At 61.4% G+C, this 42937-nt stretch carries 36 protein-coding genes and 2 pseudogenes; 28 read left to right on the top strand and 10 right to left on the bottom strand.

Going from position 1 to position 42937, the window contains the following annotated elements:
• Positions 1–194 precede the first annotated feature (194 nt).
• Complete coding sequence (locus ACIPL2_RS21980; protein ID WP_401359593.1) at positions 195–1997, top strand: acyl-CoA dehydrogenase; 1803 nt, start codon at positions 195–197, stop codon at positions 1995–1997.
• A gap of 118 nt (positions 1998–2115) precedes the next feature.
• On the opposite strand, the pseudogene ACIPL2_RS21975 reads toward ACIPL2_RS21980, so the two are convergent.
• The 3 genes and pseudogenes from ACIPL2_RS21975 to ACIPL2_RS21965 form a co-directional block, all read right to left on the bottom strand.
• Positions 2116–4052: pseudogene (locus tag ACIPL2_RS21975) on the bottom strand (methyl-accepting chemotaxis protein).
• A gap of 100 nt (positions 4053–4152) precedes the next feature.
• On the bottom strand, positions 4153–4455 hold the full coding sequence (locus ACIPL2_RS21970; protein ID WP_059408103.1) for a cell division protein ZapA: 303 nt from the start codon (positions 4453–4455) through the stop codon (positions 4153–4155).
• The gene (locus tag ACIPL2_RS21965) at positions 4452–4682 is read right to left on the bottom strand and encodes a hypothetical protein (protein WP_056852308.1); all 231 of its coding nucleotides are present in this window, start codon (positions 4680–4682) and stop codon (positions 4452–4454) included. The genes ACIPL2_RS21970 and ACIPL2_RS21965 overlap by 4 nt, the downstream gene beginning before the upstream one ends.
• Positions 4683–4985: 303 nt before the next feature.
• On the opposite strand from ACIPL2_RS21965, the pseudogene ACIPL2_RS21960 reads away from it, so the two are divergent.
• The 5 genes and pseudogenes from ACIPL2_RS21960 to selO all read left to right on the top strand — a co-directional run.
• Positions 4986–5861: pseudogene (locus ACIPL2_RS21960) on the top strand (MCP four helix bundle domain-containing protein); the annotation flags it as partial.
• Positions 5844–6716, top strand: coding sequence for a methyl-accepting chemotaxis protein (locus tag ACIPL2_RS21955; protein WP_401359639.1), 873 nt, complete (start codon positions 5844–5846; stop codon positions 6714–6716). The pseudogene ACIPL2_RS21960 and the gene ACIPL2_RS21955, both read left to right, overlap by 18 nt.
• Before the next feature lie 216 nt (positions 6717–6932).
• Positions 6933–8675 carry a potassium/proton antiporter gene (locus ACIPL2_RS21950; protein ID WP_401359590.1) on the top strand — a complete coding sequence of 581 codons (1743 nt, stop codon included), beginning with the start codon at positions 6933–6935 and terminating at the stop codon, positions 8673–8675.
• Between the two features lie 34 nt (positions 8676–8709).
• Positions 8710–12060 (top strand): mechanosensitive channel MscK, encoded by a 3351-nt coding sequence (gene mscK, locus ACIPL2_RS21945; protein WP_401359588.1) that lies wholly within the window; start codon positions 8710–8712, stop codon positions 12058–12060.
• Between the two features lie 48 nt (positions 12061–12108).
• The gene (gene selO / locus ACIPL2_RS21940) at positions 12109–13572 is read left to right on the top strand and encodes a protein adenylyltransferase SelO (protein WP_401359585.1); all 1464 of its coding nucleotides are present in this window, start codon (positions 12109–12111) and stop codon (positions 13570–13572) included.
• 19 nt (positions 13573–13591) lie between these two features.
• Here the strand turns inward: selO and ACIPL2_RS21935 are convergent, their stop codons facing one another.
• Positions 13592–13813, bottom strand: coding sequence for a hypothetical protein (locus ACIPL2_RS21935; protein WP_401359582.1), 222 nt, complete (start codon positions 13811–13813; stop codon positions 13592–13594).
• A 201-nt stretch (positions 13814–14014) separates the two neighbouring features.
• Here ACIPL2_RS21935 and trxC point away from each other — a divergent pair, with 201 nt between their 5' ends.
• Complete coding sequence (gene trxC, locus ACIPL2_RS21930) at positions 14015–14449, top strand: thioredoxin TrxC (protein WP_401359579.1); 435 nt, start codon at positions 14015–14017, stop codon at positions 14447–14449.
• Between the two features lie 130 nt (positions 14450–14579).
• Here the strand turns inward: trxC and ACIPL2_RS21925 are convergent, their stop codons facing one another.
• Positions 14580–15350 (bottom strand): ParA family protein, encoded by a 771-nt coding sequence (locus ACIPL2_RS21925; protein ID WP_401359577.1) that lies wholly within the window; start codon positions 15348–15350, stop codon positions 14580–14582.
• 357 nt (positions 15351–15707) lie between these two features.
• Between ACIPL2_RS21925 and ACIPL2_RS21920 the strand changes: the two genes are divergently transcribed.
• The 20 genes from ACIPL2_RS21920 (at position 15708) to ACIPL2_RS21825 (ending at position 34038) form a co-directional block, all read left to right on the top strand.
• Positions 15708–16433: a beta-ketoacyl synthase chain length factor gene (locus ACIPL2_RS21920; RefSeq protein ID WP_401359575.1), complete on the top strand. Its 726-nt coding sequence runs from the start codon at positions 15708–15710 to the stop codon at positions 16431–16433.
• The gene (locus ACIPL2_RS21915) at positions 16409–17218 is read left to right on the top strand and encodes a lysophospholipid acyltransferase family protein (protein ID WP_401359573.1); all 810 of its coding nucleotides are present in this window, start codon (positions 16409–16411) and stop codon (positions 17216–17218) included. Before ACIPL2_RS21920 ends, ACIPL2_RS21915 begins: the two co-directional genes overlap by 25 nt.
• On the top strand, positions 17199–17459 hold the full coding sequence (locus ACIPL2_RS21910) for a phosphopantetheine-binding protein (protein ID WP_134100976.1): 261 nt from the start codon (positions 17199–17201) through the stop codon (positions 17457–17459). Before ACIPL2_RS21915 ends, ACIPL2_RS21910 begins: the two co-directional genes overlap by 20 nt.
• 9 nt (positions 17460–17468) lie before the next feature.
• Positions 17469–17723, top strand: coding sequence for an acyl carrier protein (locus ACIPL2_RS21905; RefSeq protein WP_059408122.1), 255 nt, complete (start codon positions 17469–17471; stop codon positions 17721–17723).
• Positions 17720–18265, top strand: a complete 546-nt coding sequence (locus tag ACIPL2_RS21900; RefSeq protein ID WP_401359569.1) for a hypothetical protein — start codon at positions 17720–17722, stop codon at positions 18263–18265. The genes ACIPL2_RS21905 and ACIPL2_RS21900 overlap by 4 nt, the downstream gene beginning before the upstream one ends.
• Complete coding sequence (locus tag ACIPL2_RS21895; protein WP_401359567.1) at positions 18262–19944, top strand: AMP-binding protein; 1683 nt, start codon at positions 18262–18264, stop codon at positions 19942–19944. The genes ACIPL2_RS21900 and ACIPL2_RS21895 overlap by 4 nt, the downstream gene beginning before the upstream one ends.
• A 131-nt stretch (positions 19945–20075) precedes the next feature.
• Entirely contained in the window at positions 20076–20810 is a 735-nt protein-coding gene (locus ACIPL2_RS21890; RefSeq protein ID WP_401359564.1) for a glycosyltransferase family 2 protein, read from the top strand.
• Entirely contained in the window at positions 20807–21754 is a 948-nt protein-coding gene (locus ACIPL2_RS21885) for a glycosyl transferase (RefSeq protein WP_401359562.1), read from the top strand. The genes ACIPL2_RS21890 and ACIPL2_RS21885 overlap by 4 nt, the downstream gene beginning before the upstream one ends.
• Complete coding sequence (hutH, locus tag ACIPL2_RS21880; RefSeq protein WP_401359560.1) at positions 21735–23279, top strand: histidine ammonia-lyase; 1545 nt, start codon at positions 21735–21737, stop codon at positions 23277–23279. Before ACIPL2_RS21885 ends, hutH begins: the two co-directional genes overlap by 20 nt.
• A complete protein-coding gene (locus ACIPL2_RS21875; RefSeq protein ID WP_401359558.1) occupies positions 23272–23697 on the top strand; it encodes an acyl-CoA thioesterase in 426 nt (141 codons plus the stop codon). Before hutH ends, ACIPL2_RS21875 begins: the two co-directional genes overlap by 8 nt.
• Positions 23694–24398 (top strand): outer membrane lipoprotein carrier protein LolA, encoded by a 705-nt coding sequence (locus ACIPL2_RS21870; RefSeq protein ID WP_401359555.1) that lies wholly within the window; start codon positions 23694–23696, stop codon positions 24396–24398. Before ACIPL2_RS21875 ends, ACIPL2_RS21870 begins: the two co-directional genes overlap by 4 nt.
• Complete coding sequence (locus tag ACIPL2_RS21865) at positions 24382–26721, top strand: MMPL family transporter (protein ID WP_401359553.1); 2340 nt, start codon at positions 24382–24384, stop codon at positions 26719–26721. Before ACIPL2_RS21870 ends, ACIPL2_RS21865 begins: the two co-directional genes overlap by 17 nt.
• A complete protein-coding gene (locus tag ACIPL2_RS21860) occupies positions 26721–27878 on the top strand; it encodes a sodium:proton antiporter (protein ID WP_401359551.1) in 1158 nt (385 codons plus the stop codon). Before ACIPL2_RS21865 ends, ACIPL2_RS21860 begins: the two co-directional genes overlap by 1 nt.
• Entirely contained in the window at positions 27865–29112 is a 1248-nt protein-coding gene (locus ACIPL2_RS21855) for an NAD(P)/FAD-dependent oxidoreductase (RefSeq protein WP_401359548.1), read from the top strand. The genes ACIPL2_RS21860 and ACIPL2_RS21855 overlap by 14 nt, the downstream gene beginning before the upstream one ends.
• Positions 29109–29834, top strand: coding sequence for a class I SAM-dependent methyltransferase (locus ACIPL2_RS21850; RefSeq protein ID WP_401359546.1), 726 nt, complete (start codon positions 29109–29111; stop codon positions 29832–29834). The genes ACIPL2_RS21855 and ACIPL2_RS21850 overlap by 4 nt, the downstream gene beginning before the upstream one ends.
• A gap of 116 nt (positions 29835–29950) precedes the next feature.
• Positions 29951–30436, top strand: a complete 486-nt coding sequence (locus ACIPL2_RS21845; protein ID WP_401359543.1) for a hypothetical protein — start codon at positions 29951–29953, stop codon at positions 30434–30436.
• Positions 30433–31629, top strand: coding sequence for a beta-ketoacyl-[acyl-carrier-protein] synthase family protein (locus ACIPL2_RS21840; RefSeq protein WP_401359541.1), 1197 nt, complete (start codon positions 30433–30435; stop codon positions 31627–31629). Before ACIPL2_RS21845 ends, ACIPL2_RS21840 begins: the two co-directional genes overlap by 4 nt.
• Positions 31626–32087: a hotdog family protein gene (locus ACIPL2_RS21835; RefSeq protein ID WP_401359539.1), complete on the top strand. Its 462-nt coding sequence runs from the start codon at positions 31626–31628 to the stop codon at positions 32085–32087. The genes ACIPL2_RS21840 and ACIPL2_RS21835 overlap by 4 nt, the downstream gene beginning before the upstream one ends.
• The gene (gene fabG, locus ACIPL2_RS21830) at positions 32084–32812 is read left to right on the top strand and encodes a 3-oxoacyl-ACP reductase FabG (protein ID WP_401359537.1); all 729 of its coding nucleotides are present in this window, start codon (positions 32084–32086) and stop codon (positions 32810–32812) included. The genes ACIPL2_RS21835 and fabG overlap by 4 nt, the downstream gene beginning before the upstream one ends.
• Positions 32812–34038, top strand: a complete 1227-nt coding sequence (locus ACIPL2_RS21825; protein WP_401359534.1) for a beta-ketoacyl-ACP synthase — start codon at positions 32812–32814, stop codon at positions 34036–34038. Before fabG ends, ACIPL2_RS21825 begins: the two co-directional genes overlap by 1 nt.
• A gap of 120 nt (positions 34039–34158) precedes the next feature.
• Here the strand turns inward: ACIPL2_RS21825 and ACIPL2_RS21820 are convergent, their stop codons facing one another.
• Complete coding sequence (locus ACIPL2_RS21820) at positions 34159–34602, bottom strand: DUF2846 domain-containing protein (RefSeq protein WP_401359532.1); 444 nt, start codon at positions 34600–34602, stop codon at positions 34159–34161.
• A 214-nt stretch (positions 34603–34816) separates the two neighbouring features.
• Positions 34817–35719, bottom strand: coding sequence for a LysR substrate-binding domain-containing protein (locus ACIPL2_RS21815; protein WP_401359529.1), 903 nt, complete (start codon positions 35717–35719; stop codon positions 34817–34819).
• Between the two features lie 167 nt (positions 35720–35886).
• On the opposite strand from ACIPL2_RS21815, the gene ACIPL2_RS21810 reads away from it, so the two are divergent.
• On the top strand, positions 35887–37113 hold the full coding sequence (locus ACIPL2_RS21810; RefSeq protein WP_401359637.1) for an MFS transporter: 1227 nt from the start codon (positions 35887–35889) through the stop codon (positions 37111–37113).
• 173 nt (positions 37114–37286) lie between these two features.
• Here ACIPL2_RS21810 and hemE read toward each other — a convergent pair whose 3' ends face one another.
• The 3 genes from hemE to gltB all read right to left on the bottom strand — a co-directional run.
• Complete coding sequence (hemE, locus tag ACIPL2_RS21805; protein WP_401359526.1) at positions 37287–38354, bottom strand: uroporphyrinogen decarboxylase; 1068 nt, start codon at positions 38352–38354, stop codon at positions 37287–37289.
• Between the two features lie 252 nt (positions 38355–38606).
• Positions 38607–40025: an FAD-dependent oxidoreductase gene (locus tag ACIPL2_RS21800; RefSeq protein ID WP_401359524.1), complete on the bottom strand. Its 1419-nt coding sequence runs from the start codon at positions 40023–40025 to the stop codon at positions 38607–38609.
• A gap of 33 nt (positions 40026–40058) precedes the next feature.
• A partial coding sequence (gltB, locus tag ACIPL2_RS21795) for a glutamate synthase large subunit (RefSeq protein WP_401359521.1) occupies positions 40059–42937 on the bottom strand: 2879 nt, incomplete at its 5' end.

The raw sequence follows: 42937 nt of genomic DNA, 5'->3' as shown, positions 1-42937 counted from the left end.
GTGGGGGGGGGTTTGGGGGTTTGGGGTTTTTTTCTTTAAAATAATTTTTTAACCCCCCCCCCCCCCCCCCCCCAACCCCCGCTCCCACATTTGATTAGCGGTGCCCGCACTCCACCATCACGCTCATCAATCATCCTGTTCAGTCTTTATTCGCACGCCTAGACTCGGTCCATTCCAAAAAAAGGTAGGCCGCCATGTCCGAGACGTTGCTCAGTTCCCGCAATCTGGCTTTCGAGCTGTATGAAGTCCTCGATGCCGAAGGCCTGACCCAGCGTGAGCGTTTCGCCGAGCACAACCGCGAAACCTTCGATGCCGCCATCGGCACCGCCCGCAGCATTGCCGAGAAGTTTTTCGCCCCGCACAACCGCAAGGGTGACGAGAACGAACCGCGCTATGAGGACGGTCAGGCGATTCTGATTCCAGAAGTGAAACCGGCGGTGGATGCGTTCCTCGAAGCCGGTTTCCTCAACGCTGCGCGCAGTTTCGATGCCGGCGGCATGCAACTTCCTACGCTGTTGTCCCAGGCGTGCTTCGCGCACTTTCAGTCGGCCAACGCGGCCTCGACCTCGTACCCGTTCCTGACCATGGGCGCGGCGAACCTGATCGAAAGCTTCGGCACCGAGGAACAGAAGCAGCGCTTCCTGCAACCGATGATCGACGGCCGCTTTTTCGGCACCATGGCCCTGACCGAACCGCATGCCGGTTCGTCGCTGTCGGATATTCGTACCCGCGCCGAGCCAGCGTCCGACGGCACCTATCGACTCAAGGGCAACAAGATCTTCATTTCCGGCGGCGATCACCCGTTGTCGGAAAACATCGTGCACATGGTGCTGGCCAAGCTGCCGGACGCGCCTGCCGGGGTTAAAGGCATTTCGCTGTTCATCGTGCCGAAGTTTCTGGTCAACGATGACGGCAGCCTTGGCAAACGCAACGACGTGCTGCTGGCCGGGTTGTTCCACAAGATGGGCTGGCGCGGCACCACCTCCACCGCGCTGAACTTCGGCGATAACGGCGAGTGTGTCGGCTATCTGGTGGGCAAGCCGCACCATGGCTTGAGCTACATGTTCCAGATGATGAACGAGGCGCGGATCGGCGTCGGCATGGGCGCGGTGATGCTCGGTTATGCCGGTTACCTGTATTCCCTGGAGTACGCTCGCGAACGTCCGCAAGGCCGCGTGCCGGCCAGCAAGGACCCGAACACCGCACCGGTGGCGATCATCCAGCATGCCGACGTCAAGCGCATGTTGCTGACGCAGAAAGCCTACGTCGAAGGCTCGTTCGACCTCGGTCTGTACGCGGCACGGCTGTTCGATGACACCACCACGCTTGAGACTGCAGCCGAACGCAAACAGGCCCATGAGCTGCTGGACTTGCTCACGCCGATCGTCAAATCCTGGCCGTCGGAGTTCTGCCTTAAGGCCAACGAACTGGCGATCCAGATTCTCGGCGGCCACGGTTACACCCGCGAGTATCCGGTGGAGCAGTACTACCGCGACAACCGCCTGAACCCGATCCATGAAGGCACCCACGGCATTCAGTCGCTGGACCTGCTGGGGCGCAAACTGGCGCAGAACGGCGGGGCCGGGCTCAAGCAACTGATTCGCCTGATCGCCGACACGGCCGAGCGGGCGCAGGCGTATGAATCGCTGACCGCGCTGCGTGAGCCATTGGAAAAACTGGTGGCGCGCCTGCAAAGCGTGACCATTGGTCTGCTGACCGATCTGGGGCAAGGCAAGGTCAACAGCAGCCTGGCGAATTCAGCGCTGTACCTGAAAGTGTTTGGGCATACGGTGATTGGCTGGCGCTGGCTGGAGCAGGCGATTCGCGCCGAGGAAGGGTTGGCCAAGGGCAATGCGGCGGATGTGGCCTTCTATAAAGGCAAGCTGCAGGCGGCGCGGTACTTTTTGACCTGGGAAGTGCCGGGTTGCCACCATGAACTGGCGATTCTAGAGGCGCGGGATGATGTGTGCCTTGGGATGCAGGATGAGTGGTTTTGATCAGAATCTTGTGGGGTAGCTGAAATCCAATCGCGAGCAGGCTCGCTCCCACAGGAGATTGCATTCCCATGTGGGAGCGAGCCTGCTCGCGAAGGCGTCAGCACTAGCAGCACATCTTTCAGGTCAGCTTGAACCCACCCATCTGCCGCGCCAAATCATCCGCCAACCGCTGCAACGTCTGACAGTCCTCACGGCAAGCCCTGACCTCCCCCGCCGTCGCCCGGGCCAGATCGGAAATCCCCTGCACGTTACGGTTGATCTCTTCCGTCACCGCCGACTGCTCTTCCGTCGCGGTCGCCACCTGGTGGTTCATGTCGCTGATCCGTTCAACCTGCCCGGTAATCGCCGTCAACGACGCCCCGGTGCGCTGGCTCGACTCAACCCCCGTACCCGTTGCCGCTTGCCCGGTGTGCATCGACGACACCGCATTCTCCGCGCCCTGCTTGAGGCTGCCGATCATCTGCTGAATCTCATCGGTGGACGACTGCGTGCGCCGCGCCAATGTCCGCACTTCATCCGCCACCACCGCAAACCCACGGCCCATGTCCCCGGCCCGCGCCGCTTCGATGGCGGCGTTCAGTGCCAGCAAATTGGTCTGCTCGGATATCCCGCGAATCACCGCCAGCACCTGATCGATGGACGCGACCTGGTTGGCCAACTCGCCCACCGCGCTGGCGGCGAGGCCGATTTCGTCGGACATGCTTTCTATATGCCGGATCGAGCCACCGACCACTTCCCGTGCCTGCATCGCTTCATCGCGGGCATTTTGCGAGGCGACTGCGGCGTTGCCGGCGTTTTGCGCGATTTCCTGCACGGTCAGGCCCATTTCGTGGACGGCGGTGGCGACCATGTCGGTCATTTCCTGCTGCCGACCGGAGCGCTCGGCGGTGTTGTCCACCACCTTCGCCACCTGACCGACCGCTGTGCGCAAGCGCTCGCTGGTGGTCAGCACTTCGCCGATCATCTCGCGCTGACTGTCGAGAAACCGGTTGAAGCCACGGGCCAGGTCACCGAGCTCATCGGCGCGGCTGGAATCCAGCCGGTGGGTCAAATCTCCCCCGCCGCTACCAATGGCTACCAGTGCCGCTGTTACCTGGCGGATGGGTCGCACCAAGCCACGGGCCAACAGCACCACCAGCAACAGGCACACCAGCGCCACCGCCAGACCAATGCCGCTGCTCATCCACATCGCGCGACGGGCTTCGGCGTAGATCTGCGACTGCGGCACTTCCGCCACTAAGGTCCAGCCCAGGTCCCGCAGTGGCAGGCTCAGCGCCAGATAATCCTCGCCATCGCGCACAAAGCTGCTGTTAGTGGCAATTTTTTGACCCATGACGGCTTGCGCCGCAGGTGTGCCAATCTGCTCGGCCAAGGTGCGTTTGCCACTGAACTGCGCCTCGGGATGCACCTGGATCAACCCGTCGGAACGCACGAGATAGACCTTGCCGCGCTCACCGAAGTTGAAGTTATGGATCAGCTCCGACAGCTCTTTCATGCTCAGCCCGAGCCCGGCAACGCCCACGACTTTGCCGGCGTGCTCAACCTTGAGGTCGATGAACAGCGCCAATTCTCCGGTCGCGGTGTCATTGTCGATATTGAGGGTGCGCGGCTGGTGGCTGTCGAGAAACTCGTAGAACCAGGCGTCTTTGGGGTTGGAGCGGCTAAGCGTTCGGTCCAGACCCTTTTCCGTGAAGTAGTGATTGGACGCGGTGCCGACGATCAGCGCGGTAAAGGCTTTGTGCTCGGCGCGGATGCCTTCCAGGTACTGCACGAAGGTCTCGGTCTGGGCAGGATTTTCGCCCCCGGCCAACCAGTCGCGCACCATGCTATTGCTGGCGATGTCCTTGGCGGCGGTGAGGGGTTGTACGAGGATTCGCTCGATGTCGTTGCGCATCGCTTCGATGCTCGACGGCAATGCTGTTCGACCAGATAGCGCTGGGCGAGACGGTTGACCACGAGGGTATAAATGCCAACCACGATCAGGATGCTGACCAGCAGGGCGGTGCCCATGCTCAGGATCAACTGCCATTGAATACTGCGTCGCCAGAACTGCATGGAGCACCCCCAAAGAATAAGAGGCTGAAACACTGCAACAGCCGTGCCGATTGTATACAACGCAAACGACAATCTATTCTTTGGTTGTGCGCAAAGCCGATCAGGCCTGATTGATCGTCTTGGAGATCACTTCAACCGTGGCGCTGACTTGCTCTTGGTAACGGTCGAGTTCCTGCTGATGCTGCTTTTTCATTTCGATCTGCTGAGAGCACAAGTTCATCGCAGCCAAAACCAGCAGTCGGTCACCGATCAGCGTCGGGTACTTCTTTTTGGTGTCGGCCAATGCGGCTTTCAACATTAACGCGGCGTCCAACAGGGTTTGTTCTTCCCCGGCCGGCGCCTTGATCGAATAGTCCTCCCCCAGGATCGAGACGACTTTTACCCCTGCGGCGCCGTAACTCATGCGCTGACTGGGCCAGCGCTGACGCGCTCAACCAGGGCCTGGATGCGTGCGGCAGTGGCGCCTTGCTTCTCTTCCTGTTCCATCAGGCTCAATTGCAGGCTTTCGTTTTCATCTTTGGCCTGGGCCAGTTCCGCACTCAGGGCTTGGTTGGTGCCGAGCAAGGTCTGGTTCTGTTGCACCAGGTCGCTGACCAGCTGTTCCAATTGGCTTAGGGATGCTTCCAACATTTTGATATTCCAGGCATTTTCAAAGGGCGCGTACGATAAAGAAAAGTCACCATGGATGCCAGGGTTATACCGGCGCAAGGCCTTGATTTTCCTGACAGGTGACCTCCCTCGCGAACTTTAAAGACTGTGATCGGCCGATCTGGTTCCTGCACTTCGTCGCCACAGGTCAAAAGCAGCACACGATCCCTTGTAGGAGCGAAGCTTGCTCGCGAAAGACGTTAACGATAACGCGTGCTGTCAGGACGTACCCATTGCCTGGATATTTTTCGCGAGCAAGCTTCGCTCCTACAGGTAGAAGCGTTTATGCGACAAAAACGCGCAGGGGCTCAAGACTTTAGTCGCAGGACCGATAAGTCACGCATACGTCAGTCTCCGCGCCACACCGGTGCGCTCTTTTCGGTAACCACCATGTCCCTTCGTAATATGAACATCGCGCCGCGGGCGTTCCTTGGCTTCGCCCTGATTGGCGGGCTGATGCTGGTCCTGGGTGTGTTTGCCTTGAACCAGATGAGCAAGATTCGCGGCGCCGCCGAGGACATCACCCTGAGCAGCGTGCCAAGCATCAAGAGCCTCGACGAGTTCACCCAACTCACCCTGCGCCTGCGCGTGCTGTCCTACCGTTTGCTGGTGAACCGCGAGCCGGACGTTCAGCAAAAAACCATGGACCTGCTGGAAACCCGCAATCAGCAGATCCGTACGGCGCAATCGACCTACGAAAAACTGATCAGCAGCCCGCAGGAACGCGCGGCCTACGATCAGTACGTGCAGCTGCTGGGGCAATACCGCCAGATTGAAGACCGGATGAAGACGCTGTCGCGCAACAATCAAGTCGATGAACTGCGCACCCTGCTCAACACCGACCTGCTGACCAACTCCGAAGCCGTGAACGCTGTGCTGAACCGTTTGCTGGAGATCAACACGCAGCAAACCCTCGACACCAACCAGCAGGCGGCCGATCAGTACGCCTCGGCGTTTAACCTGGTGGTGACGCTGCTGGTGATCGCCACCGGCCTGACCTTGTTGTTCGCCTGGTTGCTGACCAATAGCATCACCAAACCGATCGCCAATGCACTGAGCGCCGCTGAAGAAATCGCCGAAGGCAACCTGACGCGCCCGATTACCGTGGACGGGCAGGACGAAGCCGGTCGTCTGCTGGCGGCCATGTCGAAGATGCAGGACAAGCTGCGCGACACCCTGCAACGGATTTCCGGCTCGGCCACGCAACTGGCCTCCGCCGCTGAAGAACTCAACAGCGTCACCGACGAAAGCGCCCGTGGCCTGACCCAGCAGAACAACGAAATCGAACAGGCCGCCACGGCGGTCAACGAAATGACCAGCGCCGTGGAAGAAGTCGCGCGCAATGCCGTCAGCACCTCCGAAGCGTCGAAGAACGCCACCACTTCCGCCGGTGACGGTCGCGACCTTGTGCAGGAAACCGTCAGCGCCATCGAACGCATGAGCGCCGACGTGCAGAGCACCGCGACCCTGATCGGCGACCTGGCCAACGAGTCGCGGGATATCGGCAAAGTGCTGGACGTGATTCGCGGCCTGGCCGACCAGACCAACCTGCTGGCGTTGAACGCCGCCATTGAAGCCGCACGTGCCGGTGAAGCCGGTCGTGGGTTTGCGGTGGTCGCGGATGAAGTGCGTGCCTTGGCCCACCGGACGCAGCAGTCGACCAGCGAGATCGAACGGATGATCGGCAGCATCCAGAGCGGCACCGAGCACGCGGTGGATTCGATGCGCAACAGCACCGAGCGCGCCGAATCGACCCTGAACATTGCTCGCGGCGCCGGGATGTCGCTGGACACTATTAACAGTGCCATCGTCGAAATCAATGAACGCAACCTGGTGATCGCCAGCGCGGCCGAAGAGCAGGCGCAGGTCGCCCGTGAAGTGGACCGCAACCTGGTGAACATTCGCGATTTGTCGGTGCAATCGGCGACCGGGGCCAGCCAGACCAGCGCCGCGAGCAATGAGCTGTCGCGGTTGGCGCTGGACCTGAACAACATGGTTGGACGGTTCAGCCTCTAGCGGCCACGCCGTCCCTGTAGGAGCGAGCTTGCTCGCGATGATGTCAATGACGACGCGCGGAATCTGGCAACCCGCGTTATCGTTGACGTTCATCGCGACCAAGCTCGCTCCTACAAAAAGCTTTTTGACAGCATCACATTTCAACAGGTTAGAATCGCTGGCACGCAGACTGCATGGTCAGTTTGTGCCCGCCTTTAGCTTTCTGGAGTACTGCCTTTGAATGCGACGACCATCAACAGCCTGTTCTTGATCGGCGCGTTGCTGGTAGGTGCGAGCATTCTGGTGAGCTCACTTTCGTCGCGCCTCGGCATCCCGATTCTGGTGATCATCCTGGCGGTCGGCATGGCCGCCGGCGTCGACGGCGGCGGCATTATCTTCGATAACTACCCGACGGCTTACCTGGTCGGCAACCTCGCGTTGGCGGTGATTCTGCTCGACGGTGGCTTGCGCACACGGGTGTCCAGTTTCCGCGTGGCGTTATGGCCGGCGCTGTCGCTGGCCACGGTCGGGGTGTTGATTACCACCGGGCTGACCGGCATGGCCGCCGCCTGGCTGTTCAACCTGAACATGATCCAGGGCCTGCTGATTGGCGCTATCGTCGGCTCCACCGACGCCGCGGCGGTGTTCTCGCTGCTGGGTGGCAAAGGCCTGAACGAACGGGTGACCGCCAGCCTCGAGATCGAATCCGGCAGCAACGATCCGATGGCGGTGTTCCTCACCGTGACCCTGATCGACATGCTCGCCAGCGGCCAGACCGGCCTGCACTGGAGCCTGCTCACCCACTTGGTGCGCGAGTTCGGCATCGGCGCCATCATCGGTCTCGGTGGCGGCTGGGTCATGCTGCAATTGGTCAACCGCATCAATCTGGCCACCGGCCTCTATCCGATTCTGGTGATTGCCGGCGGTCTGCTGGTGTTCGCCCTGACCAACGCCCTGCACGGCAGTGGCTTCCTCGCGGTGTACCTGTGCGGCCTGGTCATCGGCAACCGCCCGGTGCGCAGTCGCCACGGCATTTTGCACATGCTCGACGGCATGGCCTGGCTGGCGCAGATCGGGATGTTCCTGGTGCTGGGGCTGCTGGTCACGCCGCACGACTTGCTGCCGATTGCCCTGCCCGCTTTGGGCCTGGCCCTGTGGATGATTCTGTTTGCCCGGCCGCTGTCGGTAGTGGTCGGCCTGCTGCCGTTCAAGGCGTTCCATGGCCGGGAAAAGGCGTTTATTTCCTGGGTCGGACTGCGCGGCGCGGTCCCGATCATTCTGGCGGTGTTCCCGCTGATGGCCGGCCTGCCGAATGCCCAGCTCTATTTCAACCTCGCCTTCTTTATCGTGCTGGTGTCGCTGCTGGTCCAGGGCACGAGCCTGCCGTGGGTCGCCAAATTGCTCAAGGTGACCGTTCCCCCGGAGCCGGCGCCGATCTCCCGTGCAGCCCTGGAGGTGCACGTCACCAGCGAGTGGGAACTGTTCGTTTATCGCCTCGGCGCTGAAAAATGGTGCATCGGTTCGCCCCTTCGCGAGCTGAAAATGCCCGAAGGCACGCGCATCGCGGCACTGTTTCGTGGCCAGCAACTGCTCCATCCGTCGGGTAGTACGGTGCTCGAGGTCGACGATTTGCTCTGCGTAATCGGCCATGAACACAACCTTTCGGCCCTCGGAAAACTCTTCAGCCAGGCACCGCAACGCGGCCTCGATCTGCGCTTCTTCGGCGACTTCGTACTCGAAGGAGACGCCCAGCTGGCCGCGGTTGCGGCGCTGTACGGGTTGAAAGTCGAAGGCATCGATCCGGACATGACTTTGGCCCACTTCATCGCCCACAAAGTCGGCGGTGCTCCAGTGGTGGGTGACCAGGTGGAGTGGAACAACACCATCTGGACGGTCGCGGTCATGGAAGGGAACAAGATCGGCAAAGTGGGCGTCAGATTCCCCGAAGGAAGTCGCCCCGGCCCGGGCTTGTTCCTCTAAACTCCATTCTTCGTCTCGTTTTCGATCGGTCTCTATGTCAACCCTGCGCACCTTTTTCGTCACGGCCCTGCTGGGCTTGAGCCTCTCCATCGGTACATTGCAAGCGGCCGAACCGCCGTCCAGCGAAGCCGTGCAGACGAGCCTGGACAAGATCGCCGAACGCAAACTGCCGGAAGCCGATCAAAAAGCCCTGCAGAGCATCCTGCAAAGCACGCTGACACACCTCAATAACCAGCGTGATTACGAGCAGAAGCTGGTGGCGCTCAAGCAGCAGCTGGCCACCGCGCCCAAGCAGAACATCGAGAATCAGCGCGAACTGACCCGCCTCAAGGCCACCAATGTAGTGCCGGTCGCGCAACGCTATTCCAAAGAGTCGATTCAGCAGCTGGAGCAGATGCTGACCGAGCGCTCGACCCAGCAAAGCGATCTGCAAAAGGCCCTGGCCGAGGCCAACAGCCTGGTCATCACCGCCCAGACCCGTCCTGAGCGCGCCCAGGCGGAAATTTCCGCCAGCCAGACGCGCATCCAGCAGATCAATAACATCCTCAAGGCCGGCAAGGACGCCGGCAAGACCCTGACCCCGGAGCAACGCGACCAGCTCAATGCCGAGCTCGCGGCCCTGAATGCGCTGATCCCGCTGCGTCGCCAGGAACTGGCCGGCAACAGCCAGTTGCAGGACCTGGGCAACAGCCAGCATGACTTGCTCTCGGAGAAATCCGATCGTCTGGACAAGGAAATCCAGGAGCTGCAAAACCTGATCAACCAGAAACGCCTGGCCCAATCCCAGGAGACGGTGACGCAGCAGTCCATCGAAGCACAGAAGTCCGGCGGCAGTGCGCTGTTGGCCACTGAAAGCGCGGCCAACCTGAAGCTCTCGGACTACCTGCTCAAAAGCACTGACCGCCTCAACGAAGTCACCCAGCAAAACCTGCAGACCAAGCAGCAACTGGACAACGTGACCCAGAGCGATTCGGCCCTGGACGAGCAAATCAACGTGCTCAAGGGCAGCCTGCTGCTTTCCAAGATCCTCTACAAACAGAAACAGGCCCTGCCGCGTCTCAAGCTCGACCGCGACCTCGCCGACCAGATCGCCGACATTCGCCTGTATCAGTTCGAAGTCAGCCAGCAGCGGGAGCTGCTCAGCAACCCGGCGACTTACGTCGACAACCTGCTGTCGACCCAAGCGCCGGAACAGGTCACCCCACAGCTGCGCAAAAGCCTGCTGGAACTGGCCAACACTCGCGCCGACCTGCTGGAGCGTTTGAACCGCGAACTGAGTGCGGTGCTCAACGAATCGATCACCCTGCAACTCAATCAGAAACAACTGCTCAGCACCGCGCAAAGCCTGCGGGCGACCCTCGACGAGCAAATGTTCTGGATTCCCAGCAATAAGCCGCTGGACCTGGAATGGATACACGCCGTGCCGGAGCGCCTGCAACGTCAGGTCACCACCTTGCCGTGGGCTTCAAGCCTCAGCGAACTGTCTGACGGCCTGACCCAGCGACCGTTGCTGTTCCTGCCGCTGGCACTGCTGATCGGTGCCCTGTTGTGGCGGCGCAAGAGTCTTTATGCGCGACTGAACAAGGTTCACCAGGACATCGGCCATTTCAAGCGTGACAGCCAGTGGCATACGCCGCAGGCGATCCTGATCAATATCCTGCTGGCCATGCCGGTTTCGCTGGGCCTGGCCCTGTGTGGCCTGGCCTTGCAGATCGACGCTCGCGGGCAAAACGCCAACATGGGCGCGGCGCTGCTGCAAATGGCCCAGGCCTGGCTGGTGTTCTACACCGCCTACCGGATCCTCGCGCCGGGCGGCGTGGCCGAATTGCACTTCCGCTGGGAAAAACCCCAGGTCGAATTCCTCCAGGGCTGGGTCCGCCGGCTCGGGCTGGTGGTGATGGCGCTGGTCGCCGTCGTGGCAGTCGCCGAACTGCAACCCGCGGCGCTGGCCGACGACGTGCTCGGCATGCCGGTGGTGCTGACCTGTTATGCCTTGATGGCCTGGCTGCTCAGCCGCCTGCTGATCAGCAGCCCGACCCATCAGAACGCTTCGCTGTTTCGCAAGGCCGTAGGGATCTTGTTCACGGTCCTGCCGGTCGCGTTGTTCGTGGCGGTGTGCTTCGGCTACTACTACACCGCGCTGAAACTCAGCGACCGGTTGATCAACACCCTGTACCTGCTGATGTTCTGGCTGGTGATCGAAGCCACCTTCGTCCGCGGCCTCAGCGTTGCCGCGCGACGCCTGGCCTACCAGCGCGCCCTGGCCAAACGCCAGGCGGCGAAAGAGGCCGGCGATGGCGAAGCGGTGATCGAAGAGCCGACCCTGGACATCGAGAAGGTCAACGAACAATCCCTGCGCCTCATCCGCCTGGCCCTGCTCGGCGGGTTCATGGCCGCGCTGTACTGGGTCTGGTCGGACCTGATTTCGGTGTTCTCGTACCTGGACAACATCACCCTCTACGAATACACCAGCGGCACCGGCGCCAACATGAGCATGGTGCCGATCAGCATCGGCGACATGCTTGGCGCGCTGATCATCATCGGCATCACCTTCGCCCTCGCGCGCAACTTGCCCGGCCTGCTGGAAGTATTGGTGTTGTCGAAACTGAACCTGGCGCAAGGCAGCGCCTATGCCACCACCACGTTGCTGTCCTACGTGATCGCCGGTGTCGGTTTCGTCTCGACCCTGTCGACGCTCGGCGTGAGCTGGGACAAGTTGCAATGGCTGGTCGCGGCGCTATCGGTCGGCCTCGGGTTCGGGATGCAGGAGATCTTTGCGAACTTCATCTCCGGGATCATGATCCTGTTCGAACGCCCGGTGCGAATCGGCGACACCATCACCATCGGCAACCTGTCGGGCACGGTGAGCAAGATCCGCATCCGCGCCACCACCATCACCGACTTTGACCGCAAGGACATCATTGTCCCGAACAAGACGTTCATCACCGGGCAACTGATCAACTGGTCCCTGACCGACACCATCACCCGAGTGACCCTCAAACTCGGCGTCGATTACGGTTCGGACCTGGACCTGGTGAAAGAGCTGCTGCTGAAAGCCGCCCGGGAAAACCCGCGCGTCCTGAAGGATCCGGAACCGCATGTGTACTTCCTGAACTTCGGCGAAAGCACCCTCGACCACGAGTTGCGCATGCATGTGCGTGACCTCGGTGACCGCAACCCAGTGCTCGACGAGGTCAACCGCTTCATCAATCGCGAGTTCAAGAAGCACCACATCAACATCTCGTTCCGGCAGATGGAGGTTTATCTCAAGAACATCCAGGGCCAGGAATACAAAATGGTGCCCATCGATCCGGAAGCCAAAACCATCGTGCCCAAGGTCGATGGTCAAGCGGCTCAAGAGCCGCCCGCCGCCAAGCTCGACTAACCGGCTTATCCCTAGCAGAATGCTCGGACATTCTGCTGGAGATGGCCGTTGAAAGCCCTCGACGAACTGACCTTCGATAATCGCTTCGCCCGCCTCGGCGATACGTTTTCCGCCCATGTGCTGCCCGAGCCCATCGACAACCCGCGCCTGGTGGTGGCCAGCCCCGCCGCCATGGCGCTGCTCGACCTCGACCCGGCCGTGGCCGACACCCAGGAGTTTGCCGAGCTTTTCAGCGGCCATAAGCTCTGGGCCGACGCCGTTCCGAGGGCGATGGTCTATTCCGGTCATCAGTTCGGTTCCTACAACCCACAGCTAGGCGATGGCCGCGGCCTGTTGCTGGGCGAGGTCTACAACGAAGCCGGCGAGCATTGGGACCTGCACCTGAAGGGCGCCGGCCAGACGCCCTTTTCACGCATGGGCGATGGCCGGGCGGTGTTGCGCTCCTCGATCCGCGAATTTCTCGCCTCCGAAGCGTTGTATGCCCTGAACATCCCGACCACTCGGGCCCTGTGCGTGATCGGCTCCGACACTCCGGTGTGGCGCGAGAAACAGGAGCGCGCGGCGATGGTCCTGCGCATGGCGCCGAGCCATATACGCTTCGGCCATTTCGAATATTTCTACTACACCAAACGCCCCGAGAAGCAGAAAGAACTCGGTGAGCACGTGCTGGCCATGCACTTCCCGGAATGCCTGGAACAACCGGAACCGTACCTGGCGATGTTCCGTGAAATCGTCGAGCGCAATGCCGAGCTGATCGCCAAGTGGCAGGCCTATGGCTTCTGCCACGGCGTGATGAACACCGACAACATGTCGATCCTCGGCATCACCTTCGACTATGGCCCGTTCGCCTTCCTCGACGACTTCGACGCCCACTTCATCTGCAACCACTCCGACGACCAGGGCCGCTACTCCTACAGCAACCAGGTGCCGATCGGCCAGTGGAACCTCAGCGCCCTGGCCCAGGCCCTGACGCCGTTCATCAGCGTCGAGGCCCTGCGCGAAACCCTCGGCCTGTACTTCCCGCTGTACCAGGCTCATTACCTCGACCTGATGCGCCGCCGCCTCGGCCTCACCACCGCCGAAGACGACGACCAGAAACTGCTGGAACACCTGCTGCAACTGATGCAAAACAGCGGCGTCGACTACAGCCTGTTCTTCCGCCGCCTGGGGGATGAATCACCAGAACTTGCGGTCGCCCGCCTGCGTGATGACTTCGTCGACATCAAGGGCTTCGATGCCTGGGGCGAACTCTACGTCGCCCGGGTTGCTCGTGATGGTGAGGTTGATCAGGAACAACGTCGCAAACGGATGCACGCGGTCAATCCGCTGTACATCCTGCGTAACTACCTGGCGCAGAAGGCGATTGATGCGGCGGAAAGCGGCGACTATTCTGAGGTTCGACGACTGCATGCGGTGTTGAGCAATCCGTTTGAGCAGCAGCCGGGGATGGAAAGTTATGCCGAGCGGCCACCGGAGTGGGGCAAGCATTTGGAGATCAGTTGTTCTTCGTGATGATTGAACGCTGAATATTTCAGATTGGCACTGATCGGTACTCACGGTCATAGGCTTCGATATGGTCGCCTATGATCGATACCAAACTTTCCAGTGGATGCAATTCATTACCGTCCATCATTTTTCGCAACTCATCCCGCGAGTCGACCAACCGATCGTACTCAGCTGCAGATTCCGGCTGTTTTAACAACCATGATACGAATGGCCAGTGTTCGGCGGCTTGTTTGACGATATCGCTCATTTCTACACCTCTTTGGTATGTCGGATTGCACGAGTGGAGACTAAGAGATGGACCACTCGCTATCTAGCAGACAGAACCGCCATGACTTGTAGGTCGCCTCTCCCATTGCAGAAGGCTCTTGCCTACAGATTTCTGCCTTGATAAACGACACCTGTGCCTCCAGATCCATCGCATTGACTGCCAACTTTCGAAGAGCCGACCATGCCCGACCCACTCCTCATCCCCTGCCCCCACTGCAACGGCCTCAACCGCATCCCCGCCAAGCGCCTCAACGACCATCCGAAATGCGGCCGCTGTAAAGCCGAGGTCTTGCTGAGCAAGCCTTTCGAGTTGAAGCAAGGCGATTACGCCAGTCAGATCAAGGGCGATCTGCCGCTGCTGGTGGACGTGTGGGCGGAGTGGTGTGGGCCGTGCAAGTCGTTTGCGCCGGTGTTCGAGCAGGCGGCGGGGCAACTGGCGGGCAAGTGTCGGTTGGCCAAGCTGGACAGCGAGGCGAATCAGCAGTTGTCGGCGCAACTGGGGATTCGTTCGATTCCCACCCTGATTCTATTCAAGAACGGCCGGGAAGTGGCGCGCCAGAGCGGAGCCTTCCCGTTACCGCAGTTGATGAGCTGGTTGCGCAGCCAAGGGATTTAGTCACACCGCGATCAAGTGTGGGAGCGGGCTTGCTCGCGAAGAGGGATTTCCATCCAGCATCAATGCTGACTGATAAATCGCTATCGCGAGCAAGCTCGCTCCTACAGTGGCTTCGTGTACTCAGCAAGGATCAGGCGTTTTCGAGGAGGTTGTGCAGGTCGACGAATTGCTGGGTCAGCTTGTGCCGTGGATCCAGGTGAATCAGCGGCATGTTGGCCTGGTGAGATTCACGCATCCGCACCGAGCTGCCCAGGTACACCGGCAGTACCGGCAACCCTTCGGCGATCAGCTCGTCGAGGATTTGCTGGGGCAGGCTGGCCCGGGCCTGGAACTGGTTGACGACGATGCCTTCAACTTCCAACCCTTCGTTATGGTCATCCTTCAACTCTGCGATTTCCGCCAGCAGGCCGTACAGCGCCTGACGCGAGAAGCTGTCGCAATCGAAGGGGATCAGCACGCGATCAGCGGCAATCAAGGCCGACACCGCGTAAAAATTCAGCGCTGGCGGCGTATCGAGGTAGATCCGGTCGTAGTCGCCGTCCAGTTCCTCGAGCAATTTGCGCAGCTTGTTGATCTTGTGTTTCGCCTCAAGCTTGGGCTGCAAGTCGGCCAGCTCCGCCGTGGCGGTAATCACATGGAGGTTATCGAACGGGGTTTCGTAGATATCAACCTGGTTTTTCTTCGCGAAAGGCCCGGAAGACAAGGTCTGCTTGAAAAAGTCGGCGATACCCATGGGAATGTCATTCCCGGTGAGCCCCGTCAGGTACTGAGTGGAGTTGGCCTGGGCATCGAGATCCACCAACAAGGTGCGATAACCCTCACTGGCGCTAACCGCCGCCAGATTGCAGGCAATACTGGATTTGCCTACGCCACCTTTCTGATTGAACACCACGCGCCGCATGTCAAAAACCTCCGTGTATCAAAGAATGACCGAGTGTAGTAGTCCACGGCGCTGCTTAGCTACCTTGTCGGCATAGGGACTACACAGTCAGTTGTCATCTCCTGGTGAAAAAGCCGCGAACTCATCCATGGATTACCGACGGAGCCGACAGACAGGCCGGCGCTGATGTGGATAATGGCCATTCGACAGTTTTCTCGCGAACCAACCGGTACATTTGATTGGGCAAAATGTAACCAGCATTTGCTACACGTCCGCCGCACCGGGATAATGCGCGCCACTCGGCGTTAACCGCCACGTAAGGTCTGTCGCTGTTTTTGTGACTCACCGCGTCAAGAAAGCCCCGCAGGGGCGGGATGAATGTCTGTGATCAACTTCAACATCGCCCAATGGCGCGCGTGGGCTCCGGGGCTCGAAAGCGTGGACGACTGGCAAGCCTGGTGCCGACAACCGGTCGTGCTGGCGAGCAGCGATGCCGCTCCCGACGTGTCGTTCCTGCCGGCCATGCAGCGCCGGCGCCTCAGTCGCCTGGCACGGATGGCATTCAGCGTTGGCTGGCCATTGGCCGATGGTCGCCAGGACCTACCGTTGGTCTTTATTTCCCGCCATGGTGAAACCCCGCGCACCTTCGACATCCTCAGTGATCTGGCGGCTGAAGAACCGTTGTCGCCGACTCAATTCAGCTTGTCGGTGCACAACGCGATCATCGGGCTGTGGTCGATCATGCGCGGCGAAACCAGCGAAATGACTGCCCTCGCCGCGGCTGGCGACGGCCTTGAAAACGGCATGCTAGAGGCGGCGGCTTTACTTTCCGAAGGCGCGCCTGCGGTATTGCTGGTGGTCACTGAAGAGCAACCGCCAGAGGCTTACTCGACGTGGATCGACGACGTGCCGTTTCCTTACGCGGTTGGCCTGCTGATTACTCCGGGAAACGACTGGCAGCTGTCCCTGAACAGCGCCTCGGATCAGTTGTCCAAAGCCCACTGGCCCCATGCCCTGAACCTATTGCGTACCCTGCTGGGCCAGCAGACCACCTGCCAACATGCCTGGAAAAATCGTGTATGGACCTGGCAACGCAACCTGTAACCGAAAAAAACCGCGACGCCTATTACTGGCGCCTGCTGGCCACCGCTGCAAGCTTCACCCTCTTCGGGTTGGGCGGGCTGTGCCTGCGCCTCGTGGTTTTCCCGCTGCTGAACTGCCTGCCCGGCGACGCCCTGACTCATCGGCAGCGAGCCCGGCAGACCGTCGCTCGGCTGTTCTGGTTTTTTGTGCGGTTCATGGCCCGCACCGGCGTGCTGACCTACGACATTCAGGGCGCGGAAAAACTCGGGCGCCCAGGCCAGATGATCATCGCCAATCACCCGTCGCTGATCGACGTGGTATTCCTGATCGGCCTGGTGCGCCACGCCAACTGCGTGGTGAAAAAAAGCCTCTGGGAAAACCCGTTCACTCGCGGTCCGCTACGCTGCACCGACTACATCAGCAACGACGGCAGCATGGACATGCTCGACGCCGCGGCCGATGCGCTGAAAAGCGGCCAGACCCTGATCATCTTTCCCGAGGGCACGCGCACCGATCCAGGCAAAGCGCCGGCCTTCCATCGAGGTGCTGCTGCGATTGCACTTCGCGGTGCGAAAATCCTCACCCCGGTAATCATCAAGGTCAACCCGACCACGTTGACCAAGGCCGAACCCTGGTATCGCATCCCGAAACGCCGCGTGCACTTCAGTTTCCGTGTCGGGGCCGATATAGACCCACAGACTTTCGCCGCGTATGGCCCTGCCCCTCAAGCCTCGCGCAAGCTCAACGATTACTTGCACACCTACTTTATTAAGGAGCTCGCCGAAGATGAGCGATCTACACCGTGAAATCAAAGAACTGATCATCGAAGCCCTGGGACTCGAAGACATCAGCGCACAAGACATCGGCGACGACCAGACCCTGTTCGGCGAAGGCCTGGGCCTGGATTCGGTAGACGCCCTGGAACTCGGCCTGGCGATCCAGAAAAAGTACGGCATCAAAATCGACGCCGACGCCAAGGACACGCGTAATCACTTCAGCAACGTGGCGAGCCTTGCGGCGTTCGTCACTGCAAAACAGGCAGCTTGAGACCGGACCATGCAAACTCGTGACGACATTTTCAACACCCTGCGCGATGCTCTGGTCGAACTCTTCGAGCTGGACCCCGAGCGCGTAAGCCTCGAATCCAACCTGTATCAGGACCTGGAAATCGACAGCATCGACGCGGTCGACCTGATCGATCACATCAAACGCCAGACCGGCAAGAAAATCGCCGCCGAAGAATTCAAATCGGTGCGTACCGTCAGCGACGTGGTCGAGGCGGTCTACCGTCTGGTTGAACCGGCCGCATGAGTCGACTGATCGGCCTCGGCCTGCTGCTGGCGGGCCTGCTGTACCCCTTTGCGGTGTATTTCGGCATGGAGCATTTTGCCCCGTGGCAGTTCGGTCTGCTGCTGGGCAGCCTGTGGCTGGCCCGGGCGCTGCTCGGCGCGCGCAAGCCCGGCAGCCTGTGGATGGCGATCACTGCGATTGCTTTCTGCTTGTTGCTGGCGCTGTTCGACAGCCCGCTGTTGCTGCGCTGGTACCCGGTGCTGATCAGCGCCTTCATGCTCGGGCTGTTCGGCCTGAGCCTGAAATACGGGCCGCCGATGGTCGAACGCCTGGCGCGTTTGCGTGAACCGCAGCTGCCGGCCAAGGCGATTGTTTATACCCGCCAGGTGACGATCGCCTGGAGTGTGTTTTTCTTCTGCAACGGTTTGCTCGCCGCCGCCCTGACCCTCTGGGCTCCGCTGAGTTGGTGGATGTTGTACACCGGCCTGATTTCCTACGGATTGATGGGCCTGCTGTTCGCCATTGAATGGCTGATACGACAACGGGTACGAGGTCACCCATGAATTGGAAAAAACTTGAGCACCTGTTGCTCAAGGCTCAGCCGGAGCGCGCCGTGACGGCCGAACCGGCGCTGAATCACGCACAGCTGTGCGAACAGGCGTTGCGCCTGGCCGCCGGCCTGCAAGCCCAGGGTGTGCAGCGCATTGCCGTGCACCTTGAGGACGCCGCCGACCTGGCGATTGCCCTGCTCGGAGCCTGGAGCGCGGACGTCAGCGTACTGCTGCCTGCCGACCTGCAACCGCAGACTCGCCAGCGCTGGTCGACGGAAGTCGATCTGTGGCTGACCGATCAGGCCGATGACGCGCACCTGAGCGATTATCAACATCCGCCACTGACCGCTGCCGCACTGGACCTCGATCACTGTTCGCTGAGCCTGTGCACCTCCGGCTCCAGTGGCGAGCCCAAGCGCATCGAGAAAACCTTGCGCCAACTGGCCAATGAAGTCGAAGCGCTGGAGCAACTGTGGGGCGCCGATCTGGGCCCGGCCTGCATCATTGGCAGTGTCGCCACCCAACACATCTACGGCCTGCTGTTTCGCGTGTTGTGGCCGCTGTGCGCCGGGCGTTCGTTCGTGCGCAAGCAACTGGCCTTCCCGGAAGACTTGCAGCGCGCCAGCCGCGAACACCCGGCCTTCGCCTGGGTCGCCAGCCCGGCGCTGCTCAAGCGCATGGGCGACAACCTCGACTGGCCGGCGCTGAGCGCCGTACGGCGGGTGTTTTCCTCGGGCGGCGCTCTGCCGGCCGAAGCGGCACAAAGCCTGCAGCAACGCCTGCAACAATGGCCGACGGAAATCCTCGGCAGCTCGGAAACCGGCGGCATCGCCTGGCGCCAGGGCCACGAGCTCTGGCAGCCGTTTGCGGGCGTCGAGCTGAGCCAGGACCGCGACGGCGCACTGCTCATCGCATCACCGTACTTGCCCGCGGGCCACCTCGAACACACCGCCGATGCCGCACGCATCGCCGCCGACGGCCGCTTCGAATTGCTCGGACGGCTGGACCGAATCGTCAAACTGGAAGAAAAACGTATCTCGCTGCCGATGCTGGAAAAGGCCTTGATGGACCACGACTGGGTCGCCGAAGCGCGTCTTGGCGTGGTTCAGGAAAACCGTGCCTCGTTAGGCGCGCTGCTGGTGCTGAGTGAACAGGGTCTGCATGCTTTGCGCAATCAGGGTCGACGCACCCTCACTCAAGCGTTGCGTCAGCACCTGAGCCAGCATTGCGAAGCCCTGGCCCTGCCACGCCGCTGGCGTTTGCTGCGGCAATTGCCGCTGAACGCTCAGGGCAAACTGCCTCAGTCCGATGTCGAAGCCTTGTTGTTGGCGCCGCGCCCGAAGGCACCGGAAGTGCTGGAGCAGGTCGAAACCGATGGCGAGTGGAGCCTGCAATTGGCCGTGCCGCCGGACCTCGCGTACTTCAGCGGTCACTTCCCGCAAACACCGGTGCTGCCGGGTGTGGTGCAGGTGGAATGGGCGCTGAATCTGGGCCAGCAATTGATGAACTTGCCGGCCCATTTCGCCGGGATGGAAGTGCTGAAATTCCAGCAACTGGTGCGTCCGGGGGATGAAGTTCAGCTGCATTTGCGCTTCGATCCGGTGCGCAGCAAATTGTATTTCGCTTATCGCAATGAGACGGCTACCTGCTCCAGTGGGCGGATTTTGCTGAAGGATGCGGGCGATGCATAAGTTTGGTGAGTGCTGCGCACTCAATCGCGAGCAGGCTCGCTCCCACACTGGATGTGTGAACGACGCAGCGCCCCTGTGGGAGCGAGCCTGCTCGCGATGGGATCAATGTGGTCTCTCAGGTGTGAGCCAGCATGCATAACCCCTGCGCCGTGGTCCCGGTCTACAACCACGAAACCGCGATCACCACCGTGGTCGACGCGCTGATCGCCAGCCACTTGCCGTGCATCCTGGTCGACGATGCCAGCGATCAAGCCTGCGCAAAGGTGCTTGATCAACTGGCGCTGCGCGACCGCGTTCACCTGATCCGACTCGCCACCAACCAGGGCAAGGGCGGCGCCGTCATGACCGGCATGCGCGAAGCCGCACGGCTGGGTTTCACCCACGTTTTGCAGGTGGACGCCGACGGTCAGCACGACCTGGAAGACGTCCCGGTCTTCATCGAACAATCACGCGCCCATCCCGACGCGGTGATCTGCGGCTATCCGCAATACGACGCCAGTGTGCCGAAAGGTCGCTTGTACGCCCGTTACCTGACGCACGTGATGGTCTGGATCAACACGTTGTCGTTGCAGATTCGCGACTCCATGTGCGGCTTCCGCCTCTACCCATTGCCCGCCACCCTGGCGCTGATCGACTCGACAAAGATCGGCAAGCGCATGGACTTTGACTCGGACATTCTCGTGCGTCTGGCCTGGCGCAATCAGCCGATGCAGTGGCTGCCGACCAACGTCCATTACCCGCTGGACGGCGTCTCGCACTTCCGTATGTTCCACGACAATGTGCTGATTTCGAGCATGCACACCCGACTGTTCTTCGGCATGTTGCTGCGGGCCCCGGTGATTCTCTGGCGACGGTGGCGAGCATGAGCAGCAACGCCGATAAACAACACTGGGCCGACCGCGAGGAACGCGGCAGTTTCTGGCTGATGAAGCTCACCGCATTCGGCGCCAAAGTCTTGGGCCGACGGCTGTTGAGCCCGCTGCTGTATGGCATCGTTTTGTACTTTTTCCTGTTCGGTCGCAGTGCCCGCCGCAGCGCCTGGCAATACCAGCAACGGCTCGCCGATTGGAGCGGTCGCAACGAATTGCGCCCGAGCCATTGGCGAGTGTTCGGCCAGTTCATGGCGTTCGCCGACTCCATGCTCGACAAGCTCGACGTGTGGAACGGCAAGCTGAGCATCGAACAAATCGAAATCATCGACCCGGCGCTGCTGCGCAATCAACTGCGCGGCACTCGCGGGCAGATGCTGGTCGGCGCACACCTGGGCAACCTTGAAGTCTGCCGCGCACTGGCGGAGATCGGCGAGAAAGTCACGATGAACGTGCTGGTGCACACCAAGCACGCCGAACAGTTCAACCGCTTGCTCGGCGAAGCCGGGGCAACCAATTTGCGCCTGATCCAGGTCAGCGAACTGGACCCGCTGATCATGCTGCAACTGCATGAACGCCTGGAGCGCGGCGAGTGGCTGGCGATTGCCGGCGACCGCGTGCCACTGCATGGCGGACGCAGCGTGACCGTGGATTTCCTCGGCCACCCCGCCGCGTTCCCGCAAGGGCCTTGGCTGCTGGCCGGTTTGCTGAAATGCCCAATCAATTTGATGATGTGCCTGAAGAAACCCACGGGCGACTATCGACTGACCCTCGAACCGTTCGCCGAGGCTGTCGTATGGAAACGCAGCGACCGCGAGCAGGTCATTCATCAGTGGGCGACCCGCTACGCCGAACGCTTGGGCCACTATTGCCTTGAAGCGCCTCAACAATGGTTCAACTTTTACCCTTTCTGGAAGACCGATGACGACGCCAACGCTTGAGCCGGTAACCTTCGGCGAACTCCCTTTGCGCATCGAAGACGTGCTGGCCCTGGCCAACCGTCAGGTGCCGACGCAGTTGCAAGGCGACCCCGAGTTCCGCCGGCGCATCGCCAAGGGCCCACAGTTCCTTGACTCCCTGCTGGACAAGGAAGGCGTGATCTATGGCGTGACCACCGGTTACGGCGACTCGTGCGTGGTCGCGGTGCCGTTGCATCACGTCGAGGCCCTGCCCCGTCATCTGTACACGTTTCATGGCTGCGGCCTGGGCAAACTGCTCGACGCCCAAGCCACGCGGGCGGTGCTGGCGGCGCGTTTGCAGTCGCTGTGCCAGGGCGTGTCCGGGGTTCGCGTGGAACTGCTCGAACGCCTGCAAGCGTTCCTTGAACACGACATCCTGCCGCTGATCCCGGAAGAAGGATCGGTGGGCGCCAGCGGTGACCTGACGCCGTTGTCCTATGTCGCCGCGACCCTGTCCGGCGAGCGCGAAGTGATGTTTGGTGGCGAACGCCGCCAAGCCGCCGACGTGCACCGCGAACTCGGTTGGGCGCCGCTGGTCCTGCGTCCGAAAGAAGCCCTGGCATTGATGAACGGCACCGCCGTGATGACCGGCATCGCTTGCCTGGCCTACGCCCGCGCCGATTACCTGCTGCAACTGGCCACGCGCATCACTGCGCTGAACGTGGTCGCGTTGCAAGGCAACCCGGAGCACTTCGACGAGCGCCTGTTCGCCACCAAACCCCATCCAGGGCAGATGCAAGTCGCCGCGTGGCTGCGCAAGGACCTGGCGATCGACGCGCCGACCGCGCCATTGCATCGTCTGCAGGATCGCTATTCCCTGCGTTGTGCGCCCCACGTCCTCGGCGTCCTGGCCGACAGCCTCAACTGGCTGCGCTCGTTTATCGAGATCGAACTCAACAGCGCCAACGACAACCCGATCATCGACGCCGAAGCCGAACGCGTGCTGCACGGCGGGCACTTCTACGGCGGCCACATCGCGTTCGCCATGGACAGCTTGAAAACCCTGGTGGCCAACGTTGCCGACTTGCTCGACCGGCAACTCGCGTTGCTGGTGGATGAGCGCTACAACCATGGCCTGCCGAGCAATTTGTCCGGCGCCACGGCTGATCGCGCGATGCTCAACCACGGCTTCAAAGCCGTGCAGATCGGCACCAGCGCCTGGACCGCCGAAGCGCTGAAAAACACCATGCCGGCCAGCGTTTTCTCGCGTTCCACCGAGTGCCACAACCAGGACAAGGTCAGCATGGGCACCATCGCCGCCCGCGATGCGATCCGTGTGCTGGAGCTGACCGAACAGGTCGCCGCCGCCACGCTGCTGGCCGCTAACCAGGGCGTGTGGCTGCGCAGCCAGGTTGAGGACGCGCGGCCGTTGCCGCCATCGCTGGCTGCTATGCACGAAGAGCTGGCCAAGGACTTCCCACCGGTGATCGAAGACCGTGCGCTGGAAGGCGAATTGCGCCTGTGCCTGCAACGCATCGCCGAGCAACACTGGAGGCTGCATGCGTAGCAAGGGAGTGCTTCACACCGATACGGAAATCCTCGTGCCGTTCTTTGACGTCGACACCATGAACGTGGTTTGGCACGGCCATTACGTCAAATACCTGGAAGTTGCACGTTGCGCGCTGCTGGACAAGATCGGCCACAACTACAGCGCCATGGTCGAGTCGGGTTATGCCTGGCCGGTGATCGACCTGCAATTGCGTTACGTGCGCGGCGCGGTGTTCGGCCAGAAGCTGAACGTGCGCGCCAATCTGGTGGAGTGGGAGAACCGTCTGAAGATCAACTACCTGATCAGCGACCTGGAAACCGGCGAACGCCTGACCCGCGCCGTTTCCGTGCAGGTCGCCGTCGACATGAGCAACCGCGAAATGCAATTGGCCTCGCCCAAGGTCTTCACCGACGCCGTCGAGAGGGCCCTGCCATGACTTTCTGCCACCGCCGATCCTCTGTAGGAGCGAGCCTGCTCGCGATGGTCGTTAACGATGAAACTGGGCTCCTGACACTGCGCAGCGCCCTCAAGTTTTTTGCGAGCAAGCTCGCTCCTACAGTGTTCTGCGTGTTGCTGGGCATTCCAGGGCTGGCCAACGCGTTCGAACTGCAACAGCTCAGCGATCAACTGGCCAAGCCTGATGTGATCCACGGCAACTTCATCCAGGAAAAACACCTGCGTGCCTTGCCGCAGCCGCTGACCAGCAAGGGCACTTTCGTCCTGGCGAAAAACCACGGCTTGCTCTGGCTGTTGAAAACCCCGCTGCAACAGGATTACCGCATCAGCGCCAAGGGCATTGCCCGGCGTGATGCCAACGGCTGGCAAATGCTCCCGAGCAAGAGCGCCGGCGCCGAGCAGAACAGGTTGTTCCTCGCGGTGCTGCAAGGTGACAGCAGCGGATTGCAACGGGATTTCGAGCTGTCCCTGAGCGGCGATGCACAGAACTGGAAGCTGACCCTGATCCCGCGCTCGATGCTGCTCAAGCAGGTGTTCATTCAGATCAACATCACCGGCGGTGAACTGGTGCACAGCATCGAACTGCTGGAAACCCAGGGCGACAGCACACTCTTGCGCATGCAAGACACTACCAGCGCCCAACCCTTGAGCGACGCGGAGCAACATGACTTTGCCGAGTGAACGCAGGCTCCCGCAGCTCTTCCTGATCCTGCTGCTGGCGGTGCTCGCGCTCGCCGGTTGGCAATGGCGTGACGGCGCGCCGCTGTCGGCCAACCTGATGGAACTGGTACCGGGCACCGCGCCGGACGCGCTGGAACTGCGCGCCGAACAACGCATGCAAGAACCGCTGAACCGCGAAATGCTGGTACTGGTCGGCCACAAGGATCGCCCACAAGCCATCGCCATGGCGCAGAAACTGGGCGAGCAGTGGCAGGCCAGCGGCCTGTTCGAAAAGGTCCAGTGGAACCTGCAGGCCGACCTCCCGGCACTGCGCACGCAATTGCTCCAAGGCCGACTGGCGATGCTCTCGGCAGCGGACCGGCAACAGCTGATCGAGCATCCCGACGCGTTTATCCAGCAACGGGTGCAAGCGCTGTTCGACCCGTTCACCGGTTTCAGTCTGGTGCCGAGCCAGGACGATTGGCTAGGCCTGACCGGGCGAATCCAGAACAGCCAGCCACAACACGGCTCGGTGCAACTGGACATCGGCAGCGGTGCGCTGGTCGCCGATGCCGACGGCAAGAGTTGGGTGCTGTTGCGGGCGCGGACCACCGGCAATGCCTTCGACATGAACCTGCCGCTGCAAGTGGCCGACCTGCTCAAACACAGCCGCGAAGAGGCCGCCCAGGGCGACGTACAACTACTGGCCGCCAGCGGCTTGCTCTACGCAGCCGCCGGTCAACAGCAGGCCACCCGGGAAATGACCTGGGTCGGTGGCGGCGCCACGTTGGGGATTTTGTTATTGCTGCTGTTCGCCTTCCGCCGTTGGCGGGTGTTGCTGGCGTTTGTGCCGGTGCTGGTGGGCATGCTCTTCGGCGCGGTGGCTTGCGTGGCGCTGTTCGGCCATATGCACGTGATGACCCTGGTGCTCGGCTCCAGCCTGATCGGCGTCGCCGTCGATTACCCGCTGCATTACCTGTCCAAGAGCTGGAGCCTGAAACCCTGGCACAGTTGGCCGGCCTTGCGCCTGACCTTGCCGGGCCTGACGCTGAGCCTGATCACCAGTTGCATCGGCTACCTGGCCCTGGCATGGACGCCGTTCCCGGCACTGACGCAGATTGCCGTGTTCTCCGCCGCTGGGCTGCTCGGCGCCTACCTGTCCGCCGTGTGCCTGTTGCCGGCGCTGCTCAAGGGCGTGGACCTGCGCCCCGCGCAATGGCCGTTGCGAGTGTCCGAGTATTTGCTGGGGCTGCGTGAGTCGCTACTGAAATACGCCCGCACACCGGTGTTGCTGGCGCTGCTGATAGCCTTTTGTGTCGGAGGCCTGTTGCAGCTCGAGAGCAAAAACGACATTCGCCAATGGGTCGGTGCACCGCAGCAATTGACCGACGAAGCCCAGACCATTGCGCGCATCACCGGCTACCAACCCACCAGCCAATTCTTCCTGGTGCGCGCGGCCAATCAGCAGGAGTTGCTCGAACGCCAGTCCGCGCTGAGCGAGCGGCTTGATCAGTTGGTCAATCTGGAAAAACTCCAGGGTTACCTGTCACTCAATCAACTGGTCAGCCAGCCGAGCGAGCAGCGCCAAGTGCGCGAGGCGCTGACCAGGCTGCCGCAGTTCTGGCAGCCGCTGCTCGACGTCGGCGTGCCGGTCGAGGCGCTGAATACCGAGTTAGCTAAATTGCAGGCACTGCCTATCGAAGACATCGACGCCGCACTGGCCGGGCCGTTGGCCGAACCCTATCGCGCGCTGTGGCTGGGCCCGACCGATGACGGCGTGGCGGCGATGGTCAGCCTGCAAGGCTTGAACAATCCCTCCTTGCTGCGGGTCCAGGCGCTGGATTTACCGGGTGTGGAATTGGTCGATCGCCTGGGCGAGTTGAACTCGGTTTTTGCCGCGACCCAGATCAGTGCCGCCGAATTGAAACTCGCGTCCTGTGTGTTGATCGTGCTGGTGCTGATCTTGCCGTTCGGCTTCGGCGGCGCGCTGCGAATCGTCTCCCTGCCGTTGCTGGCGGCGCTGTGCAGCCTGGCTAGTCTCGGCTGGCTGGGGCAGCCGCTGACGTTGTTCAGCCTGTTCGGCCTGCTGCTGGTGACGGCCATCAGCGTCGATTACGCGATCCTCATGCGCGAGCAGGTCGGCGGCGCCGCCGTGAGCCTGTTGGGCACCTTGCTGGCGGCGGTGACCACCTGGCTGTCGTTCGGTTTGCTGGCGGTGTCGAGCACGCCGGCGGTGAGCAACTTCGGTCTGTCGGTGAGCCTGGGCCTGGCGTTCAGCTTCCTGCTGGCGCCGTGGGCCGGACGACAAGTCCATGCGCTCCCGGTCGCGGAGTCGGCAGCGTGATGGTCGTGCTGTTTTGGGCAATGGCCCTGGCGCTGTTCGCGGTGGCGACCCGTGTCGGTCGTCATTTCGGCGTGATCCCGATCGTCAGCCAGTTACTGCTGGCGACCTTTGGCCTGCCGCTGTTGATGTACTTCTGGATCGAGCCAGGCTGGCACCTCAGCGGTGCCGAACTGATCTCGCCGGTGTGGCTGAAAAACCTTTACAGCCTAAGCTTCGCCTTGCTGCTGGGGCATATTCTGAGTGACGTGATCGACCTGCGACTCGATCGTCAGAGCCTGAAAATCGCCCTGCCGAGTTTCTGCGTTCCGTTTGCCTGCGGGTTGGCGACGGCGGTGTGGTTGCTGCCTGCGCAAGCGTGGATAAGCTCGCTGGCCGTCGGCCTGGTGTTCGCAATCACCGCGATTCCGGTGTTGTATTTGTATTTGCGCCACATCAACTACCCGCCCACCGCGACCCGGCGACTGGTGCAGACCGCCATCCTCATCGACCTCACGTGCTGGACACTGTTCGGCTTTGCCCAAGGCAGCCTGCACGCCAGCAGTCTCCTGCTGCCATTGGCCGGCGCCTGCCTGCCGTTGTTGCTGCGCGCGTGCGGTTTGCGCCAACCGTTGTTGCACAGCTGTTGCTTCTTCGCGCTGCTGGTGGTGGCGGAACACTTCAAGCTCAATGCGCTGATTTTCGGCATCGGTTATCTGTTGTGCATGGCTGCGCTCAAGGTGCCGCTGGTGCTGCCGTTGCCGGTGATCTGGATGAGCCACCTACAGACCTACATCGCCATTCCGCTGATCATCACGTTCGGCATCGTGCAGATCGACGTCCACAGCGCCATGGCCAGCCTCGGCTGGGTGCAATTGAGCGCACTGCTGCTCTTGCCGATTGCCAGCAAACTGCTGGGCAACTGGATCGGCCTCGGCTGGGCCGGCGCCTCGTTTGAAGGTGCCAGTCGTTGGCGCGAAAGTATCCTGCTGAACATTCGTGGCTTGAGCGAGATCGTCTTTCTCAACCTGCTGCTGCAACAACAGCTTATCAGCCCGGCGCTGTACTTTGCGCTGATGGTGATGGGCCTGATCGCGACACTGCTGCCGGCACTCGCCGGCATGCACCGAACCCCCATGAACATCGCCGTCCCGGCAAGGAGCTCACGTGCCAACAGTTGAAATGGAACGTCGCCAGGTAGTGGTGATTGGCGCGGGGCCTTCGGGCGCCATCGCCGCCGCGCTGCTCAAGCGCAAGGGTCACGACGTGCTGATGATCGAACGCCAGCATTTCCCACGGTTTTCCATCGGTGAAAGCCTGCTGTCGCACTGCCTGGATTTCGTCGAGGAAGCGGGCATGCTCGACGCCGTCAACGCTGCCGGATTCCAGATGAAAAATGGTGCCGCGTTCGCCTGGGGCGAGCAGTACAGCGCCTTTGATTTCGGCGACACCTTCACCCACGGCAAGCCGACCACGTTCCAGGTCCAGCGCGCCGATTTCGACAAGCTGCTGGCTGACCAGGCCGAGCTGCAAGGCGTCGAGATCCGCTACGGCGAAGCCATCGTCAGCGTCGATTTCACCCTGCCGAAACCTCAGCTGGAGGTGCTTCGCGAAGACGGCAGCCAGTACCGCGTCGAAGCCGATTTCGTGCTGGATGCCAGCGGCTACGGGCGTGTATTGCCGCGCTTGCTCGACCTCGAAGCGCCGTCGAATTTCCCGGTGCGCCAAGCCGTGTTCACCCACGTCGAAGACCACATCGACAGCCCGACCTTCGAGCGCGAAAAAATCCTCATCACCACCCACCCGATCCACCGCGATATCTGGTTCTGGACCATCCCGTTCAGCAACGGTCGTTGCTCGGTGGGCGTGGTCGCGGCCGCCGAACATTTCGAAGGCCGCATGGAGAATCTGGACGAGTGCCTGCGCGGGTTTATTGCCGAAACACCCAGCCTGGCCGGCGTCCTCGAAAATGCCGTGTGGGACACACCGGCGCGAACCATCGGCGGCTACTCGGCCAACGTCAAAAGCCTCCACGGCCCGGGTTTTGCGCTGCTGGGCAACGCCGCGGAATTCCTTGATCCGGTGTTTTCCTCCGGCGTGACTATCGCCATGCGCTCGGCCAGCATGGCCGCCGGGGTGCTGCACCGTCAGCTGCAAGGCGAAAGCGTCGACTGGCAAACCGAGTTTGCCGGACCGCTCAAACGCGGCGTCGACACCTTCCGTTGCTACGTCGAAGGCTGGTACGCCGGGACCTTCCAGGATGTGATCTACCATCCGGACAGCTCGCCGGACATCCGCCGCATGATCTGCTCGATCCTCGCCGGTTATGCCTGGGATGAGCGCAACCCGTTCGTCGCCGAACCCAAGCGCCGACTGCGGATGCTCTCGGAATTGTGTGCCAGGGATGCCACATGAGTTACCTGAGCGACAACTACGTTGAAGAAACCCGATTCGGTTTCTGGTTCCTGCGTAGCCACACCTGGCAGCACCACGTATTGCGGGTGGCTATCAACGATTTGCGCAGCCTGTTCAGCGAAACGCCGCCGAACAATCCGGTGCTGCTGGACGCCGGTTGTGGTCAAGGCAAGTCGTTCCAGTACTTGCGCCAGACTTTTACGCCCGAGCGCCTGATCGGTCTGGACGCCGACCCGCACAGCCTCGACCTGAGCGCTGAAGAAGCCGTCCGCCAAGGCTTGGAGGTGGAACTGATCGGCAGCGACTGCGCGAGCATCAACGTGCCGGGCGCCAGCGTCGATCTGCTGTTCTGTCACCAGACCTTTCATCATCTGGTGGAGCAGGAACGGGCCCTGGCCGAGTTCTATCGCGTGCTCAAGCCGGGCGGCTATTTGCTGTTCGCCGAATCCACCGAGGCTTACATTGATACCTGGGTGATTCGCTGGTTGTTCCGCCATCCGATGCACGTGCAAAAGAGCGCCGCCGGCTACCTGGAGATGATTCGTCGCCAGGGTTTTGAATTCGGCCCGAAAAATGTGTCTTATCCATACTTGTGGTGGAGTCGCGCCAAGGATTTCGGCCTGTTGGAACGCTGTGGTCTGCGTCGGCCAAAACCCTTTGGGCAACGGGAAGAAACGTTGGTCAATGTGGTCGCGCGCAAGCCCCTGGAAGGTGTTGAGTGAGTCACTCGGATTGCTTTACCTGTGGGAGCGGACTTGCTCGCGAAAGCGGTGTGTCAGTCAACAAATCTGTTGGATGGGCCTCCTTCGCGAGCAAGCTCGCTCCTGCAGGGTATGCGGTGGCGCTGCGATTTTTGTTGGCGGCCTGTGCCCTGCTGCTGAGCGCCTGCGCCAGCCAGGCACCGCTGCCCGAGCAAACCCCGAAACTGGCGTTGCCGCTGCAATTGCACATCCAGCGTCTGGTGGCTGATCAACGTCAGGATTGGGTGCTGGTGATCCAACAAGAAGGTCCCGCAATTCGCTGGTCGATGATGGATTTGTTGGGCATTCCCCAGGCGCGCCAGAAACTGGTCGATGGAAAGTGGCATGCCGACGGCCTGCTGCCGCCCAACCCGGAAGCCCGGGAGTTGTTCGCCGCGTTGCTGTTTGCGCTGACACCCAAGGACGAACTGCAAGGCAACTATCCAGAGGCCTGGCAGCACGGCGCACAACGCTCCCTGCCAGAACGCTGGAACGTCCGTTACTCACAACCGATGAGCTTTGAATTGAACCTGCCCAAAGGCCCGAAATACCAAGTCACGCCCCTGAGTGGGGACGCACCATGACGGCTTATCTGAACGCCCTCGGAGTGATCTGCGCCTTGGGCCGCGACAAGCAAGAAGTCGCCCGCAATCTGTTTGCCGGCGATTGTTCCGGCATACGCAGCGAAGACGGCTGGGTGGCAGAGCGGTCGTTGCCCGTCGCGGCGGTGCGCGGCGAACTGGCGTCGATCCCCGTCGAGTTGACTGAGCAAAGCACCCGCAATAATCAATTGCTGCTGGAAGCCGCGCTGCAAATTCGCCAGGACATCGACCAAGCGATCCAGACCTACGGCCGGAATCGTATCGGCATCGTTCTGGGCACCAGCACCTCGGGCATCGACGAAGCCAGTCGCGGGCTGGCCCATTACATTCGTGAGCATGAGTTCCCGGCCGATTACGACTACCAGCAACAGGAACTCGGTGCGCCGGCAAATTTCCTCGCTGATTGGCTGCAACTGAGCGGCCCGGCCTACGTGATCTCCACGGCGTGCACTTCCAGTGCCCGAGCGCTGATGAGTGCCCAGCGCCTGCTGGACCTGGGCGTGTGCGACGCGGTCCTGTGCGGTGGCGTCGACAGCTTGTGCAAGCTGACCCTCAACGGCTTTTCGGCGCTGGAAGCGGTGTCCGAACAGCGCTGCAATCCGTTCTCGGTGAACCGCAATGGCATCAACATCGGTGAAGCCGCTGTGCTGTTCCTGATGAGCAAAAAGGCCGGCGACAGCCAATCGATTGCCCTGCTGGGCAGCGGTGCCAGCTCGGATGCGCACCACATTTCCGCGCCGGAACCGACCGGCCGTGGCGCCCTGCAAGCGATGCGCAAAGCCTTGAGCCGTGCGCAACTGCAACCCCGACAGATCGCCTACCTGAACCTGCACGGCACCGCCACCCACCACAACGACGCCATGGAAAGCCTGGCGGTGGCGGCGCTGTTCCCGGACGGCGTGCCGTGTTCGTCGACCAAACCGATGACCGGCCACACCCTCGGCGCTGCCGGCGCACTCGAAGCGGCGTTCTGCTGGTTGAGCCTGAGCGCAGGCAACCGCGAACATACTTTGCCGCCCCACGTCTGGGACGGCCAGCCCGACCCGCAACTGCCGGCCCTGAAATGGGTGACCCCGGCCGATCGACTGGCGTCCATTGCACCTCGCTACCTGATGAGCAACTCCTTTGCTTTCGGTGGCAATAACGTCAGCCTGATTATCGGAGACGCACCATGATTGACTGGCCGCTCGCCGAATTGCTGCCCCATGCTGGCGACATGATCTTCATCGAGCAGATTCTGTCGTTCGATGACGAACAGATTCACACCCGCCTCACTGTCCGGCCCGATGGCCTGTTCAGCCGTGCCGACGGCAGCATGCCAGCCTGGGTCGGCATCGAACTGATGGCCCAGAGCGTCGCTGCCTACGCCGGTTGCCATGCGCGACAGCGGGGCGATGCGGTGGTGCTGGGCTTTCTGCTTGGCACCCGCAAATTCGAATGCAACGTTGAACATTTCCCTGCCGGTACCGAATTGACCATCCACGGGATCCGCTCCCTGGAAGACGACAATGGCATGGGCGTGTTCGAATGCCACATCAACGCCCCCGGCATCCACGCCACCGCCCGTCTGAACGTGTTTCGCCCGCCTCAGGCCGCGCAATATCTTCATGAACCCGAAGGAGTCCAGTCATGACTGAATCCGTACTGGTCACCGGTTCCAGCCGCGGCATCGGCCGCGCTATCGCGTTGCGCCTGGCCCAGGCCGGGCATGACATCGTGCTGCATTGCCGCAGCGGCCTGGCTGACGCCGAAACGGTCAAGGCCGAAGTCGAGGCCTTGGGCCGCACGGCGCGCATCCTGCAATTCGACGTGTCCGACCGTGCCAGCTGCAAAGCCATTCTCGAAGCCGACGTGGAAACCCACGGCGCCTATTACGGCGTGGTGCTGAACGCCGGCCTGACACGCGACGGTGCTTTCCCGGCGCTGAGCGAGGATGATTGGGACGTGGTGATGCGCACTAATCTGGACGGTTTCTACAACGTGCTGCACCCGGTGATGATGCCGATGATTCGTCGTCGTGCTGCCGGGCGAATTGTCTGCATCACCTCGGTGTCCGGGTTGATCGGCAACCGGGGCCAGGTCAACTACAGCGCGTCCAAGGCCGGGTTGATCGGTGCGGCGAAGGCGCTGGCGATCGAACTGGGCAAACGCAAAATCACCGTCAACTGTGTCGCACCCGGCTTGATCGACACCGCAATGCTCGATGAAAACGTGCCGGTGGAAGAACTGATGAAAATGATTCCCGCACAGCGCATGGGCACCCCGGAAGAGGTGGCTGGCGCCGTGAATTTCCTGATGTCGGCGGAAGCCTCGTACATCACCCGGCAGGTTCTGGCCGTCAACGGAGGCCTGTGCTGATGAAGCGCGTCGTCGTCACCGGCATGGCCGGCATTACCTCATTGGGCAGCGATTGGGAGACCATCGCCGGCAACTTCGCGGCCAACCGCAGCGGCATCCGCCGGATGGATGAGTGGGATCGTTTCACCGAACTCAACACGCGCCTGGCCGGGCCGATCGACGACTTCAAGGTGCCGAGCCACTGGACCCGCAAACAGCTGCGCAGCATGGGCCGGGTCTCGCGACTGGCGGTCTACGCGGCGGAAAAGGCCTTGGCCGATGCCGGGTTGCTGGGCAACGAATTGATCAAGGACGGGCGCATGGGCGTCTCCTGTGGTTCGTCCACCGGCAGCACCGACGAGATCAAGGCATTCGGCAACATGCTGCTCAATTCGGTTGCCGAGGGCCTGAACGCCAACTCCTACGTACGGATGATGCCGCACACCACGGCGGCGAATATCAGCATCTTCTTCGGCCTCACCGGCCGGTTGATCCCGACTTCCAGCGCCTGCACCAGCGGCAGCCAGGGCATCGGTTACGCCTACGAATCGATCAAGTTCGGTCGCCTGCCGCTGATGCTCGCCGGCGGCGCCGAAGAGCTGTGCCCGACCGAAGCGATGGTCTTCGATGCGCTCTACGCCACCAGCCTGAAAAACGATGCTCCGCAGACGTCCCCACGCCCTTACGACAGCGGCCGCGATGGCTTGGTGATCGGTGAAGGCGGCGGCATCCTGGTGCTCGAAGAACTCGAACATGCACTGGCTCGCGGCGCGCACATTCATGCCGAGCTGGTCGGTTTCGGCAGCAACGCCGACGGCCAGCACGCCACCCGTCCAGAGCAGGCCACCATGCGCCGGGCCATGGAACTGGCGCTGGAAGACGCCGGCCTACAGCCTTCGGACATTGGCTACGTGAACGGTCACGGCACGGCGACGGAACAGGGCGACATCGCCGAAACACTGGCGACCAGCAGCCTGTTCGGCGAACACATGCCAATCAGCTCGCAGAAAAGCTTCCTCGGCCACACCCTCGGCGCCTGTGGCGCACTGGAATCCTGGTTCAGCATCGAAATGCTCAACCGCGACCTGTACGTGCACACCTTGAACCTCGACGATATCGACCCGAACTGCGGCCAACTCGACTACCTGCGCGGCGAGTTCCGGCAGATGAGCAACCAGTACGTGATGAACAATAATTTTGCGTTTGGCGGGGTTAATACGTCGTTGATTTTCAAGCGCTGGGCGTAAGAAAAATCAAAGATCGCAGCCTTCGGCAGCGCCTGCATTGGACGGCGCACACCTGTAGGAGCTGCCGAAGGCTGCGATCTTTTGAAGCCCCCACGCATCGCGCAGGGGCTGCCAAATCGATTACTGAGCTTGAATCAACTTGCTTTCAGTGACGCCAGCGCGACCTGTCTTGTCGTCGACGACTTGCAGATTGTTACGCGCCTTGATGAAACCCACTTTCACTTCCTGCCAGACAAAGTAGTTTTTGCCGGCTTCTGCGGTGAGCTTCAGTTCCGAGTCATTTTCCGCCGAAGACACCAGGGTCTGCTGACCCGCCGGGACAGCCAACATCAGGTAGGACTTGGCGACCGTCTGCCCGACAGGCTTGCCGTTGAGCGTCACCGGCATTTTCACCCCGGCCCCCATGCTCTCGTTGCGATAAACGTAAATATTGGCTTTGTCGGGAGAGACCTGGAACGACTTGGCCTGCGCGTCCTGAGTTTCATCAGCCATTTTTACCGAAGCACAACCACCCGTCAGTGCGGTCAGGGCCAGCAAAGCGGTGAACGTTAACTGCTTGACCATCCTGTATCTCCATAGTTGTGTGATGAGTCCAATGTCGGTTATCGGCGCACTCAACAAAACCTTGAAGTGCTAGTGACAGGACATATTTCAATGTTCTTGCGGGCGCTTTCGCGGGCAAGCCTCGCTCCTACAGGGTTTCGCATTGTGGCGAAAAGGGGTGTTTACACCGCTGAACCTGTGGGAGCGGGCTTGCCCGCGAATGACTGCGCAGCAGTCACGCCTTCAGCGGTTCAACCTTGCGCGTCAGCAACTCTACAAACGCCTTGGCCATCGGCGACTTCTGATCCTTGCGCTGCACCAGCCACACGGCTGACACCGCTGCTGGATCCAGCAATGGTCGGTAGACCACGCCGTCGATGCGCATCCGCTGGTACGACGCCGGCAGCACCGATACGCCAAGCCCCGCCGCTACCAACCCGATGATGGTCATCGCCTCGCCAGCCTCTTGGGCGAAGTGCGGGCTGAAGCCGGCATCGCGGGCCAGGCTGAGCAACTGGGCGTAAAGACCACTGCCGTAACTGCGTGGGAAAAATACGAAGGGTTCGAGGGCCAGGGCTGACAGGAACAAGCCCTCTTCACTGTCGGTGACCAACGGATGCTTGGAACTGAGCACGGCGACCAGCGGCTCACGCATCAATTCCACGACGTTAAGGGTATCCGGCAGGCCCAACGGACGCATGATCCCGACTTCGATCGACTCATCCACCAGCGCCTCCGCCACTTGGGTGCTGCTCATTTCCCGCAGGTTCAGGTGCACCGCCGGAAAGCGCTGGCGAAACGAAAAAATCGCCTGAGGAATGGTCGAGTTGAACGGCGCCGACGAGGTGAAGCCAATCTTCAGTTCGCCCAATTCGCCCAATTGCGCGCGCCGTGCCACGTCCGCCGCTTTATCGACCTGCGCCAGCACCAAACGCGCCTCTTGCAGAAACAGTCGGCCGGCCTCACTCAGCTCGACCCGACGATTGGTCCGCTCGAACAACCGCGCGCCAACCTCTTGCTCCAGCGCCTGAATCTGCTGGCTCAGCGGTGGCTGCGAGATGCCCAGTACCTGGGCGGCGCGGCCGAAATGCAGTTCTTCGGCGACGGCGATGAAGTAGCGCAGGTGACGCAATTCCATGAAAACTCCATTAGGTCGTAAAACCTATCAAACAGGTCGAACAATATATTGGATTGAATCATTAGGCAGCTATATGCTTTTTTCATTGCCTGACCGGCTGCGCCCCTCCGAGGTCTGAAGTGAAAACTGCTGTCGCCCCACTCGCCCATGAAGTTCCACCCGCTGCAGTGGACGATGTCGTGTCCGAATTGAAAGAGATCTTCATCGAAAAAGGCACGCCAGCATTTATGCGCACGGTGCTGGCGCTGTTCTCTGGCGGCTTTGCGACATTCGCCCTGCTGTATTGCGTGCAGCCGATGATGCCGCTGCTTTCCCACGAATACTCGATCAACGCGGCCCAGAGCAGCCTGATCCTGTCGGTGGCCACCGGCATGCTCGCCATCGGCCTGCTGATCACCGGCCCGATCTCTGATCGCGTCGGGCGCAAACCGGTGATGGTCACAGCGTTGTTCGCCGCCGCGCTGTGCACCATCGCCAGTTCAATGATGCCGAGCTGGCACGGTGTGTTGCTCATGCGGGTGCTGACCGGGTTGTCGTTGAGTGGCCTGGCGGCAGTGGCCATGACGTACCTGAGCGAAGAGATCCACCCGCAGCACATTGGCCTGGCCATGGGCCTGTACATCGGTGGCAACGCGATTGGCGGGATGTGCGGACGCTTGATTACCGGCGTGTTGATCGACTTCGTCAGCTGGCACACGGCGATGTTGGTGATCGGCGGGCTGGCGCTGATTGCGGCAACGGTGTTCTGGAAAATCCTCCCCGAGTCGCGCAACTTCCGCGCCCGCTCGCTGCACCCGCGCAGCCTGCTGGACGGTTTCACCATGCACTTTCGCGATGCCGGCCTGCCGCTGTTGTTCCTCGAAGCCTTCGTGTTGATGGGCGCGTTCGTCACCCTGTTCAACTACATCGGCTATCGCTTGCTGGCCGAGCCGTACCACATGGACCAGGCCTTCGTCGGGCTGCTGTCGGTGGTGTATCTGTCGGGTATTTACAGCTCGGCAAAAATCGGTGCCCTGGCGGACAAACTCGGTCGGCGCCAAGTGCTCTGGAGCACCATTGTGCTGATGATCGCCGGCCTCGCGCTGACGATGTTGACGCCGGTGCCGGTGGTGATCATCGGCATGCTGATTTTCACCTTTGGCTTCTTTGGTGCGCATTCGGTGGCGAGCAGCTGGATCGGCCGCCGCGCGCTGAAAGCCAAGGGGCAGGCGTCGTCGCTTTACCTGTTCAGCTATTACGCCGGGTCGAGCATCGCCGGCACGGCCGGGGGCGTGTTCTGGCATTTGGGTGGCTGGAACGGGATCGGGTTGTTTATTGGCGGGCTGCTGGTGATTGCGTTGTTGGTGGCGCTGAAACTGGCGAAGTTGCCGCCACTCGGCGGTGTTAATGCCTGACACATTCCCTGTGGGAGCGGGCTTGCTCGCGAAGAGGCCGGCACATTCAACATTGATGTTGACTGACCCACCGCTTTCGCGAGCAAGCCCGCTCCCACATTTGACCGAGTACCGATCTGGCATCTCACATAAAAACGCCCGGCATTAGCCGGGCGTTTTTTATTGGGTCACGATCACTCGTGATACTGCGCCGACAACTCGTGCACCGCGCGCAGGAACGCGCCCGCGTGTTCCGGATCGACTTCCGGGGTGATGCCATGGCCGAGGTTGAACACGTGGCCGCTGCCCTTGCCATAGCTGGCGAGGATGCGCCCGACTTCGGTGCGAATGGCTTCTGGCTTGGCGTACAGGACGGTCGGGTCCATGTTGCCTTGCAGCGCAACTTTGCCGCCGACGCGATCACGTGCGCTGCCAATGTCGCAGGTCCAGTCCAGGCCAAGCGCATCTGCGCCAGCATCGGCAATGCTTTCCAGCCACAGCCCGCCGCCCTTGGTGAACAGGATGACCGGCACCTTGCGGCCTTCGTGCTCGCGGATCAGGCCGCTAACGATCTTGCGCATGTAGGCCAGGGAGAACTCTTGGTAAGCCGCCGCCGAGAGGTGGCCGCCCCAGCTATCAAAGATCTGCACCGCTTGGGCGCCGGCCATGATCTGGCCGTTGAGGTAGCTGGTGACTGACTGAGCCAGCTTGTCCAGCAACAAGTGCAAGGCTTGCGGGTTGTCGTACAGCATGGTTTTGGTCTTGCGGTAGTCTTTCGACGAGCCGCCTTCAACCATGTAGGTGGCCAGGGTCCACGGGCTGCCGGAGAAGCCGATCAGCGGCACGCGACCGTTGAGTTCGCGGCGGATAGTGCTGACGGCGTCCATGACGTAGCCGAGGTCTTTGTGCGGGTCAGGAATCGGCAGGGCTTCGATGTCGGCCAGGGTGCTGACGACTTTCTTGAAGCGCGGACCTTCACCGGTTTCGAAGTACAGGCCTTGGCCCATGGCGTCGGGGATGGTGAGGATGTCGGAGAAGAGGATCGCCGCGTCCAGTTGCGGATAGCGGTCGAGCGGTTGCATCGTGACTTCGCACGCGAACTCCGGGTTCATGCACAGGCTCATGAAGTCGCCGGCCTTGGCGCGGCTGGCGCGGTATTCCGGCAGGTAGCGACCGGCCTGACGCATCATCCAGACAGGCGTGACGTCTACGGGTTGCTTGAGCAGGGCGCGAAGGAAACGGTCGTTCTTCAGGGCAGTCATGTCGGCATCCGGAAAAAAAGTGCGGGCATTTTCTCAGAGCGCGACGCAAAAGGCACGGCAAGCGCCGCACCTTTTGTCTATCGGGTCAATTTGTCGCAATGAAACACAGAATTTAGCAACACCGGGAAACAACTGTGGGAGCTGGCCTGCCAGCGATGCGGCCACCTCGGTGTGTCACTCAGACCGAGGTGATGCTATCGCTGGCAGGCCAGCTCCCACAGGGGTTACTGCATTTCAGCTCAGGAATCGGGCTTAGACGCCCAGGTAATCCAGGATTCCTTCGGCGGCGTTGCGGCCTTCGAAGATCGCCGTTACCACCAGGTCGGAACCGCGAACCATGTCGCCACCGGCGAAGATTTTCGGGTTGCTGGTCTGGTGCTTGTACTGACCTTGTTCCGGGGCCACGACGCGGCCCTGGCTGTCGGTCTGGATGCTGTGCTGTTCGAACCACGACGCCGGGCTTGGACGGAAGCCGAAGGCGATGACCACGGCGTCGGCCGGAATGATCTCTTCGGAGCCCGGGATCGGCTCGGGGCTGCGACGGCCACGGGCGTCCGGTTCGCCGAGACGGGTCTCGACTACTTTCACGCCTTCGACGCGGTCTTCACCAACGATGGCGATCGGCTGGCGGTTGTAGAGGAATTTCACGCCTTCTTCCTTGGCGTTCTTCACCTCTTTGCGCGAGCCCGGCATGTTCGCTTCGTCGCGACGATAAGCACAGGTCACCGACTTGGCGCCCTGGCGAATCGACGTCCGGTTGCAGTCCATCGCGGTGTCGCCGCCGCCCAGTACCACGACCTTCTTGCCTTTCATGTCGACGAAATCTTCCGGCGACTTTTCAAAGCCCAGGTTGCGGTTGACGTTGGCGATCAGGAAGTCGAGCGCGTCATGCACGCCCGGCAGGTCCTCACCGGCAAAGCCGCCCTTCATGTAGGTGTAGGTGCCCATGCCCATGAACACGGCATCGTATTCTTCGAGCAGTTGCTCGACGGTCACGTCCTTGCCCACTTCGGTGTTCAGGCGGAACTCGATGCCCATGCCGGTGAAGACTTCGCGGCGATTGCTCAGCACGGTCTTTTCCAGCTTGAACTCAGGAATGCCGAAGGTCAGCAGACCGCCGATTTCCGGGTTCTTGTCGAACACCACCGGGGTCACGCCGCCACGTACCAGCACGTCGGCACAGCCCAGGCCCGCAGGGCCCGCGCCGATAATCGCAACACGCTTGCCGGTCGGGATGACCTTGGACATGTCCGGGCGCCAGCCCATGGCAAACGCGGTGTCGGTGATGTACTTCTCGACCGAACCGATGGTCACCGCGCCGAAGCCGTCGTTGAGGGTGCAGGCGCCCTCGCACAGACGATCCTGCGGGCACACCCTGCCGCAGACTTCCGGCAAGGTGTTGGTCTGGTGCGACAGTTCGGCGGCCTGGAGGATGTTGCCCTCGGCCACCAGTTTCAGCCAGTTCGGAATGAAGTTGTGCACCGGGCACTTCCATTCGCAATACGGGTTACCGCAACCCAGGCAGCGATGGGCCTGATCGGCCGAGTGCTGGGGTTTGAAGGGCTCGTAGATCTCCACGAACTCTTTCTTGCGTTGACGCAACAGTTTCTTCTTCGGATCCTTGCGCCCGACCTCGATGAACTGGAAGTCATTATTCAGACGTTCAGCCATTGTTAAAACCTCATCAAACTCTTCAGGCGCATATCACTGCGGGTTGGCACGGGTGCTGGAAAGCAACGATTTCAGGGTGGCAGCCTTGGGCTTGACCAGCCAGAAACGACGCAGATAGTCATCGAGGTTTTCAGCGAGGTTACGACCCCATTCGCTGTCGGTTTCCTCGACGTATTCGTTCAGCACGCGTTGCAAGTGGCTGCGGTAGGCTTCCATCGCTTCACCGCTGATCCGCTGGATTTCCACCAGTTCGTGGTTGACCCGGTCAACGAACGTGTTGTCCTGGTCGAGCACGTAGGCGAAACCACCGGTCATGCCTGAGCCGAAGTTGTAGCCGGTCTTGCCCAGCACGCAGACGAAACCACCGGTCATGTACTCGCAGCAGTGATCGCCAGTGCCTTCCACCACGGTGTGAGCACCGGAGTTACGCACCGCGAAACGCTCGCCCGCGGTACCGGCGGCGAACAGCTTGCCGCCCGTTGCGCCATACAGGCAGGTGTTGCCGATGATGGCACTGTCCTGAGTCTTGTAGATGCTGCCCTTCGGCGGAACGATCACCAGCTTGCCGCCGGTCATGCCCTTGCCGACGTAGTCGTTGGCATCGCCTTCCAGGTACATGTTCAAGCCACCGGCGTTCCACACACCGAAGCTCTGACCGGCCGTCCCTTTGAAGCGGAAGGTGATCGGCGCATTCGCCATGCCTTGGTTGCCGTGCTTGCGCGCGATTTCGCCGGAGATCCGTGCGCCGATCGAACGGTCGCAGTTGCAGATATCCAGGGCAAAATCGGCGCCGCTCTTGTCATTGATGGCCGAGGTGGCCATGTCGACCATTTTCTCGGCCAGCAGCCCTTTGTCGAACGGTGGGTTGCGCTCGACCTGGCAGAACTGGGGTTTGTCCGCCGGGATGTGATCGCTGCCCAGCAACGGGGTCAGGTCCAGGTGTTGCTGCTTGGCGGTCTGGCCTTCGAGGATGTCCAGCAGATCGGTACGGCCGATCAGCTCTTCGAGGGAACGCACGCCCAGCTTGGCCAGCCACTCACGGGTTTCCTCGGCGACGTAGGTGAAGAAATTCACCACCATGTCGACGGTCCCGATGTAGTGATCCTTGCGCAGCTTCTCGTTCTGAGTCGCGACGCCGGTGGCGCAGTTGTTCAGGTGGCAGATGCGCAGGTATTTGCAGCCCAGGGCGATCATTGGCGCGGTGCCGAAGCCGAAGCTTTCAGCGCCGAGAATGGCCGCCTTGATCACGTCGAGGCCGGTTTTCAGGCCGCCATCGGTCTGCACCCGGACTTTACCGCGCAGGTCGTTGCCGCGCAGGGTCTGGTGGGTTTCGGCCAGGCCGAGTTCCCACGGCGCGCCCGCGTATTTGATCGAGGTCAGCGGCGATGCACCGGTGCCGCCGTCATAGCCGGAGATGGTGATCAAGTCCGCGTAGGCCTTGGCCACACCGGCGGCGATGGTGCCGACGCCTGCTTCTGCCACCAGCTTCACCGAGACCAGCGCTTTCGGGTTGACTTGTTTCAGGTCGAAAATCAGCTGCGACAAGTCTTCGATCGAATAGATGTCGTGGTGCGGCGGCGGCGAAATCAGGGTCACGCCCGGCACTGCGTAACGCAGCTTGGCGATCAGACCGTTGACCTTGCCACCTGGCAGCTGACCGCCTTCGCCGGGCTTGGCGCCCTGAGCGACTTTGATCTGCAGCACTTCAGCGTTGACCAGGTATTCCGGGGTCACGCCGAAACGGCCCGTCGCAACCTGCTTGATTTTCGAGCTCTTGATGGTGCCGTAGCGCGCCGGGTCTTCGCCGCCTTCGCCGGAGTTGGAACGCGCACCGAGGCGGTTCATGGCTTCGGCCAGGGCTTCGTGAGCCTCGGGCGACAAGGCGCCCAGCGAGATGCCGGCGGAGTCGAAGCGCTTGAGCACCGATTCCAGCGGTTCGATTTCGCTGATGTCCAGCGGCGTGTCCAGGGTCTTGACCTTGAACATGTCGCGGATCATCGACACCGGACGGTTGTCCACCAGTGCCGTGTATTCCTTGAACTTGCCGTAGTCGCCCTGCTGCACTGCGGCTTGCAGGGTGTTGACCACGTCCGGATTGTAGGCGTGATATTCGCCACCGTGGACGAACTTCAGCAAACCGCCCTGCTGGATCGGCTTGCGCGGGCTCCAGGCTTCGGCGGCGAGGGCTTTCTGTTCGGCTTCGATGTCGACGAAACGCGCGCCCTTGATACGGCTCGGCACGCCACGGAAGCTCAGTTCGCAGACTTCTTCGGACAGGCCGATGGCTTCGAACAGTTGCGCACCGCGGTACGAGGTAATGGTCGAGATGCCCATCTTCGACAGGATCTTCAGCAGACCTTTGGTGATGCCTTTACGGTAGTTCTTGAACACCTCATAGAGGTCGCCCAGGACTTCGCCGGTACGGATCAGGTCGCCCAGCACTTCGTAGGCCAGGAACGGGTAGACCGCCGAAGCGCCGAAACCGATCAGCACCGCAAAGTGATGCGGATCGCGAGCAGTGGCGGTTTCCACGAGGATGTTGGAATCGCAACGCAGGCCTTTTTCGGTCAGGCGGTGATGCACCGCGCCGGTGGCCAAGGACGCATGGATTGGCAACTTGCCCGGCGCAATGCGTCGGTCGCTCAGCACTACCTGGGTACGGCCGGCGCGCACGGCTTCTTCAGCCTGATCGGCAACGTTGCGGATCGCCGCTTCGAGGCCGACGCTTTCGTCGTAGTTGAGGTCGATGATCTGGCGTTCGAAGCCCGGACGATCGAGGTTCATCAGCGAGCGCCACTTGGCCGGGGAAATGACCGGCGAGCTGAGGATCACGCGCGAGGCGTGTTCCGGCGACTCCTGGAAGATGTTGCGCTCGGCACCGAGGCAGATCTCCAGCGACATGACGATGGCTT

It is taken from the genome of Pseudomonas sp. NPDC086251 (assembly GCF_044746405.1).
Lineage (GTDB): Bacteria > Pseudomonadota > Gammaproteobacteria > Pseudomonadales > Pseudomonadaceae > Aquipseudomonas.
This window is presented reverse-complemented; position numbering and strand designations above follow the sequence as displayed.

Coding starts and splice junctions, on each gene's coding strand:
- ACIPL2_RS21980 (WP_401359593.1), top strand. CDS start 195: ATGTCCGAGACGTTGCTCAGTTCCCGCAATCTGGCTTTCGAGCTGTAT.
- ACIPL2_RS21970 (WP_059408103.1), bottom strand. CDS start 4,455: ATGAGTTACGGCGCCGCAGGGGTAAAAGTCGTCTCGATCCTGGGGGAG.
- ACIPL2_RS21965 (WP_056852308.1), bottom strand. CDS start 4,682: ATGTTGGAAGCATCCCTAAGCCAATTGGAACAGCTGGTCAGCGACCTG.
- ACIPL2_RS21955 (WP_401359639.1), top strand. CDS start 5,844: ATGTCGAAGATGCAGGACAAGCTGCGCGACACCCTGCAACGGATTTCC.
- mscK (WP_401359588.1), top strand. CDS start 8,710: ATGTCAACCCTGCGCACCTTTTTCGTCACGGCCCTGCTGGGCTTGAGC.
- ACIPL2_RS21935 (WP_401359582.1), bottom strand. CDS start 13,813: ATGAGCGATATCGTCAAACAAGCCGCCGAACACTGGCCATTCGTATCA.
- trxC (WP_401359579.1), top strand. CDS start 14,015: ATGCCCGACCCACTCCTCATCCCCTGCCCCCACTGCAACGGCCTCAAC.
- ACIPL2_RS21925 (WP_401359577.1), bottom strand. CDS start 15,350: ATGCGGCGCGTGGTGTTCAATCAGAAAGGTGGCGTAGGCAAATCCAGT.
- ACIPL2_RS21920 (WP_401359575.1), top strand. CDS start 15,708: ATGTCTGTGATCAACTTCAACATCGCCCAATGGCGCGCGTGGGCTCCG.
- ACIPL2_RS21915 (WP_401359573.1), top strand. CDS start 16,409: ATGGACCTGGCAACGCAACCTGTAACCGAAAAAAACCGCGACGCCTAT.
- ACIPL2_RS21910 (WP_134100976.1), top strand. CDS start 17,199: ATGAGCGATCTACACCGTGAAATCAAAGAACTGATCATCGAAGCCCTG.
- ACIPL2_RS21905 (WP_059408122.1), top strand. CDS start 17,469: ATGCAAACTCGTGACGACATTTTCAACACCCTGCGCGATGCTCTGGTC.
- ACIPL2_RS21900 (WP_401359569.1), top strand. CDS start 17,720: ATGAGTCGACTGATCGGCCTCGGCCTGCTGCTGGCGGGCCTGCTGTAC.
- ACIPL2_RS21895 (WP_401359567.1), top strand. CDS start 18,262: ATGAATTGGAAAAAACTTGAGCACCTGTTGCTCAAGGCTCAGCCGGAG.
- ACIPL2_RS21890 (WP_401359564.1), top strand. CDS start 20,076: ATGCATAACCCCTGCGCCGTGGTCCCGGTCTACAACCACGAAACCGCG.
- ACIPL2_RS21885 (WP_401359562.1), top strand. CDS start 20,807: ATGAGCAGCAACGCCGATAAACAACACTGGGCCGACCGCGAGGAACGC.
- hutH (WP_401359560.1), top strand. CDS start 21,735: ATGACGACGCCAACGCTTGAGCCGGTAACCTTCGGCGAACTCCCTTTG.
- ACIPL2_RS21875 (WP_401359558.1), top strand. CDS start 23,272: ATGCGTAGCAAGGGAGTGCTTCACACCGATACGGAAATCCTCGTGCCG.
- ACIPL2_RS21870 (WP_401359555.1), top strand. CDS start 23,694: ATGACTTTCTGCCACCGCCGATCCTCTGTAGGAGCGAGCCTGCTCGCG.
- ACIPL2_RS21865 (WP_401359553.1), top strand. CDS start 24,382: ATGACTTTGCCGAGTGAACGCAGGCTCCCGCAGCTCTTCCTGATCCTG.
- ACIPL2_RS21860 (WP_401359551.1), top strand. CDS start 26,721: ATGGTCGTGCTGTTTTGGGCAATGGCCCTGGCGCTGTTCGCGGTGGCG.
- ACIPL2_RS21850 (WP_401359546.1), top strand. CDS start 29,109: ATGAGTTACCTGAGCGACAACTACGTTGAAGAAACCCGATTCGGTTTC.
- ACIPL2_RS21840 (WP_401359541.1), top strand. CDS start 30,433: ATGACGGCTTATCTGAACGCCCTCGGAGTGATCTGCGCCTTGGGCCGC.
- ACIPL2_RS21835 (WP_401359539.1), top strand. CDS start 31,626: ATGATTGACTGGCCGCTCGCCGAATTGCTGCCCCATGCTGGCGACATG.
- fabG (WP_401359537.1), top strand. CDS start 32,084: ATGACTGAATCCGTACTGGTCACCGGTTCCAGCCGCGGCATCGGCCGC.
- ACIPL2_RS21825 (WP_401359534.1), top strand. CDS start 32,812: ATGAAGCGCGTCGTCGTCACCGGCATGGCCGGCATTACCTCATTGGGC.
- ACIPL2_RS21820 (WP_401359532.1), bottom strand. CDS start 34,602: ATGGTCAAGCAGTTAACGTTCACCGCTTTGCTGGCCCTGACCGCACTG.
- ACIPL2_RS21815 (WP_401359529.1), bottom strand. CDS start 35,719: ATGGAATTGCGTCACCTGCGCTACTTCATCGCCGTCGCCGAAGAACTG.
- hemE (WP_401359526.1), bottom strand. CDS start 38,354: ATGACTGCCCTGAAGAACGACCGTTTCCTTCGCGCCCTGCTCAAGCAA.
- ACIPL2_RS21800 (WP_401359524.1), bottom strand. CDS start 40,025: ATGGCTGAACGTCTGAATAATGACTTCCAGTTCATCGAGGTCGGGCGC.